The organism is Spirulina subsalsa FACHB-351, from assembly GCF_026130165.1.
In the GTDB taxonomy this organism is placed as follows: domain Bacteria; phylum Cyanobacteriota; class Cyanobacteriia; order Cyanobacteriales; family Spirulinaceae; genus Spirulina_A; species Spirulina_A subsalsa_A.
Genome location: NZ_JAIHOM010000021.1, coordinates 1 through 53,306, shown reverse-complemented (window position 1 = coordinate 53,306; position 53,306 = coordinate 1). Strand labels below are relative to the sequence as shown.

38 protein-coding genes, 1 tRNA gene and 4 pseudogenes are annotated in these 53,306 nt (G+C 48.0%); 29 read left to right on the top strand and 14 right to left on the bottom strand.

Translation table 11 applies throughout. The features are described 5' to 3' along the window. Positions 1 to 801: 801 nt before the first annotated feature. From acs to K4A83_RS06080, 3 genes are all read left to right on the top strand, one after another. Positions 802 to 2,772, top strand: a complete 1,971-nt coding sequence (gene acs / locus K4A83_RS06090) for an acetate--CoA ligase (protein WP_265263554.1) — start codon at positions 802 to 804, stop codon at positions 2,770 to 2,772. A 449-nt stretch (positions 2,773 to 3,221) separates the two neighbouring features. Then, on the top strand, positions 3,222 to 5,867 hold the full coding sequence (gene alaS, locus K4A83_RS06085; RefSeq protein ID WP_265263553.1) for an alanine--tRNA ligase: 2,646 nt from the start codon (positions 3,222 to 3,224) through the stop codon (positions 5,865 to 5,867). A gap of 217 nt (positions 5,868 to 6,084) precedes the next feature. Then, positions 6,085 to 7,554 (top strand): leucyl aminopeptidase, encoded by a 1,470-nt coding sequence (locus K4A83_RS06080; RefSeq protein WP_265263552.1) that lies wholly within the window; start codon positions 6,085 to 6,087, stop codon positions 7,552 to 7,554. 434 nt (positions 7,555 to 7,988) lie between these two features. On the opposite strand, the gene K4A83_RS06075 is transcribed toward K4A83_RS06080, so the two are convergent. Then, positions 7,989 to 8,570 (bottom strand): Crp/Fnr family transcriptional regulator, encoded by a 582-nt coding sequence (locus tag K4A83_RS06075; protein ID WP_265263551.1) that lies wholly within the window; start codon positions 8,568 to 8,570, stop codon positions 7,989 to 7,991. A 74-nt stretch (positions 8,571 to 8,644) separates the two neighbouring features. Further along, entirely contained in the window at positions 8,645 to 9,112 is a 468-nt protein-coding gene (locus tag K4A83_RS06070; protein ID WP_265263550.1) for a YidH family protein, read from the bottom strand. Positions 9,113 to 9,818: 706 nt separating this feature from the next. Between K4A83_RS06070 and K4A83_RS06065 the strand changes: the two are divergent. The 4 genes and pseudogenes from K4A83_RS06065 to K4A83_RS22865 all read left to right on the top strand — a co-directional run. Further along, positions 9,819 to 10,172 (top strand): annotated as a pseudogene (locus K4A83_RS06065) (pyridoxal-phosphate dependent enzyme); the annotation flags it as partial. Beyond that, on the top strand, positions 10,168 to 11,130 hold the full coding sequence (gene epsC / locus K4A83_RS06060) for a serine O-acetyltransferase EpsC (protein ID WP_407809881.1): 963 nt from the start codon (positions 10,168 to 10,170) through the stop codon (positions 11,128 to 11,130). The pseudogene K4A83_RS06065 and the gene epsC, both read left to right, overlap by 5 nt. A gap of 195 nt (positions 11,131 to 11,325) precedes the next feature. After that, complete coding sequence (locus tag K4A83_RS06055; protein WP_265263548.1) at positions 11,326 to 12,249, top strand: family 2A encapsulin nanocompartment shell protein; 924 nt, start codon at positions 11,326 to 11,328, stop codon at positions 12,247 to 12,249. A gap of 602 nt (positions 12,250 to 12,851) precedes the next feature. Further along, a complete protein-coding gene (locus tag K4A83_RS22865; RefSeq protein WP_407809886.1) occupies positions 12,852 to 14,552 on the top strand; it encodes a family 2A encapsulin nanocompartment cargo protein cysteine desulfurase in 1,701 nt (566 codons plus the stop codon). A 224-nt stretch (positions 14,553 to 14,776) separates the two neighbouring features. On the opposite strand, the gene K4A83_RS06045 is transcribed toward K4A83_RS22865, so the two are convergent. Both K4A83_RS06045 and petN read right to left on the bottom strand, forming a co-directional pair. Beyond that, positions 14,777 to 14,938, bottom strand: a complete 162-nt coding sequence (locus tag K4A83_RS06045; RefSeq protein ID WP_265263547.1) for a hypothetical protein — start codon at positions 14,936 to 14,938, stop codon at positions 14,777 to 14,779. 4 nt (positions 14,939 to 14,942) lie between these two features. Then, positions 14,943 to 15,032, bottom strand: coding sequence for a cytochrome b6-f complex subunit PetN (gene petN / locus K4A83_RS06040; RefSeq protein ID WP_071525321.1), 90 nt, complete (start codon positions 15,030 to 15,032; stop codon positions 14,943 to 14,945). A gap of 53 nt (positions 15,033 to 15,085) precedes the next feature. On the opposite strand from petN, the gene K4A83_RS06035 reads away from it, so the two are divergent. From K4A83_RS06035 to K4A83_RS06025, 3 genes are all read left to right on the top strand, one after another. Beyond that, positions 15,086 to 15,526: a hypothetical protein gene (locus tag K4A83_RS06035; RefSeq protein ID WP_265263546.1), complete on the top strand. Its 441-nt coding sequence runs from the start codon at positions 15,086 to 15,088 to the stop codon at positions 15,524 to 15,526. Between the two features lie 238 nt (positions 15,527 to 15,764). Continuing rightward, positions 15,765 to 18,131 (top strand): ABC transporter permease, encoded by a 2,367-nt coding sequence (locus K4A83_RS06030; RefSeq protein WP_265263545.1) that lies wholly within the window; start codon positions 15,765 to 15,767, stop codon positions 18,129 to 18,131. A gap of 190 nt (positions 18,132 to 18,321) precedes the next feature. Continuing rightward, entirely contained in the window at positions 18,322 to 19,719 is a 1,398-nt protein-coding gene (locus tag K4A83_RS06025) for an efflux RND transporter periplasmic adaptor subunit (RefSeq protein WP_265263544.1), read from the top strand. Positions 19,720 to 19,852: 133 nt separating this feature from the next. On the opposite strand, the gene K4A83_RS06020 is transcribed toward K4A83_RS06025, so the two are convergent. Together K4A83_RS06020 and K4A83_RS06015 are read right to left on the bottom strand one after the other, a co-directional pair. Further along, complete coding sequence (locus K4A83_RS06020; protein WP_265263543.1) at positions 19,853 to 20,602, bottom strand: ABC transporter ATP-binding protein; 750 nt, start codon at positions 20,600 to 20,602, stop codon at positions 19,853 to 19,855. Between the two features lie 114 nt (positions 20,603 to 20,716). Beyond that, positions 20,717 to 20,869, bottom strand: a pseudogene (locus K4A83_RS06015) (transposase); the annotation flags it as partial. A gap of 238 nt (positions 20,870 to 21,107) precedes the next feature. Between K4A83_RS06015 and K4A83_RS06010 the strand changes: the two are divergent. The 4 genes and pseudogenes from K4A83_RS06010 to K4A83_RS05995 all read left to right on the top strand — a co-directional run. Further along, a pseudogene (locus K4A83_RS06010) lies at positions 21,108 to 22,310 on the top strand (RNA-guided endonuclease InsQ/TnpB family protein); the annotation flags it as partial. A gap of 97 nt (positions 22,311 to 22,407) precedes the next feature. Next, positions 22,408 to 23,244, top strand: a complete 837-nt coding sequence (locus K4A83_RS06005) for an OmpA family protein (RefSeq protein ID WP_265263542.1) — start codon at positions 22,408 to 22,410, stop codon at positions 23,242 to 23,244. Positions 23,245 to 23,300: 56 nt separating this feature from the next. Then, on the top strand, positions 23,301 to 24,659 hold the full coding sequence (locus K4A83_RS06000; protein ID WP_265263541.1) for an AAA family ATPase: 1,359 nt from the start codon (positions 23,301 to 23,303) through the stop codon (positions 24,657 to 24,659). Further along, on the top strand, positions 24,656 to 25,528 hold the full coding sequence (locus K4A83_RS05995) for a DUF4435 domain-containing protein (RefSeq protein ID WP_265263540.1): 873 nt from the start codon (positions 24,656 to 24,658) through the stop codon (positions 25,526 to 25,528). Before K4A83_RS06000 ends, K4A83_RS05995 begins: the two co-directional genes overlap by 4 nt. Position 25,529: 1 nt before the next feature. On the opposite strand, the gene codA is transcribed toward K4A83_RS05995, so the two are convergent. Continuing rightward, positions 25,530 to 26,783, bottom strand: coding sequence for a cytosine deaminase (gene codA / locus K4A83_RS05990; protein WP_265263539.1), 1,254 nt, complete (start codon positions 26,781 to 26,783; stop codon positions 25,530 to 25,532). 90 nt (positions 26,784 to 26,873) lie between these two features. On the opposite strand from codA, the gene coaD reads away from it, so the two are divergent. From coaD to K4A83_RS05970, 4 genes are all read left to right on the top strand, one after another. Beyond that, a complete protein-coding gene (gene coaD, locus K4A83_RS05985) occupies positions 26,874 to 27,410 on the top strand; it encodes a pantetheine-phosphate adenylyltransferase (protein WP_265263538.1) in 537 nt (178 codons plus the stop codon). Continuing rightward, positions 27,335 to 28,006, top strand: a complete 672-nt coding sequence (locus tag K4A83_RS05980; protein ID WP_456154565.1) for an ATP synthase F0 subunit B — start codon at positions 27,335 to 27,337, stop codon at positions 28,004 to 28,006. Before coaD ends, K4A83_RS05980 begins: the two co-directional genes overlap by 76 nt. A 24-nt stretch (positions 28,007 to 28,030) precedes the next feature. Next, the gene (locus K4A83_RS05975) at positions 28,031 to 28,798 is read left to right on the top strand and encodes a hypothetical protein (protein ID WP_265263536.1); all 768 of its coding nucleotides are present in this window, start codon (positions 28,031 to 28,033) and stop codon (positions 28,796 to 28,798) included. A gap of 245 nt (positions 28,799 to 29,043) precedes the next feature. Continuing rightward, positions 29,044 to 30,024: a TIGR04168 family protein gene (locus K4A83_RS05970; protein WP_407809876.1), complete on the top strand. Its 981-nt coding sequence runs from the start codon at positions 29,044 to 29,046 to the stop codon at positions 30,022 to 30,024. Between the two features lie 192 nt (positions 30,025 to 30,216). Here K4A83_RS05970 and K4A83_RS05965 read toward each other — a convergent pair whose 3' ends face one another. After that, positions 30,217 to 31,098, bottom strand: a complete 882-nt coding sequence (locus K4A83_RS05965; protein WP_265263534.1) for a polyphosphate kinase 2 family protein — start codon at positions 31,096 to 31,098, stop codon at positions 30,217 to 30,219. Between the two features lie 49 nt (positions 31,099 to 31,147). Between K4A83_RS05965 and K4A83_RS05960 the strand changes: the two genes are divergently transcribed. Beyond that, positions 31,148 to 33,109 (top strand): bifunctional aldolase/short-chain dehydrogenase, encoded by a 1,962-nt coding sequence (locus K4A83_RS05960; protein WP_265263533.1) that lies wholly within the window; start codon positions 31,148 to 31,150, stop codon positions 33,107 to 33,109. Positions 33,110 to 33,202: 93 nt separating this feature from the next. On the opposite strand, the gene K4A83_RS05955 is transcribed toward K4A83_RS05960, so the two are convergent. After that, on the bottom strand, positions 33,203 to 34,381 hold the full coding sequence (locus tag K4A83_RS05955) for a GNAT family N-acetyltransferase (RefSeq protein ID WP_265263531.1): 1,179 nt from the start codon (positions 34,379 to 34,381) through the stop codon (positions 33,203 to 33,205). 157 nt (positions 34,382 to 34,538) lie between these two features. Between K4A83_RS05955 and glgA the strand changes: the two genes are divergently transcribed. The 4 genes and pseudogenes from glgA (at position 34,539) to K4A83_RS05930 (ending at position 40,848) form a co-directional block, all read left to right on the top strand. After that, entirely contained in the window at positions 34,539 to 36,014 is a 1,476-nt protein-coding gene (glgA, locus tag K4A83_RS05950; RefSeq protein WP_265263530.1) for a glycogen synthase GlgA, read from the top strand. 400 nt (positions 36,015 to 36,414) lie between these two features. Continuing rightward, positions 36,415 to 37,939: pseudogene (locus K4A83_RS05940) on the top strand (DNA methyltransferase); the annotation flags it as partial. Positions 37,940 to 38,015: 76 nt separating this feature from the next. Beyond that, the gene (locus K4A83_RS05935) at positions 38,016 to 39,722 is read left to right on the top strand and encodes an ABC-ATPase domain-containing protein (protein WP_265263527.1); all 1,707 of its coding nucleotides are present in this window, start codon (positions 38,016 to 38,018) and stop codon (positions 39,720 to 39,722) included. 91 nt (positions 39,723 to 39,813) lie between these two features. Next, entirely contained in the window at positions 39,814 to 40,848 is a 1,035-nt protein-coding gene (locus tag K4A83_RS05930) for a M48 family metallopeptidase (protein ID WP_265263526.1), read from the top strand. A 79-nt stretch (positions 40,849 to 40,927) separates the two neighbouring features. Here K4A83_RS05930 and K4A83_RS05925 read toward each other — a convergent pair whose 3' ends face one another. Continuing rightward, entirely contained in the window at positions 40,928 to 42,322 is a 1,395-nt protein-coding gene (locus K4A83_RS05925) for a serine/threonine protein kinase (RefSeq protein WP_265263524.1), read from the bottom strand. Between the two features lie 490 nt (positions 42,323 to 42,812). Between K4A83_RS05925 and lysS the strand changes: the two genes are divergently transcribed. Next, positions 42,813 to 44,561 (top strand): lysine--tRNA ligase, encoded by a 1,749-nt coding sequence (lysS, locus tag K4A83_RS05920; RefSeq protein ID WP_265263523.1) that lies wholly within the window; start codon positions 42,813 to 42,815, stop codon positions 44,559 to 44,561. A gap of 87 nt (positions 44,562 to 44,648) precedes the next feature. On the opposite strand, the gene K4A83_RS05915 is transcribed toward lysS, so the two are convergent. Beyond that, positions 44,649 to 46,748: an amylo-alpha-1,6-glucosidase gene (locus K4A83_RS05915; protein ID WP_265263522.1), complete on the bottom strand. Its 2,100-nt coding sequence runs from the start codon at positions 46,746 to 46,748 to the stop codon at positions 44,649 to 44,651. Between the two features lie 207 nt (positions 46,749 to 46,955). Between K4A83_RS05915 and K4A83_RS05910 the strand changes: the two genes are divergently transcribed. Further along, the gene (locus K4A83_RS05910; protein ID WP_265263521.1) at positions 46,956 to 47,438 is read left to right on the top strand and encodes a hypothetical protein; all 483 of its coding nucleotides are present in this window, start codon (positions 46,956 to 46,958) and stop codon (positions 47,436 to 47,438) included. A 38-nt stretch (positions 47,439 to 47,476) separates the two neighbouring features. Here the strand turns inward: K4A83_RS05910 and K4A83_RS05905 are convergent, their stop codons facing one another. Further along, positions 47,477 to 48,574, bottom strand: a complete 1,098-nt coding sequence (locus K4A83_RS05905) for a Gfo/Idh/MocA family protein (protein WP_265263520.1) — start codon at positions 48,572 to 48,574, stop codon at positions 47,477 to 47,479. A gap of 51 nt (positions 48,575 to 48,625) precedes the next feature. Between K4A83_RS05905 and K4A83_RS05900 the strand changes: the two genes are divergently transcribed. Beyond that, positions 48,626 to 49,852, top strand: a complete 1,227-nt coding sequence (locus tag K4A83_RS05900; RefSeq protein ID WP_265263519.1) for a DNA double-strand break repair nuclease NurA — start codon at positions 48,626 to 48,628, stop codon at positions 49,850 to 49,852. Positions 49,853 to 49,911: 59 nt separating this feature from the next. Here the strand turns inward: K4A83_RS05900 and K4A83_RS05895 are convergent. Further along, a tRNA-Gly gene (locus K4A83_RS05895) sits at positions 49,912 to 49,982 on the bottom strand. A 323-nt stretch (positions 49,983 to 50,305) separates the two neighbouring features. Next, positions 50,306 to 51,394: a 3-isopropylmalate dehydrogenase gene (leuB, locus tag K4A83_RS05890; RefSeq protein WP_265263518.1), complete on the bottom strand. Its 1,089-nt coding sequence runs from the start codon at positions 51,392 to 51,394 to the stop codon at positions 50,306 to 50,308. A 312-nt stretch (positions 51,395 to 51,706) separates the two neighbouring features. Between leuB and psbX the strand changes: the two genes are divergently transcribed. From psbX to K4A83_RS23065, 3 genes are all read left to right on the top strand, one after another. Continuing rightward, the gene (gene psbX, locus K4A83_RS05885; RefSeq protein WP_265263517.1) at positions 51,707 to 51,826 is read left to right on the top strand and encodes a photosystem II reaction center X protein; all 120 of its coding nucleotides are present in this window, start codon (positions 51,707 to 51,709) and stop codon (positions 51,824 to 51,826) included. A gap of 141 nt (positions 51,827 to 51,967) precedes the next feature. Further along, the gene (locus tag K4A83_RS05880; RefSeq protein ID WP_265263516.1) at positions 51,968 to 52,930 is read left to right on the top strand and encodes a Ycf66 family protein; all 963 of its coding nucleotides are present in this window, start codon (positions 51,968 to 51,970) and stop codon (positions 52,928 to 52,930) included. A gap of 210 nt (positions 52,931 to 53,140) precedes the next feature. Next, positions 53,141 to 53,306 (top strand): helix-turn-helix domain-containing protein (locus K4A83_RS23065; protein ID WP_407809884.1); only part of this gene is annotated, 166 nt, incomplete at its 3' end.

Sequence of the window (53,306 nt, the reverse complement as noted above, 5' to 3'; positions counted from 1 at the left end):
TCTCCTGCTCCCCTGCTCCCCTGCCCCCCTGCCCCCCTGCCCCCCTGCTCTAACCCCTTGACTCCAGCCAAAGGGATAGGGGATTTTCTCAAAATTGCCGCTATTTTATAATGAGTGAACCAAACGCCAAAAAGCTTGATTAACATACACGAAAAGACCCTCAGTCCACGAGATTAAAATATCGTCTTTTTTCAGCTTTCCAGTCCCCATTGCCGAGCCTTGACCAGTGCAGATTAAGTTCATTTTGTCAAGCCTCATCAGCAAAAAGGGATTATGGGAGAAACCCCGATATGGTATTAGGTTCCTAGGGGCGTATCCCATAATCCCAAAGGGTTTGTAGTGTCTCTCCCTTCCTAGGTCATGCTGCGCGATCGCAATGACATTATTTCCGACTCCCGAGATTAGAAACCGGGTTTTTGCTAAGGTGTATCGAGAAAACTAGACAATGAACGCAACCGGGTTTCTGGCTAAAGTTAGTTAATAACATTATTCCTGACTCCCTTCTCCCCTGCTCCCCCTCTCCCGACTCCCGATTTGGCGCCCAAGCGCAACTACGAACCTGATTTGGCGCCCAAGCGCAACTACGAACCTGATTTGGCGCCCAAGCGCAACTACGAACCTGATTTGGGCGCCCAAGCGCAACTACGAACCTGATTGGGCGCCCAAGCGCAACTACGAACCTGATTGGGCGCCCAAGCGCAACTACGAACCTGACTCCTGACTCCATTCGCAGAACTTCACGATTGAACATCACAGAGTCAGGTATTGTGGAAAAAAAGCCTTTCGTAACACACAATACCCATGTCTCAACCAACCATTGAATCGATTCTGCACGAAAATCGAACCTTTCCCCCCCCGGTCGAATTTTCCCAAAATGCCCGGATTAAAAACCTAGACGAGTATGGCCATTTTTACGATAAAGCCAAAGCGGATCCCCAAGGATTTTGGGCAGAATTAGCCGAAACCGAACTGGAATGGTTCCAAAAGTGGGATCAAGTCTTAGACTGGCAACCCCCCTATGCCAAATGGTTTGTTAATGGGAAAATCAATATTTCCCATAATTGTTTAGATCGCCATCTCACCACTTGGCGCAAAAACAAGGCCGCTATTATTTGGGAAGGGGAACCGGGGGATTCTCGTACCTTAACCTATGCCCAACTCCATCGGGAAGTGTGCCAGATGGCCAATGTGTTTAAACAGTTGGGTGTCCAAAAAGGGGATCGGGTGGGGATTTATATGCCCATGATTCCCGAGGCCGCGATCGCCATGTTAGCCTGTGCCAGAATCGGAGCCGCCCATAGTGTGATTTTCGGCGGATTTAGTGCCGAAGCCCTACGCACCCGCTTAGGTGATGCCCAAGCCAAATTAGTCGTCACTGCCGACGGGGGATTCCGGAAAGATAAAGTCGTTCCCCTCAAAGCCGCCGTCGATGAAGCCCTAGCCCACAATGGCGTAGAGAGCGTCAATAATGTGTTAGTCGTCCAACGGACGAAAGAAAAAGTCCACATGGAACCAGGCCGAGATCACTGGTGGCACGACCTACAAGCTGGAGTCTCCGCCGACTGCCCCCCAGAACCCATGGATAGTGAGGACTTGCTCTTTATCCTCTATACCAGTGGCACCACAGGCAAACCCAAGGGCGTAGTCCACACCACCGGAGGCTATAACCTCTACACCCACATCACAACTAAATGGACCTTTGACCTACAAGATACCGATGTTTACTGGTGTACCGCCGATGTAGGCTGGATTACTGGACATAGTTACATCGTCTACGGCCCCCTCTCCAACGGGGCGACTACCGTAATGTATGAAGGGGTTCCCCGCCCCTCTAATCTAGGCTGCTTCTGGGATGTAGTGGAAAAATACGGCGTGACCATTTTTTACACCGCCCCCACCGCCATTCGGGCCTTTATCAAAATGGGAGAACACCACCCCAATCGGCGCAATCTCTCCTCCTTACGCCTTCTCGGCACCGTAGGCGAACCCATTAACCCCGAGGCTTGGATGTGGTACCACAAAGTCATTGGCGGGGAACGTTGCCCCATTGTCGATACTTGGTGGCAAACGGAAACCGGAGGCTTTATGTTAACTCCCCTCCCCGGTGCCACCCCCACTAAACCCGGTTCCGCTACCTTCCCCTTCCCCGGTATTCTCGCCGATGTGGTAGACCTCGACGGAAACCCTGTCCCAGCTAATGAGGGAGGGTATTTGGTCATTAAGCACCCTTGGCCTAGCATGATGCGCACGGTATACGGCGATGATGCCCGCTTCCGTCGCACTTATTGGGAACATATTGCCCCCAAAGATGGCCAATATTTTTATTTTGCCGGGGATGGCGCACGACGAGATCAGGATGGGTATTTTTGGGTTATGGGACGAGTGGATGATGTGATTAGTGTGTCGGGACACCGTTTAGGCACGATGGAAATTGAGTCGGCTTTAGTGTCCCATCCGGCTGTTGCGGAGGCCGCTGTGGTGGGGAAACCGGATGAGGTCAAGGGCGAGGATGTGGTGGCCTTTGTCACCTTGGAAGGGGAGTATGACCCCAATGATAGTCTAGCTCAGGAGTTAAAGGATCATGTGGTGAAGGAAATCGGTGCGATCGCCCGCCCCGGAGATATTCACTTTACCGATGCTATGCCTAAGACTCGTTCCGGTAAAATTATGCGTCGTTTATTGCGTAATCTCGCCGCCGGGCAAGAAGTCGCTGGGGATACCTCAACCTTAGAGGATCGTTCAGTGCTGGATAAATTAAGAGGGGGCGCGTGAAGTCCCTAGGGCTGTAGGGTTCATTCATCCTGAAAGTTTGGGTGTGAACTACCCCACCCTGCTGCAAGCGAGGAAGGGGAATTCCGCAACATTTTGTTAAAGCCCCGTCCTTTTGCGATCGCGGAGGACGGCTTTTTCTGCTGTAGCGTGTGAACTACCCCACCCTGCCGTTGGCGAGGATGGGGCTTCCTGATTCAACTTAACTATAAAGAAATGCAAATTTTTCTAGACAAAAGGGCGAGTCTTTGGGACAATATTTTTAATTAAGATTATCTCATAATGGGAGTGGTTGCGCTTGTTAGTAAGCGCAACCACTCCCATTATCTAACAATATCATGACGAAAGTCAAAAGTCAACCTAAAAAGTGCCATTTTTGAGGCCATTTTTTTGAAACTCCACGTCCAGAAAATGTAACAATATATTGACTGAACCGATTTACAGAAAAAACTATGACTTACTCTCCCCAGTTTCTCAAAGGTAGCGAGATTCGAGACAAATTCTTAGAATTCTATGCCCAACGGGGTCATAAAATCCTACCCAGTGCCTCCCTAGTACCGGAAGATCCCACCGTACTCCTGACCATTGCGGGGATGTTGCCCTTTAAGCCGATATTTTTAGGACAAAAACCAGCACCCTGCGATCGCGCCACCACCTCCCAAAAATGTATCCGCACCAACGACATCGAGAACGTAGGACGCACCGCGAGACACCATACATTCTTTGAAATGTTAGGGAATTTTAGCTTTGGGGACTATTTCAAAGAACAGGCGATCGCCTGGGCCTGGGAACTCTCCACAGAAGTTTTTGGCCTCCCCCCAGAGCGTCTGATTCCCAGTGTCTACGAGAAAGACGACGAAGCCTTTGCCATTTGGCGAGATCAAATCGGCATCCCAGAACACCGCATCCAACGCATGGGAGACGAGGATAATTTCTGGGTATCCGGTCCCACCGGCCCCTGTGGCCCCTGTTCAGAAATTTACTATGATTTCCACCCAGAACAAGGGGATCAGCACATTGATTTAGAAGATGACAGCCGTTTTATTGAGTTCTATAACCTCGTTTTTATGCAGTATAACCGAGATATAGAAGGTCATTTAACCCCACTGGAAAAACAAAATATTGATACAGGATTAGGCTTAGAACGGATGGCGCAAATCCTCCAAAGTGTGCCGAATAATTATGAAACGGATCTCATTTTTCCTATTATTGAAACTGCCGCTAAAGTCGTCGCCATTGATTATCATAAAGCCGATCCTCAGACCCAAGTTTCCTTAAAAGTAATTGGGGATCATGTGCGCTCGGTAGTTCACATGATTTCCGATGGAATTACAGCCTCCAATACCGACCGAGGCTATGTATTACGTCGCCTCATCCGTCGCGTAGTCCGTCATGGTCGCCTCATTGGGGTGACAGGGAATTTTATTAATCAAGTCGCAGAAACGGCCATTCAATTAGCCGAAATTGCTTATCCCCAAGTGCGGGAACGGGAGAACTTTATTCAACAGGAACTACAACGGGAAGAATCCCAATTCTTGAAAACCTTAGAACGGGGAGAAAAATTACTCGCTGATGTGATTGCCAAGGTTAAGAAAGGCAAGAAAAAAGTCATTACCGGACAGGATGCCTTTAAACTTTATGATACCTATGGTTTCCCCTTAGAATTAACCCAAGAAGTGGCCGAGGAACAGGGTTTAACGGTGGATGTTGAGGGATTTAATGAGGCCATGCAGGAACAAATCCAACAATCCCAAGCGGCCTATGAAACCATTGATTTAACAGTACAAGAAAGTTTAGATCAACTGGCGGCTCAAATCCACCCGACCGAGTTTTTAGGCTATACCGACTCCCAAGCGATGGTACAGGTCGAGGCGGTGTTAGTCGAGGGGAAAGTGGTGGAAACGGCCGAAGCGGGAACAAAAGTGCAAATCATCTTGACAAAAACGCCATTCTATGCAGAGTCTGGGGGACAAATAGGCGATCGCGGTTATTTAACAGGAGATGACCTAGTGATTGCCATTGCAGATGTGCAGAAAGAATCCGGCATCTTCATCCACTACGGGCAAATTGAACGGGGGAGCGTGAAAAAAGGCGATCGCGTTCAAGCCACCATCGACCGCGCTTGTCGCCGACGCACCCAAGCCAATCACAGCGCCACCCACCTCCTACAAGCCGCCTTGAAAAAGATTGTCGGAGAATCCATCGCCCAGGCCGGCTCCCTCGTCTCCTTCGACCGTCTGCGCTTTGATTTTAACCTGCCCCGTGCCGTCACCCCAGAGGAATTAGAGGCCGTGGAAACCCAGATTAACACCTGGATAGCAGAAGCCCATGATGCCGATGTTTGTGTGATGCCCTTAGAGGAAGCCAAGACCAAAGGAGCAACGGCCATGTTTGGGGAGAAATACGGGGCCGAGGTGCGAGTGATTGACTTCCCCGGTGTCTCAATGGAGTTATGTGGGGGAACTCACGTCAAAAATACCGCCGAAATCGGGGTATTTAAAATCATTAGCGAGGCCGGGATTTCCGCCGGAGTACGGCGAATTGAAGCTGTTGCCGGGCCGGCGGTGTTGGATTATCTCAATGTGCGGGATAAGATTGTCAAGGAATTAGGCGATCGCTTTAAAGCCAAACCGGAAGAAATTACCGACCGGGTAAACAGCTTACAAGGGGAACTCAAGACCGCCCAGAAGGAACTCGAAGCCCTGAAAAATGAACTGGCTTTAGCGAAATCCGATCAACTGTTAAATCAAGCCGAAGCGGTGGGAGAATTTAAAATTCTCGTCGCCTCCTTGGGAGATTTAGACCCCAAAGCCCTGCAAACGGCCGCCGAAAAGTTACAGCAAAAACTAGGGGAAAGTGCGGTAATTTTAGCCTCCACACCCGCCCCCGATAAAGTCTCCTTGGTGGCGGCCTTTAGCCCCCAAGTGAACAAAGCCAAGCAACTCCAAGCGGGTAAATTTATCGGCAAGATCGCCAAAATTTGCGGCGGTGGGGGCGGTGGTCGTCCTAATTTAGCCCAAGCGGGGGGACGAGATGCTAGTAAGTTACCCGAAGCCCTAGCAACGGCAAAACAGCAGTTAGAAGAGGCGTTAGGTTGATATCTTCTGGGAATAGGTAGGGCTTGCTGTACGCGAAGCGTGCCGTTAGGCATATAACTCGGGGAGTCGGGAGCAGGGGAGAGTTGGGACTAATTATCAATTATCAATTCTTCCCGACCAGCAGACCGATTCAATACCCCATCAATCAAGGATCTCAATTCCCCAAAACCTCAAAACATCCGATAATGGATCCGTCGTCCTCGAAGAAGAGAAAAGAATGCAGATTCAAGCCGTAGAAACCACCCGCTTAGATTGGACCGGAGATGCACTGGCGATCGCACTCTGGGAAGGACAAACCGAAATCACCGGAGAACTCGCTCCCCTCAACGAACGCTTCCAAGGCACCCTACAGGAACTCATCACCGAAACAGAATTTGAGGGCAAATTAGGCACCATCGCCACCACACGCATCGGCAGTAATAGTCCCGTACGCAAACTCATCCTCGTGGGTTTAGGTCAAGCCGAGAGCCTAGAATTAGATCATCTGCGCACCAGTGCCGCCGCCATTGCGCGCACCGCCAAACAGCAAAACGTCAAAACCTTGGGGATAGCCCTCCCCATCGCCCAAGACCCGGCCTTATCCGCCCAAGTCATCACCGAGGGGTTACTCCTCGCCCTCCATGTAGACAACCGTTTCAAATCCGAACCAGATCCTAAACCTGCCCAGATTGAAACCGTCCATCTGTTAGGTTTAGGGGAACAAAGCGCCGCCATTGCCAAGGCCGAGGCGATGATTGCTGGGGTGATTCTAGCCCGGGAATTGGTAGCCGCCCCGGCCAATGTCGTCACCCCCATCACCCTCGCAGAAACGGCGGCCGAATTAGCCGAAGACTACGGCCTGACGCTGGAAATTTTGGAACAGGCCGACTGTGAACGCTTAGGCATGGGGGCTTATTTAGGGGTAGCCAAAGCGTCGGATCTGCCGCCTAAATTTATCCACCTCACCTATACTCCCCAAGGCACTCCTCGGCGCAAATTGGCCATCATTGGCAAGGGGTTAACCTTTGACTCGGGGGGATTGAATATCAAAGGGGCTGGTAGCGGCATTGAAACGATGAAAATGGACATGGGAGGGGCTGGGGCGACCTTTGGGGCAGCAAAAGCGATCGCCCAACTGAAACCCGATGTTGAGGTTCACTTCATCAGCGCGGCGACCGAGAATATGATCAGTGGGAAGGCCATGCGCCCCGGCGATATTCTCACCGCTTCTAACGGCAAAACCATTGAAGTCAACAACACCGACGCAGAAGGGCGTTTAACCCTCGCCGACGCCCTAGTGTTTGCCGATAAACTAGGCGTAGATGCTATGGTAGACCTCGCCACCCTCACGGGGGCCTGTGTGATTGCCCTAGGGGATGAAATTGGGGGATTATGGACGGCCGATGAAGGTTTAGCCGGGGAACTACAAAGGGCGGCTAAACTTGGCGGGGAGAAGCTTTGGCAAATGCCCTTAGAAGACAAGTATTTTGAGGGCTTAAAGTCTCCCATCGCAGATATGAAGAACACCGGACCCCGGGCTGGGGGATCGATTACGGCCGCGCTATTCCTCAAGCAGTTTGTGGAAACGACTCCTTGGGCCCATTTAGATATTGCCGGACCGGTTTGGGCAGATAAGGAAAGTGGGGTGAATAATGCCGGAGCGACGGGCTTCCCGGTGCGGACTTTGGTCAATTGGGTGTTAAGTTAAGCCCCTTTGAGTGGAATTAAGACGGAGGGGAAAGTACAGGAAGACGTTTATTATGGCTTCCCTAATCCTCCTGTTGATTGACGCTCCCATCGCTAAAAGCGAGGGATTCCCTGTTCAACCAGTTACCTTATCTACTAAGCTCTCACCTAATAGACAGTGGGTAGTCTGTCCGAGGGCTTCAATTCCTGTCCGCTCATCGGTGAAACCGAGAGCCTTCAAGCCAACATTTAAGGTAATACCTCCCCGACACCCTGCCCTTTGGGGTGGGTGTCGGGTTTCCTGCCATAGAAAGTCATGATCAATTCCTGAGAACAATGTACGCTTTTGTTATAGGCGCCGGGAATACCGCACTTCCATATTTTTTACGTCACGCTTGCACTATCTCTAAACAGCGACTGAAGGCTATTAGCCTGACCCATGAAACAAGTCTGTAACTAAATCTGATAATACCAGCACTCCTCCTCAGAAATAATCATTTGTTTTTTGCGCAGTCTTTGTAACCAACCCTGTTCTTCAAACTGCTTTAAAAGACGGGTTACAGTAACTCGGGAAGTTCCTAAAATATCTGCTAGGTCTTGATGGGTTAATTGTAAATTTAACAAGTGACCCTGATCTACGGCGTAGCCAAACTTTTTACTTAGCCAAACTAATAAACGCGCTAGAGATTCTTCGACCAGTTTGTAGCTGCGAATAATAGTTAGCTCTTCAAAACTTTGAACGATTGTTAATAATTGAGGGGCTAGGTTTTCCCAATGTTCAAACATCACGGGAACTACCTCCACTGAGGTTAAGCATTTCATTTGATAAGGATAGGTATTCGATAAGGAAAGACCCACAATATCCCCCGGTCCCCATAGTCCAAGGGTAATGAAATCTCCACTATCCAAAATGGTTAAGGTCTGGACGACTCCTTTATTAATTTGCCAGAGGGTATTCGTGCGATTCGGCAGAATAGAATAACGACTAAACGCATAGGTTGGGATGTGCATTTTAGGTGCAATAAGTTGTGCGGTCATAGTTCTGGAGAGGTGATAAAAAAGAATGGAGTTGGGAAAAATGGGGTGCAAATTGTAGCTTAAAAATTTTAGTTTTACTGGTCTAGAAGTCTTGATGTTTCTAAGGGTAAAACAAAGAGAACATAAAGTACGCCTGTGCCTAACAGGAGGACTGAAATGCTAAACAAAATGACCCAGCGACTAATCGGTTCATAACAGTCCTCTTCAATGGCTTGTCGGATAGAAAAATAATGCTGAGTAGACAGTAAAACGGTTAACCAACCAATCGAGGCAAAAAGTAAACCAATCATCCAACCTTGACCATTTCCCATGATTTCGGGTGAGATGAGATAGCGTAAACGAGCAATGACAATCCCAAATCCCATTAGTGCGATCGCTGTTCGCATCCAAGCCAAGTAAGTTCGTTCATTGGCTAAGTGATCACGAATTCGACTCGGGGAACGTTGAGCGCGAGAGTAAGGAGTGTGAGTGTCCTGACCTTTTTCCTCTCTGGAGACAGAAGCGAGGTGGACACCACTAGAAATCGGTTGAGTTTGAGCCATATTCAAGATAGGAATGAGGGGATAGGTCGCCTATTGTAAACTCAAGGGAAAAAATTTTAGGCAATGCAAGGATTAAGGATGGATGAGAAGGTTACTTTCCCTCTGCAAATTGTGAGAAGAATTTTCTACCGGACAGATCCCCAAAAGACAATAAGAACAGGTGTGAGCATGACGAACTGTTGACTGTTGCCCCGATAACTGAATGTGTCGAGGTGACTGACGATGAGAATGACGAGTTTTCGTGGACATAGGATTCAATTACGGAAAAATTTAAGCGGTTTTCCATTAGTCGGTCTTGTTCCCACGGGTTCAAATCAAGGCAATTGAACTGGATTGAATGTACCTAGATAATGTCCGGTAACTTGATCGGGTTTAGGGTCTTTAGAGTATAGCGCAAACTCAAAACATTTTCAAGTGAATTAAAAATGTTTTGAAATGCAAATTTCAAAATAGTATAACCAAAAAATTATAAAACGATATTTTTTCTGAGTGAATTCACCCCATCACAGCTAATAAGAGAATCAGCATTTTCCAGTAAACCTAAAGAAATTGTAAAAAAAATAGGAATGTTTTTCAAGTCATATAGGATAAAAACGAAATACAACTCAAAAAATTTTATATTGCACCTGAAGACATCTAACTTGGTAGAGGTTAGCCTTTGTTGATGGCTGAAAAAGCAATTGGAATATCAATCAGGACAAGAATTATGACGAAATGGTACTCAGACAATAGTCTTTCCATTGGTCGGACTCCCTTGGTTCGCTTAAACCGTGTAGTTGGTGATGCTCAGGCCACTGTGTTAGCCAAAATTGAAGGTCGCAATCCGGCTTATTCGGTAAAATGTCGGATTGGTGCAGCAATGATCTGGGATGCCGAAGAACAGGGATTGCTCGGTCCTGGTAAAGAAATTGTTGAGCCGACCAGTGGGAATACAGGGATTGCCCTAGCTTTTGTCGCTGCCGCCAAAGGAATTCCTCTGACCTTAACCATGCCTGAGACTATGAGTTTAGAGCGGCGGAAACTGCTACGTGCTTATGGGGCTAACTTAGTGTTAGATGACTAGCGATCGCTTTATTACTTTTACCTCTTCTCCTGTCCCAAGGATGGCAACTTGGGATTTAGATGATGTCATCACAGCCCTTTCCGAACCTCGTCGTCAGTCTTTTCAAAGTTGGTCGCCAGAACGTACCCATGTGCCTTTGCCGTCCCGTGAGGTATTGCTACGGATTGTCAATCTGTTAAGGGCGGCTCTCTTTCCTTTCCACTTTGGCAATCCTGACCTTGGGGAAACCTCTACCCGTTATTTTGTAGGTCATACTTTAAACGAGGCCTTGCAACTCTTAGAAGAACAAATCCGTCGGGAGCAGTATTTAATCCAACCGGAATGTCAATGGCAGGAGCAACAAATTAAAGCCCAAGCCCGGGCAACTGTCCAAGCTTTTGCTCAACAACTGCCGCAGTTTAAGACGTTGTTGGAAAGTGATGTGGTAGCGGCTTACCGAGGGGATCCGGCGGCTAAAAACCTAGATGAGGTGTTGTTTTGTTACCCCGGCATTACGGCCATTACTTATCATCGCATTGCTCACGCCCTCTATTGCCTCCACTCTTCCCTATTAGCACGGATGATTGCCGAAATCGGTCATTCCATCACGGGGATTGACATTCATCCGGGGGCTTCCATTGGTCAAGGTTTTTTTATTGATCATGGGACTGGGGTCGTGATTGGCGAAACGACGATTATTGGCGATCGCGTTCGTATTTATCAGGCCGTTACCCTAGGGGCGAAAAGTTTTCCCCGGGATGAGTCGGGCAGTTTAGTGAAAGGTCATGCGCGACACCCAGTGATTGAAGACGATGTAGTGATTTACTCAGGAGCGACCATCTTGGGTCGAGTCACCATAGGTCAGGCAGCAACCATAGGCGGCAATGTGTGGTTGACTCGTAGTGTTCCACCGGGAGCCTTTGTCTCCCAAGCACAAGTACGAGAGGAGATTTTTGACGCGGGTGCTGGGATCTAAACGCCCCACGCCCTAGTTTCCGAACTCACGGCTATAAAGAGGAATCCCCCGCCTATACAGACAATGCACCGCTTTTTTCTAATGGCAAGGTTGCCCTTAACCTTGCCATTGGGAGACTGGTGTTTTCCTAGCATTTTCACATTTAAAGGGATAGGGTGCAAACCCGTTTCCCCGCCACTTTAGGAGTATAAATCCATGACCAACAATCAAAATCCTGAACTCCAACTAGCCGTTAACGACGTTGCCGCTCGCCAGTTGGCGAATGCCACCAAAACCATTCCCCAATTGGAAACCATTAGCCCTCGTTGGTTTATCCGTCTACTCCATTGGACCCCTGTGGAAGCGGGGATTTACCGCTTAAACAAAGTGAAAAATCCCTCTCAGGTCGAAGTGGCTTGCTCAGAACGGGATGAGCGGGAATTACCAGAAACCTTTGTGGATTATGAAGAAAGCCCCCGGGAGTATTTCCTGAGTGCAGTTAATACCGTGGTGGATGTTCATACCCGAGTCTCTGACCTTTACAGCAGCCCCCATGATCAAATTCAGGAACAGTTGCGCTTGACCATTGAAATTCTCAAAGAACGTCAAGAAAACGAATTGATCAATAATCCTGAGTACGGCTTGCTCCATAACGTTGCTGACAGTCAAAAAGTCCAGCCTCGTGGTCTTGCACCGACTCCGGATGATTTGGATGAGTTGTTAGTGAAAGTGTGGAAAGAACCGGCCTTTTTTCTTGCCCATCCCAAAGCGATCGCGGCCTTTGGTCGGGAGGCCACTCGTCGCGGAGTTCCCCCTGCAACCATTTCTTTATTTGGTTCCCCCTTCATTACTTGGCGCGGTGTTCCCCTAATTCCATCGGACAAACTCACGATCAATGATCAAGGTAAAACCAATATTTTGTTGATGCGAGTTGGCTCGTCCCGTCAAGGGGTTGTGGGCTTGTATCAACCCAATTTGCCCGGTCAACAGGGGCCTGGTTTATCTGTGCGTTTTATGGGGATCAGTCGTAAGGCGATCGCATCCTATCTCGTTTCCCTCTACTGCTCCTTAGCCATTCTGACTGATGATGCAGCAGCCGTGCTTGAGAATGTTGATGTCAACCAATACCACACCTACTAATGCCTAATCCGGAATTCTCTAGGGCGGATTCGGTTGGCAATCTGCCCCCCAATTTAACCCCCAGTCCGTCCGTGACAGATGGGCGGGGAGATCAGATCAACCCCCTCTTTCAGACGGACACTTTAGAGCAACTCGCTCAGGCTTTCTTCCAAGAAATGCAAAAGAGTTCGCTTGAGGGATTCTCCCCCCCAACCCCCCCCATCTCCCAAGTCGTTGACCCCGGTAAATCCCACAGTCAGGACATTCCCCCAGTCGGGAGTTCCGTCCCCCCCTCCTTACCGCTCAACCAACCTCAGTTTTTCACAGGAGAACCCAGTGTGGATCTCTCCAACAGCTTAACCACAGCCGAGGGAGTGGGAAACCTCCAAGGACTAGCACCGGACACCCCGCTAGAGCCACCCCAGCCAGCCCATCCGGGGATTCCGACCCCTTCCTTAACCCTCAGTCGCCCGAGTCCAGCAGGATTACCGGGAGTTGACACCCTAACCTTGGGACCTAATTTGGTCAATCCCCCCGGATTCGTCCCAGATAGTCCGGCCGAACTTACCCAACTGGCTCATTTGGGGCCTCCCGTGCCGATCAGTCATCCTGAGCCATCGGGGGTGCAGGGCGTGAATCCCCTCACCGTTGACCCCAGTCTGGGGAATACTCCCGGATTCGTCCCGGACAGTCCAGCCGAACTAAACCAACTCACGGATGGGGGGATAGCGGCTCCCTCCTTACCGCTTCATCACCCCCATCTCTCCCCAGAGCTAAGGGTCGATGCTCTCCCAGAGGGGCGCAGTCTAGGTCATCCCCAAGCCTTTACAGCCTATGCCCCCTCAGAGATTCCCCAATTGGCGAATCCGGCTTCTCCGCCTGCGCCATCTCTGCCAACAGCAACCTCTCACTTTTACTTTTTAGAAGAGTTAAGTTCAGAGCCACTGCCAGTACAATCCTTGGGGCAAGAGACTCCTAACGCCAAGGAAGCAGAGTCCTATTACCAACAAGCTCAACCCCATGCTGGGCAGCCTGCATCCCATTCTGCTATTCATCCTTTAATTCTGCCCCTTGGGGTTGAAGTGCAGGGGCAAAACCACGATATTTTTGACGTGGAAACGATCCGCCGTGATTTCCCTATTCTCGGAGAACGGATCAATGGTAAACCTTTAATCTGGTTTGACAATGCGGCAACCACCCAAAAACCCCAAGCGGTGATTGATCGGTTAGCTTACTACTACTCCCACGAGAACTCTAATGTCCATCGTGCAGCCCATGAACTAGCTGCCCGCTCAACGGATGCCTACGAAGCAGCGCGGGAAACTGTGCGTCGCTTCCTTAATGCTTCCTCCAGCAATGAAATTATCTTTGTGCGCGGCACGACTGAGGGGATTAATCTCGTTGCGAAAAGCTGGGGCCGACACAACTTGCAAGCGGGGGATGAGATTGTTCTAAGTCATTTGGAACACCATGCCAATATCGTCCCGTGGCAACAACTGGCCAAATGGACAGGGGCTAAACTGCGCATTGCTCCGGTGGATAATCAAGGCCAAATTGTGTTAGAGGAGTATCAACAACTGCTGAATCCCCGCACGAAATTAGTGGCTTTTTCCCAGGTATCCAATGCCTTGGGAACGATTACCCCGGCCGCCGAGATGATTGCTTTGGCGCATCAAGTCGGGGCGAAGGTGCTGTTAGATGGCGCTCAGTCGGTGTCCCATATTCCGGTGGATGTTCAACACCTCGGTTGTGATTGGTTTGTTTTTTCCGGTCATAAAATCTTTGGTCCGACGGGAATTGGGGTGGTTTATGGTCGAGAAGACTTACTCAATGCGAGTCCTCCTTGGCAAACAGGGGGCAATATGATTGTTGATGTCACCTTTGAACGGACGGTGTATCAAAATAGTCCAGCCCGTTTTGAAGCGGGGACGGGGAATATTGCGGATGCTGTGGGATTAGCAACAGCACTGGACTATGTTCAACGGCTTGGTTTGGGGAATATTGCCAGCTATGAACATGAATTGCTGGAATATGCCACGGCCGGTTTAAGCTGTATTCCGGGGCTGCATTTAATTGGTACTGCTCCGGAGAAAGCGGCTGTTCTGTCGTTTGTCTTGGATGGGTTTCCAGTGGAAACGGTGGGACAAGCGTTGAACCAAGAGGGGATTGCTGTGCGAACTGGACATCATTGCGCCCAGCCGATTCTACGACGCTTTGGTCTAGAAGCAACTGTTCGTCCTTCTTTGGCGTTTTACAATACAAAAGGGGAAGTTGATACTTTGGTTCAGGCTTTGGAACGGCTGAGACAGAAGCAATTAGGCTAGTGCGTTTATCACCTGATTTCTCAAGGGTATTCCCCTTGAGGAGTCGGGTTTTTTTGTTTTAGCGCTGGGGAATGGCAGGACTCCCACTCCTCCTTCTAATGACGAGAAGATGGAAAGAATTATCCTCCCTAGCCCCCCTTTTCAATGGACTTATCCCCCCTAGCCCCCCTTTGGAAGGGGGGAACAAGAGGGGGGGGGTACAAGAGGGGCAATGGGGTTAAAACTCAGGATTTGCCCAGTTTTTTGTCACTCGATTGGCGACGGCGATCGCGCCATTCAATCACGGACAGGTAGAGGATTCCCCCACTGATGATGATCAGGAGGGCGATCGCCGCTAAAAAGAGAACATCTAAAACCGGAAAATTGGCCACACTTAAATTTTCCACGATCTTAGAACCCGTTGCGCGCCCACACCACCATCGCAATCGACCAAGTGAATAAAGCCAGAACGCCAACCCAACCTAAGCTTAAGATATCCATAGCAACTTCTTAAAATAATTTCATTTGCACAACTGCAAATACTATCATAACCAATGATGTTCCCTCAAAAGTCAGACGTGGATAATTTAAACGGAGAACGACGAGAATCTTTAAAAGCCGGGTTTTTAGGTGCAGTGAGTTTTAGTGCTATGGCGGTAGGGATTGCCCTGTTGCACAGCTTCTGGTTTGGAGCCTTGGTCTGGGATCTCACTTGGCTGGTCAAAGGTGCGATCGCCCTCTTGAGTGGTTTTCTCTTCGGTGTCACCTACCGCTACATCATCCGCACCGATCAAAATTCCCACCTCAAAGATGGGGCGGTGTTAGCCTTCGGTTTAGTCCGGGCTGGTGCAGGAATCGAAATAGAAGCCCGTTTTACCGACAGTTTCGCCCTTTTTATCGTTTTAGGGGTTGAGAGCGTCTTTTGTTTCCTCATCGCCCGCCTAGCCCTCGATCTGGCATTAAATCAACAGTGGTTAAAGCCCTTTAAATCCTGACTCTCCCCCACTCCCCTGCTCCCCTGCTCCCCCTCTCCCCTGCTCCCCCGCTCCCCTGCTCCCCAGATGTATTAATTATCAATTATCAATTATCAATTATCAATTCCCTAGCCCTACGAGTAGAGTTATTCAGCAAGTCCGATGCAAAGATAAACTTAACCTTAAAAAATTGCTCAAAAGTGCCAACTCCTAGGGCTGAATTGTCAGAATGGGGACAAGGCCTGATACTTGAGGAGTGATGCAAGCACTAGACCGTAAACTATTCCGGGATTTAGGACGATTGTGGGGGCAAGCCCTAGCCATTGCGTTAGTAGTTGCTTGTGGGATTGCTTGCTTTGTCATGGCTCAAAGTGCTTACAACTCCCTCCAACTCACCCAAAACACCTATTACGACCGTTACCATTTTGCCGAGATTTTCGCCAGTGTCAAACGCGCCCCCAACTCCTTAGAAGCAAGGATTCAGGATATACCCGGAGTTGCCCAAACAGAAACCCGGATTGTAGTGGATGTTAACTTAAACTTACCCGATCGCCTAGAACCCGCCACCGGACGCTTAATTTCCATTCCTCCCCAACAACATCCCCGTTTAAATAATATTCATATTAGCCAAGGTCGCTATATTGCCCCCAATCGAGGAGATGAAATCCTAATTAGTGAAGCCTTTGCCGAAGCCAATGATCTCCAGATTGGGGATAAAATTGGGGCGGTGATTAACGGGCGCTGGCAACAGTTACAAATTGTCGGAATTGCCCTCTCCCCTGAATATATTTACGAAGTACGGGGAGGGGCGGATATTTACCCCGATAGTAAAAGTTTTGGTCTGTTGTGGATCAGTCGGGATGCCCTAGGGAGTGCCTTCAATATGGACGGGGCGTTTAATAATATTACCCTCACTCTCAGCCCACAAGCGCGGGAGGTGGAGGTGATCAACCAAGTGGATCATATTCTAGAAGGCTATGGCAGTTTGGGGGCCTATGGACGTTCGGATCAATTATCCCATCGCATTATCTCCGACGAGATCACTAGCTTGGAAGTCACGGCTACGATGTTACCGACGATCTTTTTGGCCATTGCCGCTTTCCTCCTCAATATCGTCCTTTCCCGTTTAGTGGGGACTCAACGGGAACAAATCGGGGTACTTAAAGCCTTTGGCTACGGTTTTATGAGTATTGGGGCGCACTATCTTAAGTTTGTCCTGATCATCATTCTGGGCGGATCCATTTTGGGGACTTTAGCGGGATTATGGTTAGGGAAAGGCTTAACGGAACTCTATGCCGAGTATTTTCGTTTTCCGATTCTCACCTATCACGCTGATTCTCGCCTGATTTTGGGGGCTATTGCTATTAGTGCGATCGCCGCCATTCTGGGGGGGATTATCCCGGTCTATCGTGCCGCTGCCCTGCCTCCTGCCGTCGCCATGCGCCCGGAACCCCCCACGGAGTATAAACCCACCATTATTGAGCAACTGGGCTTACAGGGGCTATTTTCCCCCAGTGGGCGCATTATTCTGCGCAACTTGGAACGGAAACCCATTCAAGCGGCGCTCTCTATCTTTGGGGTAGCGGTAGCGGTGGCCATTCTCATGACAGGTAATTACTTAAGCGATGCCTTGAACCACCTGATGGATGTACAGTTTCGTCAAGTGCAACGGGAGGATATGACCATTGTTTTCACGGAACCTCGTCCAGCACGCACTCGCCACGAAATCGCCCAATTGCAAGGGGTGTTACAGTCAGAAACTTTTCGTTCCGTGCCAGCACGTCTCCGTCATGAGCATTATCAGTATCGTTTGGGCCTCACTGGTATTGATCCCCAAGGCCAATTCCGCCGTTTATTAGATGACCAATTAAGACCCGTCCGTTTACCTAGTCAGGGGGTCGTTATGACCCAAAAGTTAGGGGAAATTCTCCATCTCAAAATCGGTGATATTCTGACGGTGGAAGTATTAGAAGGAAGTCGCCCGGTGCGAGAAATTCCGGTGGTGGGTTTTGTTGAGGAAATGGTGGGGCTTAATGCCTATATGGATATTACGGCATTACATGAATTTATGCAGGAAGGGGCAACAGTTTCCGGGGCTTATTTATCGGTTGATGCAAAGTTTCTTAACTCTCTTTATGAACAATTGAAACAAATGCCGGGCGTGGGAGGGATTTCTACGCGAGAATCAATGTTAAATAGTTTTGAGAAAATTAGTGGTCAAAACCTGAAGGTATTTACTGGTGTATTAGTAGTGTTTGCCGTGATTATTACGTTTAGCGTGGTTTATAATTCGGCGCGCATTGCTCTGTCTGAACGCAGTCGGGAGTTAGCTAGTTTACGAATTATCGGTTTTTCTCGTCGTGAGGTGGCGTTTATTTTGTTAGGAGAACAGGCGATTTTAATTGTCTTAGCTATTCCTGTGGGGATGGTTTTTGGTTATAGTCTCTCGGCGTTAATGTCGATGGCTTATAACACAGAAATGTATCGCGTTCCTTTGGTGATTCAACAGTCTACTTATATTTTTACGTCGATTACGGTTTTATTGGCTGCGGCTATTTCTGGGTTTCTGATTCGTAGGCAGTTAAACGGGTTGAATTTAGTTGAAGTTTTGAAAACAAGGGAGTGATAAGAGTGAACAGTAAAAGGTGGAAATTAATAATTAATAATTGTTCCCCATTACCTATTACCTATTCCCCATTACCCATTACCTATTCCCCATTACCTATTCCCCATTACCCATTACCTATTCCCCATTACCTATTCCCCATTACCCATTACCTATTACCTATTACCTATTACCTATTACCTAAAAGATCATGAGTCAATCCTTAACCAATCCAACGACATTCCAAGAAGAAACCAACAGCACCCAGGGCAAAAAACGCTTAAAGCATCTCACCCGAAATGTCCTGTATCTCGTGGGAGGTGTAGGGCTAATCGGGGCGGTGTGGGTGGCGTTGCGCCCCTCTCCGGTGTTGGTAGATATAGCAACGGTGGAACGAGATGCCTTACAAGTGACAGTGAATGCGGAGGGGAGAACACGCCTCCAATCTCGTTATACCGTGTCGGCTGCGGTGGCGGGGAATTTGCGCCGGGTGCAACTGGATGAGGGCGATCGCATTCAACAAGGTCAAGTTATTGCTCGTATTGATCCCCTCCCCCTCACATCCCAAGTGAGATCCTCCCAAGCACGCTTACAGGAACTTCAAGCCCAACGGGAGGGAGTGGCTACCCTACGCCCCAAACAGGAAGAACTGGCTCAGGTGCGATCGCAAATTAGCGGCCTAGAAGCCCAAAAACAAGCCGCCCAAGCCCGAGTAGAACAAGCCAAGGCCAATTTAGACCAAGCCACCCGAGATCGTCAGCGTATCGCCGGATTAGTCACCAGTGGAGCCTTACCCCGACAACAGTTAGAAGAAGCCGAACTAGCGGAAAATACCCGTCGCCAAGATGTCACCGTTGCCGAACGAGAGCGCGATCGCATTACCACCGATATCGCCGCCCAACAAGCCGAAATCACCCGTTTACAAGCCGAACAACGGGATCCAGACTATCAACTGCGGGTCTATGATGCCCAAATTGCCAGCGTACAAGCCGAACTCACCCGCTTAACCGAAGATGCCATACAAACAGTGATTAAATCCCCCGTATCCGGTCAAGTGTTGCGCATTTTAGAAAAAAGCGATCGCCACATTGCCGCCGGAACTCCCATCCTTGAGTTAGGCAACACCGGACAATTAGAACTGGTGATTGATGTCCTCTCCAGTGATGCCGTGCGCATTCAACCCGGCAACCAAATCATCTTAGAACATTGGGGCGGAGAACAACCCCTCACCGCCCAAGTCCGTTATCTTGAACCATCCGCCTTTACCAAGGTATCCGCTTTAGGCGTAGAAGAACAGCGCGTCAATGTGATTGCAGATATCCTCAATCCTCCCCCCCAGTTAGGGGATGGCTACCGCGTCGATGCCAAAATAGTCGTCTGGGATGCTCAAGATGTTTTAACCCTCCCCATTAGCGCCTTATTCCGTTGTGAACAGCAAGCATGGTGTACCTTTGTGGTGGAAGAAGGCAAAGCCGTAAAAACCCCCGTCGAAGTAGGACAACGGGGAGAATTTGCCGCCGTCATTCGGGAGGGGGTATCCGAGGGAGATCAGGTCATTCTGCACCCCTCCGCACAGATTCAACATGAAACCCTAGTCGCACCCCGTTAGGAGAGGGGGAATCAGGTTCGTAGTTGCGCTTTAGCGCCCAATCAGGAGTCAGGTTCGTAGTTGCGCTTGGGCGCCCAGTCGGGAGTCGGAAATAATTATCAATTATCAATTATCAATTCCCTGCCCCCGGGAATTACCACTCTAGATCATCGGGCTGAACTTTCTGGGTGTTGACATCAATGTGGGTAATTTCGCCACTTCTCATGTGAATCACCCGATCCGCCATTGCCGCAATCCCTGCATTGTGGGTAATAATGGCGGTGGTAGTGCCGAGTTCCCGGTTAATGCGGTCGATGACTTGGAGAACTAACTTTCCGGTGCGGTAGTCCAGCGCTCCAGTCGGTTCATCACAGAGCAAGACTTGAGGCCGTTTAGCAATGGCCCGGGCGATCGCCACTCGTTGCTGTTCTCCTCCCGACAGTTGAGCGGGAAAGTGATCCACCCGATGTTCTAAGCCCACTAATCCTAATGCCGCTTTAGGGTGGAGGGGGTGGGGTGCAATTTCCGTCACGAGAGCGACATTTTCCCGGGCCGTTAAACTCGGAATCAGATTATAAAATTGGAAGACGAAACCCACACACTCCCGGCGAAAGCGAGTTAAGGCCGCTTCACTGGCCGAGGTTAAATCGTAAGTCTCATTCCGAGACGCTGCGCGAGCGCGAAAACGGACTTTCCCCGATGAGGGAGTATCCAACCCCCCCAAAATATTCAACAGAGTGGACTTACCACTTCCCGACGGTCCCAATAATACGACTAACTCCCCCTCTCGGAGGTTTAAATTCACATCTTTTAGGGCTTCTACCGTGACTTCTCCCATGCGATAGGTTTTGGAGACATGGGTCATTTCAAAAACAACCGTTTTGGCAGGAGTAGCTAGACTCATAAGAAAAGGGTGGGAGTTTGGAAACTCAGTGTCTTTAGACCTGAGAGGAAAAACGACTCAGGGGAATTTATTCCCCGTGTTCTTTTAATTTATCGCATGATGAGGGTCTTCGATCTATTTTTTGACCGTTTCACTACTAATATTACCTGCTGTGCTAACGAAATAACTACTTGTCCACAGGCTAGGTAACTTCAATAAATGAGGAAATTCTTGGCTGAGATGATGACTTGACCTTCCCTTAAATGCCTTGATAACAAGGTGAGGAGCGTCGATTATCCTTGACACATCAACTGTAATTTCTTAGGCTTGAGTAGTCAACTAAATTGGTCGAGCAAGTGACAAAGCCCAAAAAAGTAATGGGGGTACAACAAGTCCTGTTACACCCTAGTAAAGAGTTAAAGGGGGTATTGGAATATAGCGAACCTATCTGAGTCGTGCTAAAAAGGTTCGCCTGCAATTCAACTAGGACAATAGCCCACAGTTCACGTCTCATTAGGACTAGCTATATATCTGCTCTGAGTCAAATAAACTGCATAACTGTGCGGTCTATTACGCTCGTCAGGTCTGGTTTAAGAGTCATCGGTTTGTGTCTGGGTTTGATCTTGTTAATGAAATGGGAAAAAACCGTCACTTTTCGGCACTCTCTTCTGAAGCGGCTGTTCAAACTTGCCTATCTGTAGGAGAATCAATTAGCTCTTTTGCTAAATTGCTTTCAAAGTTCAAGAATGGTGAACTAGAACAAAGACCTAGAATCCCGAATTATCGAAGAAGTGGGTATCAGGTTGTTTCCTTCCCCCGCCGTTGTCTAAAATTAGTTGACAGACAGATAAGATTGCCACTAGGCAGACAAACAAAAGCATGGTTTGGACTTAGTGAGTTTTTTGTTCCCATGCCTTCTAATCTTGATTTCAAAAAAATCAAAGAACTGCGTGTTCTGCCCCGTAATAAGTGTTTTTACGCTGAATTTGTCTATACTGCCGAACCGATAGAGACGCATCTTGATCAATTACACGCACTAGGATTAGATCATGGCATCAACAATTGGTTGACAGGAGTAAGCACTGTTGGCACTAATTTTATTATTGATGGTAAACGCCTAAAATCCATCAACCAATGGTACAACAAACAAGTTGCCAAATTAATGACTGATAAGCCCAATGGCTTTTGGTCTAACCGTCTAGCTTTGTTGACGGAGAAACGGAATCGCCAAATGCGAGACGCCATCAATAAAGCGGCTAAACTGGTGATTAATCACTGTCTAAAAAACAAAATTGGAACAATCGTCTTTGGATGGAATCAAGGACAAAAACAGGAGGTTAACTTAGGGGACAAAAACAATCAAAGTTTCGTTCAAATCCCAACAGGGAGATTGAAGGATAGGATTCAACAACTGTGTTCTTTATACGGTATTCAGTTGGTTGAAACCGAAGAAAGCTATACTTCTCAATCCAGTTTTTTAGATGCTGACGAAATTCCTGTATATGGTGAAAAACCCGATGAATGGAAATCTTCAGGTAAGCGTATTAGAAGAGGATTGTTTCAGTCAGCAGACGGTTCTTTAATCAACGCTGATTGTAATGGTGCTTCCAATATCCTAAGAAAGGTAGCGGTAACACTGGGGCTTGACCTGAGTGGAATCAGTAGAGGTGTTTTGACTACGCCTTTGAAGCTTAATCTTTGGGCTATTCAAGAATCTCAGCGTCTTTAGACCTGAGAGTGTCAAAAGGTTCAACGAGAGGGGGACAGAATTTGCTAAGGTACAGCAAGAAACCAGACAATCACCCACCAGAAGGACAAACCGAACCGTGACCGAATCTTTTGAACCATTTGATCCCGACTTCGACGATAGCCCCGAACCGCCTCAAAGGTCTGGATTGACGGGGTTTACTGTCCGTGTTCTGTTGCTGCTGTTGGCCGGAGGGCTTGCTGCTATTGTAGGGATTATTTTTGCGATCGCCAACCCCCAACCCCCCGCCCCCAAACCCGTCCTTCTGCGGTGGTGGGAAGGTGTCACTCGTTGGGGAGAACCCCGTCGTCTGCCCCAAGAAACCCCCCTCGATGATAGCCAACGCCCCCCCACCCCGGAACAGATTCAAGGGGAAATCATGGCCTTATCTCAACAGTGGAATCGAATTCGCGATCGCATCATCCAACTTGAAACCCAACTTGGCATTTCCCCCAACCTCAACCAAACCCTCCCCGAACGCTTACAATCCCTCCAAGACAAAGCCCAAACCCTTCCCCCTCCCGCCCCCATCCCCACCCTCATCCTCCCCGGCAACTTACCCCCCCTCCCCGGTCGCAAACTCAAAGTCACCCTACCCAACGATGTCTTATTCAACGACAACAACCAGCTTTCCCCCGAAGGCAGTTTATTATTAGACAGCATCATCAACGACCTCAGCCCTCATTCTCGCTCCACCATCCGCATCGCCGCCCATACCGACTCCCAAACCTCCCTAGAAGAAAGTCGGGAACTCTCCTTTCAACTGGCCAACACCGTCCGGCAATATTTAGCCAGTGAATTACGCGGTCGTTACCGTTGGGTTGCCATTGGTTACGGTCAAACTCGCCCCCTCGTATTAGACAATACAGAAGTCAATCGTCAACGCAATCGTCGCGTTGAAATTGCCGTTGATTAAACTTAGGAATCATGACCATTTAAGCTAGCAAACCTAGGGCTTTTGATTCAAAACCTATGAAAATTAAGCAAATCTCTGTTAGTGAACTATTTGGAATTTTTGACCATATTATTCCATTAAACACCCATGAAAGAATCACAATCATTCACGGGCCTAATGGATTTGGTAAAACAGCAATCCTAAGAATGCTCAATGGCTTCTTTAACTCTCAGTATTCAGTCTTTAGAACAATTCCATTTACTAAATTCCGCGTTGATTTCGATAATGGCAGCTATGTTGAGATTTGGAAAAACCCGGAAGGAGTGCAAAAAGCTAAGACAAAAGAACCTATAAAAATCGAATTTTACGAACAGGAAAAAGAGAAAGTTTCCTTTCTATTAAAAGCGACAAACAACACTGCTAATCTAGATTTTCCCATCGATATTTTAGATGACATAATTCCCGAAATCCGCCGAGTAGGAGCTAAAAGCTGGCGATATCTTACCACAGGTGAGATCCTTTCTTTAAATGATGTTATTGAGCGATTTGAGGATATTCTTCCCTCCAAAGCAAAATTACGAGAAGAACCTGAATGGCTAAAAAACTTAAAGCAAGCCATTCATCTTCGCTTAATTGAGTCTCAAAGGCTATTAAACCTTGTTTCCAGTCCTTCCTCACGATTATACTATGGAAACCCGTCCATGTTACCCACAGTTTCCGCCTACTCTGAAGAGATTGCGCAACTGATTCAATCTAAACTCGCTGAGTATGGTACAACTTCCCAGTCTCTCGATCGAACATTTCCGGTTAGGGTAGTGCAACAGCAACCATCTCCTGAAGTGACAGATGAACAACTTCGCCATCAACTGAATGAACTCGAAGCAACTCGCTCTCGTCTCATAGAAGTTGGTTTATTAGATAAAGACGAAAACTCCGACTTTCAAATTAACCCACAGTTGATCGATGAAAGCACTAAGAATATTTTGTCTGTTTATGTTGAAGACGTAGAAAAAAAATTGAGCGTTTTTAGTGAAATTGCTCGTAAAATTGAACTGTTAAGGAGAATCGTCAATACTAAGTTTTCCTATTCTTACAAAGAGATGAGTTTCAATAAAGAAAAGGGCTTTATTTTTAAGACCCGTTATCGCCCCACAACCTCAAATTGCGAAACTCTTTCCCCAACGGATTTATCATCCGGCGAACAGCATGAGTTAGTTTTACTCTATGAATTGCTGTTTAAAGTTAAACCGAATTCCCTCGTGTTAATTGATGAACCTGAACTATCCCTTCATGTGGGATGGCAAGCCCAGTTTTTAAAGGATCTGCAAGAAATTACAAAACTGGCAAATTTGGATATTTTAATGGCGACTCACTCCCCAGATATCATTCAAGATCGTTGGGATTTGACTGTGGAACTCAAGGGACCAGAACCATGAGGGAGTATCTTTCTCCAGACCGTGAAGCTAATGCAATTCGGTTACGTCGTAGCACTTTTTCCGGTGCATTTCTATTAGTTGAAGGCAGCTCCGATAAAGTTTTTTATGAACGCTTTATTGACAAAAAAAACTGTACAGTTATCACAAATAGTATTCCGGGTAAGCAGAGAGTAATTGAGGTTTTAATTCTCTTAGAAGGCTCAGAGTTTCAAGGCATTTTAGCTGTTGTTGATGCGGATTTTGATCATATCCAAGTTCCCTCACAAAGTACCCCTAATCTGCTGGGTACAGATACTCATGATTTAGAAACAATGTTACTTCAATCTTTGGCTCTTGATAAAGTATTGGCTGAATTAGGTTCAGAGCAGAAGCTTGCTCAGTTTGGTCAAGATATTAGAACAGCATTGCTTGAAGCTGGAATGCCGATTGGATATCTTCTCTGGATTTCTCAACTGGACGCATTAAACTTAAGTTTTAATGGACTGATATTTAGTCGATTTATTAATGAGCAAACATTAAAAATTGACGAAGCTAAACTGATTCAAGAAGTCAAGAATAAATCTCAAGCATTTTCTTTGAAAAATGAGGATTTACAACAACGTCTCACCACCCAAAAAAATGATAGCCATGATCCTTGGCAAGTTTGTTGTGGTCATCACCTCGTAGAAATATTATCTCTGGGTTTGCGTAAGGCAATTGGCTCTGCTCAAGCTGCTGATATTGAACCCAGTCGCCTTGAACGTAATTTACGGCTTGCCTATGAAGAAGCCTATTTTTACAAGACGCAGCTTTACTTATTAATTTGCTCATGGGAAAGTCGGAATCAGCCCTTTAAAGTTTTGCCTAATACTCTATTTTTAGAACCATAAATTAGCCTAACCACCTGACTTGAGGAGCCGTTGTCGTCGCTAATAACTTGCCTTGAGCTACCACATAAACCACCGTTGCCCGTTTACAAATCGTCTCATAGGGACTTTCCGCATCCAAAACAATTAAATTGGCAGGTTTCCCGACTTCCACCCCATAACTTGCACTACAATTCAGAGTTTTTGCCCCATTTTTTGTCACCATATCATAACAAGCATTAATCTCAGAACGTCCGGTCATTTGACAAATATGAACAGCCATGTTTGCCACTTCTAACATATTTCCCGTTCCCAAACTGTACCAAGGATCTTGAATACAATCATGGCCTAAACTAACATTTAACCCCCGTTGCCAAAGCTCCTTAACTCGGGTTACGCCTCGCCGTTTGGGATAGGTGTCCGTCCGACCTTGTAGGGTAATATTAATCAAAGGATTAGCAATAAAATTAATTTGACTGCGGTCTAAAAAGCCCATTAATTTATAAGCATAGGCGTTATTATAAGACCCAAAAGCTGTGGTATGACTCGCCGTAACTTTTTCCCCTAAACCTGTCCGAATGGCACAGGCGGAAACGACTTCTAAAAAACGGGATTGATCATCGTCAATTTCATCACAATGGAAGTCGATTAAACAATCATATTTTTGAGCGAGTTCAAACACCCGCTCAACGGATTTCACCCCATCTTCTCGCGTCAGTTCATAGTGAGGAATCCCCCCCACCACATCGGCTCCCATCTCTAGGGCTTGTTCTAATAATCGCTCATTCTCAGGGCGGCTATAAATGCCATCTTGGGGGAAAGCGACAATTTGTAGGGTCATCCAACTTTTAACCGCTTCTCGCACCTCTAGCAGGGCTTTTAAGGCGTTTAAACCCGGTTCACTGATGTCTACATGGCTACGCACCCATAACACCCCTTGGCTGGCCTGTTGGCGCAGAGTTTTGAGGGCGCGATCTTTGACATCTTCTCGGGTTAAATTTTGTTTGCGATCGCCCCAAATTTGAATCCCCTCAAATAAAGTGCCGCTTTCATTCCAACGAGGCTCCCCAGCGGTGTGGGCTGAGTCGAGATGGACATGAGACTCCACAAAGGGCGCGGAGACGAACTTTCCTTGTACATCAATGGTTTCCGTCGCTTGGTGGGGCAGATGGGGCGCAATGGTGCTAATTTGTCCCCCCACAATGCCAATATTCATGAGTTGGGACTCTCCCAACAGTCTCCCATTGCGGATTAACAGGTCGTAAAAGGGTGTTTCCATCTTATTGATTCGGTGAAAAAGCAGGCTGCTCCCCCTCAACCGAGGGGCGGTAGAATGATCAAAGTACGCGATTTACCCTAGAATACCCCTGTGAGAGCCATTTATCCCGGTAGCTTTGACCCCATTACCCTAGGACACCTTGATATTATTGAACGTGGATCAAAATTATTTGATTCCGTCGTGGTGGCTGTCCTCTGCAATCCCAGCAAAAAGCCCCTTTTCCCCGTCAGTCAACGTATAGAGCAGATTCGGATCTGTACTCAACACATCCCCAATATTGAGATCGACAGTTTTGATGGCTTAACGGTAGAATATGCCCGATTACAGGGGGCGACAGCCTTATTGCGCGGTCTGAGGGTGCTATCGGATTTTGAGAAAGAACTCCAGATGGCGCATACTAATAAAACCCTCATGGACGAAATCGAAACCGTTTTTTTGGCGACATCGAACCAGTATAGTTTTTTAAGTAGTAGTGTGGTGAAGGAAGTCGCTCAGTTTGGCGGCGCGATTGATCACCTTGTCCCCGAGAATGTTGCTCATAATATCTACCAATGCTACAACAAGACCCCCCCCGGAGCAGTGTCGAGTACGATGAGTTCAGTGACTACAACGAGCCGGAAATTGTGAATTCTGATCAAGGTGTTGAATTTGACGTACAGGCGGAGTTAAACCGTTTAGAGGAGTTAATCCTCGACAATCCCCGTATTCCCTTCACTCGGAAAACGGTGGTGGATGAGGAACAGTTGTTAGATCAACTGGACTTAATCCGGATGAATCTCCCTCGCGCTTTTGAGGAGGCGGTGGAGGTTCTCCGTCAAAAGGAAGAAATTCTACTGCAAGCTGAGGAGTACGCTCAAGATATTATTGAGGCGGCTCAGGTGAGGGCGGCTCAACTGTTGGATGAAATGGGGATTATCCGTCAAGCAGAAATGGAGGCGGCCCAAATTCGCCAACAGGTGGCTCAAGAGTGTGAGGAGTTGCAACGTCAAACTCTGGGGGAAATTGAGCAGATGCGGATGCAGGCGATGCAGGAGTTGGAGCAAATGCGTCAGGTGGTGATTGATGAGTGTGAGGATATTCAAGATGGGGCGGATGATTATGCCGATGCGGTACTGACTCGCATTGAACAACAATTGACGGATATGTTGCGGGTGATTCGTAATGGTCGTCACCAACTCCGTGGTGAACCCCAGGGTAATTCTTCCGAAGAGTCGAATAGTTAAACTTTTAAAAGGTAAGGGGTCAAGATGGCAATTCAGGAGGAAACCTATCGGTCGAGACAGGGTATGGATCCGGATTTAACGGAACATCAATTGGATCTGGGGCAATATGTGGCGGTGTCTGATGTGGTGGCGGTTTTGTCGGAGTTGGCGCGTCATCCGTCCCAGTTGGAGGCGTTACCGTCTAAGGAGTCGAGGGAAAATCGTTCTCGCTCTCCTCAGTTGTTGTCGTTGGAGGAACGGCGACGGAGTCTTAAACCGAATGCACCCTATATTCCTACAGCAATGCGGGAAGCGCCTCCCTTGGGGGAGAAGACGGTGGATGATTTGTCCCAAGAGTTATGGGAGTTAAAGTTAGTCTCGTTGTCTGATGCGGATTATTATGGTCGGCAATTGACGAGGCTGAAAAATCGGCTGTGGTGGTTGACGGGGCTGTTGGTGGGTGCGATCGCCTCTTTCAGTGCGGGTTTAGCTTGGACTACGGTTCATCTCAGACAGGCCCAGCATCAAATGGCGTTGTATGAGGGTGAGTTAACGACTCAACGGTTGCGTATTGAACAGATTGAGGGAGCGCGTTTAGGGGAAATTGAACAGGTGATGCGATCGCTCCAAACTCAAATCCCCGAAAATTTGACCGAAGATTTAACCACCAATACTCAAGATATTGCCGCACTCAAAACCCAGTTACAGCAACTAGAATCCAAGTTAGCCGCCCAAGATAAGGCGCTGTCTGTCTTAATTGGTACGTTACAAGGGATGATTAGTTCCCCGCCTAATCGCCCTCCTAATCGGTGAGGGGGAAGAGGGAATTGAGAATTATTTCCGATTCCTGATTCCCGATTCCTGATTCCCGATTCCCGATTTGGCGCCCAAGCGCAACTACGAACCTAATTTGGCGCCCAAGCGCAACTACGAACCTAATTTGGCGCCCAAGCGCAACTACGAACCTGATTCCCCCTCTCCCCACAACAGGACAATTTCACCCTGAATGCGTTAGGATTTTGATTTGCGTAGAGAGGCGATGCACTGGGGGAAAAATCATGATCAACATGAGTCACGGGTTACAGTCTAGGCAAGGAGTTCCTCAATCTTTAACCATTGCGGTGATTGGAGATATTCATGAGCAGTGGGAAATGGAGGATAATGAGGCTCTAGAGCATTTGGGGGTCGATTTGGCGTTATTTGTGGGGGATTTTGGCAATGAGTCCCTCGAAGTGGTGGGTCGGATTGCGCAACTGCGGATTCCCTATGCGGCGATTTTGGGCAATCATGATGCGTGGTACACAGCCTCGGAATGGGGCCGTAAGAAGTCTCCCTATGATCATCGTCTAGAAGACCGGGTACAAGCCCAATTAGACTTACTGGGGGAGGCTCATGTCGGTTTTGGGAAACGGGATTTCCCCCAGTTGGGGGTGTCGGTGGTGGGGAGTCGTCCGTTTAGTTGGGGAGGTCAGGATTGGAAAAATGACCGTTTTTATCGGGAACGCTACGGGATTGAGAATTTTCGTCAGTCGGCTCAGTGTATCATGGCGGCGGCTCAGGGGACGGCTTGCGAGACGGTGATTTTTTTGGCTCATAATGGACCTTTGGGTTTAGGCGATCGCGCTGAGGATATTTGTGGACGGGATTGGCAACCGTTGGGTGGGGATTTCGGCGATCCTGATTTGGCGGAGGCGATCGCACATACCCAAACCATCGGCAAAAAAATCCCCCTCGTCACCTTCGGCCATATGCACCACCATCTACGCCACACCAAAGCACGCCTACGCACCCCCATTCAAAAACGCCATCATACTGTTTATCTCAATGCCGCCTCGGTTCCCCGCATTCGCACCCGCACCCCCCTATTTAACCCCTCCCAAAGTGACCGTCTGAGTAATTTTTCCCTCGTGCGGTTAGAAAATCAACAAGTCTGTCAAGTGTCTTTAATTTGGGCCGATTGTGAGGGGAATATTGATGAACAAATCCCCCTCTATGAAGCCCCTTCCTTAGCAGACGTTCAAGCCTCTTCGATGAGTTAAGGAGCAGGGGAGCAGGGGAGCAGGGGAGAGGGGAATTGATAATTGACAATTGACAATTATTCCCTATTCCCTATTACCTATTCCCTATTCCCTATTACCTATTCCCTATTACCTATTCCCTATTACCTATTCCCCATTCCCTATTCCCCATTCCCTATTACCTATTCCCTATTACCTATTACCTAAATCTTATCAGTCTGGCTCTTGTTCTAGCATCTTTTGAGCATGAGCAATATGTTTTTTATGTTCCTCCGTTACCACAGGATAATGTAAATCTAAACGAGCTAGATAATTATAAATAATTTGACCCACCGTGAGGCGAGAAAACCATTTATGATCCGCCGGGATAATATGCCAAGGGGCAAATTCTGTGCTGGTGTAGTTAAACACCTCCTCGTAAGCATAAATGTAAGAATCCCAATAAGCCCGTTCCTTCACATCATTTTCCGAGAACTTCCAGTTTTTATCCTTCCGTTCAATACGTCGGAAAAATCGCCTTTTTTGTTCTTCTTTCGACACATACAAAAAGAACTTAATCACCACAATCCCATTTTCAACTAAATACTGTTCAAAATTATTAATCTGTCGAAAACGCCGCTCCCAAATGCCATCCCCCTTAGCAAGAGGGGGTAATTTCTGCTTCTCAATTAACTCAGGATGAACCCGAGTCACTAACACATCTTCATAGTAAGAACGGTTAAAAATACCAATGCGTCCCCGTTCCGGTAAGGCCTTAAAATAACGCCACAAATAATCATGATCTAACTCTTCGGCTGACGGTTGTTTGAAACTAAATACCTGAAAGCCTTGGGGATTAATCCCAGACATGACGTGCTTAATGGTGCTGTCCTTCCCGGCCGCATCTAGGGCTTGAAATAAAATCAAAACCCCATAGGTATCTTGGGCGTAGAGTCTGCCCTGTAAGTCGGAAAGCTTCTCGACAATTTGCGCCAGCAATGCTCTCCCCTCTCGTTTTTTCAGACCCGGGGGAGTAAAATCCGTCCGATAATCTTTGCTGAGGGAGACGGTTGTGTTAGGGGGAACGATAAAGGAGGGAATTTGTGTTTTTTTCATCGTTGAATATGAAATACTAAGGGCAAATCTGATTTAACAAAGGGGTTCTATGCAAAGTCTTTGGACGGCCGAAGAAGCGGCACAATATCAAACGGATTTAGCGTTACGGGTTTATACTTCTCAACTGTTGGGACGAGAGCCGTCTTTAGTGCTGCATGGGGGAGGCAATACTTCCGTCAAGGTACGGGAGAAAAACCTACTGGGGGAAGAAGAGGACATACTCTATGTTAAAGGGAGTGGGTGGGATTTGGCGACTATCCAAGAGGCGGGGTTTGCTCCGGTGCGGATGCCCCACTTGCTCAAATTAGCTCAATTAGAGCAGCTTTCCGACCCTCAGATGGTGAATGAGCTAAAAACCCAAATGACGCGGGCAACGGCTCCCTCTCCCTCGGTGGAGACGATTCTTCATGCTATCCTCCCCTACAAGTATGTGGATCATACCCATGCCGATGCGGTGATCACGGTCACGAATACGGCTACAGGATTAGAGCGGGTACGGGAGATTTATGGCGATCGCGTTGTGATTATTCCCTACGTTATGCCGGGGTTTGATCTCGCCCGAGACTGTGCGCAACGCTTCCAAGCCCAGGCCGGCCCCCAAACCATTGGCATGGTACTCATGAATCATGGAATTTTTTCCTTTGGGCAAACCGCCCAAGAATCCTACGAACGAATGATTGAGTTAGTCAGTTGGGCGGAGGATTATATTACCCAACAGGGGGGAACCCTCGCCCCGGTGACTCAAGATGTGCCAGAAACCGCCCTCGCCCCAGATTTAGCCGCTTTCCGAGGGCAACTTTCCCAAGGGGCTGGCTTTCCTGTGATTCTCTCCACCACCCGCACGGCCAAAACCCTCCACTTTGCCCAACGGGAGGATCTTGGGAGCATCTCTCAACAGGGCCCGGCTACCCCAGATCATGTGATTCGCACTAAACGTTTACCTCTCGTGGGGCGAGATATTGCCGCCTACACAGCCGCCTATGAGGGCTATTTTCGCGCCCACGCCAGCGCCGAGTTGAAAATGTTAGATCCCATCCCCCGAGTGGTTTTAGACCCGGAATGGGGCCTCTGTACCGTGGGAAAAACGATTAAAGAGGCGACCATTGTAGGGGATATTTATGACCACACGATGGATATTATCGCCGCCGCCACCCAGTTGGGGGGCTATCAAGCGCTCCCGGCTAAAGACATTTTCGCGGTGGAATATTGGGACTTAGAACAGGCGAAACTCCGTAAGGGCGGCAATCCTCCCCCCTTTACTGGGGAGGTGGCCTGGGTGACGGGGGCGGCTTCTGGGATTGGGAAAGCTTGTGTGGAGTCTCTGTTAAAACGGGGGGCGGCAGTAGTGGGCTTGGATCTCAATCCGGCCATTGAGTCTCTCTGGGAACGTCCTGATTTTTGTGGTGTGACCTGTGATGTGACAAATTTGGATCAGGTGATGCAGGCGCTAGAAACAGGAGTTCGGCGCTTTGGGGGAATGGATATGTTGGTGCTGAATGCGGGGATTTTTCCGGGGGGATGTGCGATCGCCAATCTCAGCGATAGTGAATGGCGCAAAGTCCTGTCCATTAACCTAGATGCCAATTTGGCCCTCATGCGGGAAGCGCACCCCTACCTCAAACTCGCTCCCCAAGGCGGTCGAGTGGTGGTCATTGGCTCTAAAAATGTCCCCGCCCCCGGCCCTGGTGCAGCGGCCTATTCTGCCTCGAAAGCGGCTTTAAATCAACTGATGCGGGTGGCCGCGTTGGAGTGGGGGAAAGATAAAATTCGCCTTAATTCTGTCCATCCTAACGGGGTATTTGATACCCAAATCTGGACGGAAGAAGTGTTAGCCAATCGAGCGCAACATTACGGTTTAACGGTAGAAGCCTATAAAACCAATAATATTTTAGGGGTAGAAGTCACCAGCCATTCCGTCGCCGAATTAGTGGCCGAAATGTGCGGGGATTTATTCGCCAAAACCACGGCCGCCCAGATTCCTATTGATGGGGGCAATGAGCGGGTGATTTAGGCTGGCAAGGGTCTATTATTCCCCCCTTCCTGCTTCCCAAGGGGGGCTAGGGGGGATAGGAAGAAGGGCTAGGGAATCAATATCAACACTCCATTAAAACAAATCAGGCATAGCAGGCAGGGAAGACCCAAAGACTTGAGAAGCGATCGCAATCTCAGCCTCCTCCCCCTCCAACTGCCCACGCTGACTCAATTGTGCCGCACTATATAACCCACTATACAACGGCGCGAGACTGCCAATTTTTAACCGTAAACTCCCCCGTCCGCCCCGTTTCACCCGTCCTTTCCCCCCCGCCACTTCCAACACAAAACAGCCTTGATTTTCCTCAATAATCGGATCCTCAATGGCTAAATGTAACTCCGTTGTCATCAGGGAGGGATAGGAGCGCAATTCAAGGGCTAACGGCACATTAACAATGCGCAAAAACCACAACTCACTAGAGAGGATTTGAGCCGATTGTTCCGGCAACAAAGCTAAACGCGGCTCAATCACACTCCCATACCAGCGACAGTATTCTAACTGGGAGCGATGGAGGGAGAGAAAATGCCAGAGAGTGCGCTGGGCTTCATCCGTCAGGGCTGCCCAGTCGCAAATATCCAGAATCCGTTCCGCAGTCTGCGATCGCTGACTAAACACAATATAACCCTGTAGCGCTCCCACCTCCCCCACCCCATAGGCAAAAGCTGACCCCTGTTGCGGATGTAAAATCATCTGCCACAGGGCCGGATGTCGCTCCAAATACCCCGAACAACGCGCCGCAAACTGCCGATATACCCCCTCACAATGCCCTAAAATCTCCTCATCCGCCAACCGGACCATCGGCAAGCAGCCCTGAATTCCCGCCCAGCCCTCTAAGGGCACCTGCCAATAACAACGAGTTCCCCCCTGTTCATAGCCCACACTCCGATACAACGGCTGAGTAGCCGCATAGAGTGCCGACAAGGGAAACTCCCGCTCATAGACCTCCCGTAACGTCTGTTCCATCAAACACCTTGCCGCCCCCTGTCCCCGATACTCCGGGGCAATCCCCACCGCCGCAATCCCCGCCAACGGCAGGCATTCCCCCCCCCACCACTGCCCCATCGGATACACCACCAAGCCCCCGACAACTCCCTGCCCCCCTCGCAAAACCCGAAAGTTCTCTAAACCAATGATCCGAGAATAATCTAACCAATCGCTTTTTAACACCCGGAAGGATTGACAGAGAATATCCCCCAAGCGCTGAAAGTCTTGCTCATCCTGTAAACTACCGAGTTCGTAAGATTGACCCATCGTTCTAAATTGCGAGACAGTATCCTGCTCCACCCTAAACCAACTTTTTACAATTTACTGTCCCTCTTTAGGGTTTGCGGCATTCTCTGTAATACATTATAAAAATATAAAAAATTGTAAAGGCGAAATTCGTCCAGCAAACAGTTGAGGAGTGAGTATGTACATTGTTCAGGTTGCCTCAGAATGCGCTCCAGTCATCAAAGCGGGTGGCTTAGGGGATGTGGTCTTTGGCTTGAGTCGAGAACTAGAGATGCGGGGTCATGCCGTGGAAATCATCCTCCCCAAGTATGATTCTATGCGCTATGACCATATTTGGGGACTCCACGAAGCCTATGCCAACTTGACCGTCAACTGGTACGACGGGGCAATTCCCTGTACAGTGTATTGCGGCTGGGTCTATGGACGGCAATGTTTCTTTATTGAACCTCACTCCCCCGATAACTTTTTCAATCGGGGTTGTTATTACGGCTGTTTGGACGATCATTTACGGTTTGCCTTTTTTAGTAAAGCCGCTTTAGAATTCCTCCTGAAAACCAATAAGCACCCCGATGTGATTCACTGTCATGATTGGCAAACAGGTTTATTACCCGTCATGCTTTATGAGATTTATAAATATCATGGCATGGACACCCAACGGGTTTGTTACACCATCCACAACTTTAAACATCAAGGGATTGCAGGCACAAATATCCTCTGGGCAACAGGATTAAATCGCGAAACCTATTACTTTGATTACGAGCGCTTACGGGATAATTTTAACCCCTTTGCCATTAATTTAATGAAAGGGGGGATTGTTTACTCTAATTATTTCAATACCGTCTCACCTCACCACGCTTGGGAAGCCCATCATACTGATATCAGCTATGGTTTAGGCGAGACGATCAGAAAACACCAGCATAAGTTTGGCGGGATTCTCAACGGCATTGATTATGATGTCTGGAGTCCTGAATCCGATCGGTATCTTCCCTACCACTACAGCCCCACTAACCTCAAAGGCAAGTTAATGAATAAAAAAGCCTTACGGGAACGACTTTGGTTAGGACATGATAATAAACCCTTAGTCGCGTTTATTGGACGCTTAGATGAACAAAAAGGCGTGCATTTAGTTCACCATGCAATTTATTATGCTCTTCATAAAGGGGCGCAGTTTGTGTTATTAGGTTCAGCGACAGAACCGGGAATTAACTCTTGGTTTGCTCACGAAAAAAGCTTTTTAAATGATAATCCAGATTGTCATTTAGAATTGGGCTTTAATGAAGAACTATCTCACCTCATTTATGCGGCCGCCGATATTATCGTAGTGCCGAGTAATTATGAACCCTGTGGTCTGACCCAAATGATTGGGCTACGCTATGGTGCTGTGCCTGTGGTGCGAGGTGTTGGAGGATTAGTCAGCACAGTTTTTGATCGGGATTATGAACAATATAAACCGGAAGAAGAACGCAATGGTTATGTGTTCTATCAAACCGATAATCAAGCGTTAGAATCAGCAATGGATCGGGCGATTGATTTATGGTATAAAAAACCCAAAGATTTTCGTCAATTGGTGAAGCAAGGCATGACCTATGATTATTCTTGGAATCATCCCGGAACAGCCTATGTAGGAGTTTACGATTATATCCGTCACCGTTAAGGAGAATGATATAACCATCCTAGTTAAGGCTTGCTGAGAAAGTCTGCTTGTAGGGGAGTCGAAAATAATTATCAATTATCAATTATTAATTCTCCTAAATCTGGTTTCTGCACAGTAATCAAGAATTCATGAGGAGTGATGAGGAAACAGCAGGAAAAATCTTTGCTAATTTATGACCCACGATTTACAGTTAATGGGTGACTCACAAGAAATCAGATATTGCCTAAAATGAGAGCTAAAAATCCCAACGTAGTTACTTAAATTTATTGTGCCGACCTTATCCCCTCTTGAGACTTTAACAAAAATCGACTGCCAACCTTACTATCAAACCCATTTAGGTGCTGCCTATTGGGGGAATAGTTTAGACTTGATGCAAAAATTACCCGATGAGAGTATTGATCTCATTTGTACGTCTCCCCCTTTTGCCTTATTACGGAAAAAAGAATATGGCAATGTTGCTGCTAAAGATTATATGCAATGGTTTAAGCCCTTTGCTACTCAATTTTACCGCATTCTGAAACCTAAAGGATCTCTTCTCATTGATATTGGTGGAACTTGGCAGAAAGGGGTTCCAGTGCGCTCCCTTTACCATTTTGAATTAGTGATTGAACTGTGTAAACCTACCCATCAGGGAGGACTCGGTTTCTATCTAGCTCAAGAACTTTTTTGGTACAATCCGGCAAAACTTCCCACCCCAGCTGAATGGGTCACAGTGCGTCGTGAACGAGTTAAGGATGCTGTGAATACGATTTGGTGGCTCTCGAAAGATCCCCATCCTAAAGCGAACAATAAGCGGGTTTTACGCCCCTATAGTGAGGCGATGCAAAATCTGTTAAAAAATGGCTATCAGGCCAAATTACGGCCATCGGGTCATGCCATTTCTAAAAAATTTAAACAAGTATGAGTTGCAAGAAATGGGGTATTCTATCTCTCCTAATGCCGTGTATGTTAGCACAATGCGACAATGGTTACAGCAGGCAGGGGTGTTTGAAAAAGCCTATGAGATTAACTGGGATACAGTTTATGATATTTTAGAACTTGACAAGGATTATATTGATGAACTTTATACGCTTACCTCAACACAGAAATATTTTCTCTTGGCGATGCTTCAAATGAGTATTGTTGAGTTTACCCCTTGGAATGAAATTGTTAAATATACGGGAAGTGTTTATAAGGTTCGATTTCCGAGTAAGTCTTTTGTTAAAGAAGTTATTCAGCCTTTGGTTAACGTTGGACTGATTGAAACGGACAAAACGACTCAAGGGCGAGGAGCAAAACCTAATCGGGTCAAGTTGTCGGCTAAAGCGCAAAAAGAATTACTGTCTAAACTTTTAGAGTCTATGGCGGATTTAACGGAACTCTCGCCAACGGAACTCAATCGTAGTTTTGAGGATGTGGTTCAAGATTTAGATCATGCTGATAAATCGATTAAGGGAAAGGCGTTGGAGTTATTAGCTATTTGGATGATTCGTCTAACCAGTTTACGATTTACTCAATGGCGGCAACGGGATTATGAAACGGGTCAAGGGGAAGTGGATGTTTTGGCGGCATCGGATCGTTTTGTGTATCACCGTTGGCAAATTCAGTGTAAAAATACGAAGCGAGTTGATGTAGAAGTTTTAGCGAAAGAAATTGGTATGACTTTCGTTACGGGGGCTGATGTTGTGATGATTGTAACGACGGGAGAGTTTACCCGAGATGCTTTGCAGTATGCCTATCGTATGATGGATGTTTCCCGCTACTATATGGTTTTAATTCAAAGGGAAGATATTGAGGCGATTAAGCAGGATAGAACCAATATTATCAAAATTTTGGATCGACGGGCGCGGCGAGTCTTTGCGAAAAAGGAATTGGGGATGATGGAGGGGGAAGTGGATGCTTGGGAGGCTGAGGAAGGGTTATTGATGGATGGTGAGGAGGAATGAGAAAGGGGCTTTTCTATTTTGCCTTTTATCCTACTCTTTGGGAAAATAGCAAGGTGTTGTTTTAACTAAACCTTCTATGGCTACTGCTTCTACTCTTCGCACCTTGCTTTTAAATTTAGATGGGGCAAGTTATAAGGCGTATAAAGATATCCGAGGAAGCTATTCCTTTGCCGATTTTACGTTGATTATTGACTATGTACAGGGGGATCCCTTTGCGGCTCCGAGTGAGTTGCGAGTGCAGGTGCCGATGGCGATCGCACAATTCCCCCCAGAGTTATTTAATTCCTTTAGTCGGGAAGTCGCCCTGAGAGACTATTTAACGCGCCGTTTCGGGGTGGTGGCGAAAGAATTAAGTAGTCGTCGAGGGACGGGGAAAAGTGGCTTGATTGCGGCCACAGGGGTGGGTCAGGAGGTGTTAGAACGAACGGCGGCCTGGATTGATGAGGAGGGGGTAGAATTACGGTTTGTGGTGGGATTACCCGCCCAAGGCCGACGGATTTTAGGACGACAGGCGGCGGAGTTACTCTGTGAAGATATACCGGATATTGTGGAGCGATCGCTAAAATATGCCAATCTCAATGTTCAGGCCATCCATCGTCATGTAGAAGTCGCTGAGGATGCGGATTTTATTCGCCAGTGTTTAATCGAACAGCGCCTAGTGGCTTTTGTGGCCAATGGGTCAATTTTACCCCGACGGAGTGGCGTAGATGACCGTCCCCTGAAGGAGCAGGCGATTCCGTTTCAATCTCCCCCCAGTTTACAAGTGAGTTTTGATTGTCCTAATGGTGGCACTGTGACGGGGATGGCGATTCCTGAAGGGATTACGTTGATTGTGGGGGGAGGATATCATGGTAAGTCTACTCTACTGCGGGCGATTGAGTTGGGGGTTTATAATCATATTCCCCAAGATGGTCGAGAATTTGTCATTACAGACCCTCGGGCGGTGAAAATTCGGGCCGAAGATGGCCGCAGTATTGCCGGGGTGGATATTTCCCCGTTTATTAACCAATTACCCCAAGGCCGTTCGACTCGTCAATTTTCGACTCCTAATGCTAGTGGTAGCACCTCCCAAGCGGCGAATATTATGGAGGCCTTGGAAGTGGGGGCTAAGGTGTTACTGGTGGATGAGGATACAGCGGCCACGAATTTTATGATCCGCGATCGCCGAATGCAGCAGTTAATCCAAAAGGATAAGGAGCCGATTACGCCTTTTATTGACAAAATCCAGCAACTGTATCACGACTATCAGGTGTCTACGGTGTTGGTGATGGGCGGCAGTGGGGACTATTTTGATGTGGCGGATACGGTGATTGCCATGGATAATTTTATCCCCAGTGATGTCACCGAAGCGGCTAAAGTCATTGCCCAAGAATACGCGACTCACCGTCAAGAGGAAGGAGGGATCCGTTTTGGTGCGATTACCCCCCGCATTCCCCTAGGGGCTAGTATTGACCCCAGTAAGGGCAAACGGGCGGTTAAAGTGAAGGTGCGGGATGTGGACGAGGTGGCTTTTGGGGAGGAGGAAATTGATCTGGCCGCTGTGTCCCAAATTGTGGAAACGGGTCAATTGCGTGCGATCGCCAAAGCCTTAGTTTATGCCAAGGAACGCTATATGAATCAAAAGCGCACCCTGGCCGCAATTATTGAGCAAGTTATGGCGGATTTAGACCAAGAGGGCCTAGATATTGTCTCTCCTTATCCCCAGGGCAATTTGAGCGAATTTCGCCCCTTTGAATTAGCGGCCGCGCTCAATCGTTTGCGGACTTTAGAGATTAGGAATTAGGCAATCTCAAGCTTAGAATTCAAGCTCAAGCACCCAAGACCTGAGATTTTTTTGTGCTAGGGTTGTGGGGGAATTTAGCATTTATACGGTCATGATGAACTGGAAATTCTCACTTTCTGCGCTTCTCTCCCTCCTGACTCTTCAGACGGCTGGGGCGCAGTTTAATCCTGTACAAGCCGTTGAAATGGGGTCTAAATCCTTAATCGCTCAAGCTTCAACGACGAACACCGAGGCATTTTTTCAACGGGCCGAGCAAGAACTCTCGAAGGATTATTTTATGCTCTACCGGGTGGTGGAACGGATTGCTCGGGCCAATCAATTAGATAATTTGCCCTGGCGACTCTATATTTCTGACGAATATGAAGTCAATGCTTTTGCGACGGATATTAATTTAATTGCCTTTTATAGTGGCCTATTAGACCGTTTGGATGGAGATCCCCATGCGATCGCCTGTGTGGTCGGTCACGAAATGGCACACCATACCCAGAACCATATTGCGGTAGGCAGTGCAGAACGACAACGCATTTTAGAGCAATTGCGTCAGGAAGCGATTGATGAAGTAGTGGCTGAGGAGCAGGATTTAAAGGCGGATTTGGAAGCCCTAGCCATTGGGGATGCTCTGACCTCCGGTGCGGGGCGCGTTGTGGGGCGGGGGGGTATTCTCGGAACGGCTGTTAATGTCCTCGGAAGTGCGATCGCAGGCAGCAGACAGCGACGCATTGATGCAGCCCTCGAACGGATTCAAGCCATTTACGCCGAAAAAGAAGCCCAAGTTCAGAAAGAATGGCGCGAACTTAGCCATCGTCAAGAATTTGAAGCGGATGAGGTGGGGTATCAATACATGGTGCGGGCTGGTTTTAATCCCCAAGGCTGTCAAACCGCTAAAACAATGTTAACTCGTTTAGGTGTGACCGCCAGTGACACCCACCCAGCTACTCCTGATCGCATTCAAGCGATTCGCCAACTGGCGACGAAATACCCCACCGAAACGCTCCAACGGGAAGGACGCGCTAACTTAGACCGGAGTCCTAATCCTCTGACCTATGACTTGTCACGGGATCGGGCGACTTTACGGGTGAATTCAAGAACTGGAAGTAGTGGCTTTAATCAAGCATTCCCCGATTAAAATTTAAGGCTATTATCCCTGATAATAGTATAGCATGAATTCTTGAAATTCGGTCAGTTAGATCGCTCAATTTTAACCTTTAACTTCCCTCCTTTTGTTCAGCTAAAAATTGGTTAATTTGAGCGACTAACCATTCTTGTTCTTCTATACTTAATAACTTACCGAACGTCTGGACTTCGCCCTTGTACCGCAGCTCACAGGTCGTAGTTTCTGTCTCCCTGTCACAAACTTGAACATCTAGTTCTATTTTGTTTGGACTCCCGGTTTTTCCTTGCCATGACTTCATCACAAAGTTGCCAATCCGCCATTCTAACCAAAACTCTTGGGAATTGATGGTGATTTCAATACTCCCCCAAAAGGCGAATAAAAGACCACAACAGAAACAAACAATCCAAGTTAATAAACTATAAGTAATAGCTTGCACAACAGCTTCCCCCATATCCTCTGCGTCTACAAAAACTAATAAGGGGAGAATCACTCCACCTAAAATTCCAACAATTAGAATCGGTAAACTTTCTTCGTTCACCCCTACAGGGGGACAAAGAATTGCTAAAGAATTAGCAGTTTTTTTGACTTTAATCCGACTCCATGAAGGCGGAGGAACAACCGTCACAGATTGAGCTATTTTCGCCTCTTGTTGTAGGATCATTCGCGCATCTGCGGCACTTTTAAAACGATCTTCTCGCGCAGGTTCAAGGAGGGTTTCTAGCCAGTGGGTGAGGTGGGGGGAAAGGTTGGTATAAGGACGAAAATTTAACTTAAAACCCTTGTGAGGTAAATCATCAGGCGATCGCCCCGTAATAACAAAAACCAGCGTAGCCCCTAAGCTGTAAAGGTCTGAGGTGGGATAACTTTTGCCCTGATACTGTTCTGGAGGCATATAGCCTAATGTCCCCACAAAGGTCTTGACGACACTATCCGCGTCACGATAAACCGTTTGCACTGCCCCAAAATCAATGAGGGATACTTTCCCAGAAGAATCTAAAATGAGATTCTCGGGTTTAATATCCCGGTGCAAAATGGGGGGGTGAAAACTATGCAAATATTCGAGGATTCTCAAGGTTTCCTGGGCAATCCATTTAATGGCTTTTTCCGAAGGCTGCCAACCCTGTTCAACCCACTGGGCCAAGGATTTACCCTTGACTCGTTCCTGCACTAGGTAAAAAAGGCGATCGCCTGCGGTGTCTTGCTCAAAACAATCCAAGTAGTTCGGAATCCCCGGGTGATCTAACTTCCCCAGAGTTTGAACTTCCCGTTCCCACAATTCCAATTCCTTCCAACCCCCCATCTGCTTTAAGGACACCACCTTAATAGCAACCTGTTGCCGTGAGGGATCTTGTTCTGGTCTGGGTGCTAGTGTGTGAGCAAGATAAGTCTGACCAAAACTCCCCTGTCCCAGTAATGCTAACACCTCGTAACAATACCCAGTTTCAGGATTGGTAATGCAATCCCCTGCTTGATAGAAAGTATTCATAGTTCAGAAGGACTCATCAAAAAGAGTCTCAGGAAAAAAAGTACAGGAACTCTTTCCAATCGATATCCTTCGCGCCCTCGTTGTGCCTCTCTCCCTAAAGCCAAGATATGACTTAAAGACCTGCTATCAAACAGTCCTAGGGTTTCTTGGTTGAGTTAAGTTTTGTTAAGAAAGAGCAGATTAGCTACAACTAGCCCAGCTTGGAAAATTCTATGATAAAAATTTTAGACTTTTTTGAATTGATTGTCAAGCCCCCCTACAAACTTTTTTTACAGCATTAGGAACAGCCGAGAGAAATAGGGATTTAAACAGCTAAGATTACCGCCAATTTTGGGCAAAAAATTGTTATAATAAGAGCAGTTCAAAACAGGGACTTTTAGACTGAGAGAAGACAGCTAGATATGGAGAATATCTTTCCTGTAATCCCAAGGAAACAAGTCCCTTTTTTGTTCCAATTCAATGAATCAAACCCTTTGCTTAAAAAAATTCCATGTCTGCCAAACCATCTTCCCAACCTGCGCAAAACGCTACAGCCTCCAGTGGAAACCCTAACACATCAACCTTAGAAGAAATCCGCGCCACACGGTTAGAAAAAGTTGAACAACTCAAACAAGAAGGATTAAACCCCTACGCTTATCGTTGGGAGTCCACCCATCAAGCGGCACAACTACAAACCAGCTATAGTGATCTCGGCAATGGGGAAGAGGTCGAGGAAAAAGTTGCGATCGCCGGACGAATTTTAGCCCGTCGGGTGTTTGGGAAACTCGCCTTTTTCACCCTGCAAGATGAAAGCGGCGTGATTCAACTCTACCTTGATAAAAAGCGTATTGATAGCCAAATGACCGATCTCCCCAACTCCTTCAACTTACTGAAAAAACTCACCGACGTCGGGGATATTATCGGCGTAACAGGAACCATTAAACGCACCGAGAAAGGGGAACTTTCCATTTATGTACAGGACTACACCATGCTGACCAAATCCCTGCTACCCTTACCCGATAAATGGCATGGTTTAACCGACACCGAAAAACGCTATCGTCAGCGTTATGTAGACCTAATTGTTAATCCTGACGTGCGAGAAACCTTCCGTCGTCGAGCGAAAATTACCGCCGCCATTCGTCGTTACTTAGACGAACGAGATTTCATTGAAATTGAAACCCCAGTCTTACAAAGTGAAGCCGGAGGAGCAGAAGCGCGTCCCTTTATTACCTATCACAATACCCTGCAAATGGACTTGTATCTGCGCATTGCCACAGAACTCCATTTAAAACGCTTAATTGTGGGGGGGTTTGAAAAAGTCTTTGAACTGGGGCGAATTTTCCGCAATGAAGGCGTTTCCACCAAACATAATCCCGAATTTACCTCTATTGAAATTTATCAAGCCTATGCCGATTATCACGACATGATGACCCTAACAGAAAACCTAATTACCTATGCTGCTCAGGAGGTTTTAGGCACATTAACCCTGAACTACCAAGGGGAAACCATTGATTTAACTCCCCCTTGGCGACGAGTCACCATGCACGAAATTGTCCAAGAGGTAACGGGTTTAGATTTTAATATGTTCAGTGATTTTGCCAGTGCAAAAACGGCAGCACAACAGGCAGGAATTGAAGTTCCTGATGATTGTAAAACCCTAGGTAAACTGCTCAATGAAGCCTTTGAGCAGAAGGTAGAAGCCACTTTGATTCAGCCTACCTTTATTCTCGATTACCCGAAAGAAATCTCTCCGTTAACCAAACCCCATCGGTCTAAAGCGGGGTTAGTAGAACGGTTTGAATTATTTATGGTGGGACGAGAAACCGCCAATAGTTTCTCAGAATTAACCGATCCCATTGATCAACGGGAACGCTTAGAATTACAAGCGGCGAAAAAGGCAGCCGGAGATTTAGAAGCGCAAGGGGTTGATGAAGACTTTTTAGCAGCTTTAGAATATGGAATGCCCCCGACAGGAGGTTTAGGCATTGGTATTGATCGTTTAGTGATGTTGTTAACCGATGCTCCCAGTATTCGGGATGTGATTGCCTTCCCCTTATTAAAAAGTACCAGTGCAGCCGTGAAAGCTTTTGACTACGACGAGGAAAAAAAAATCCTGCAAGTTGAGTTCAATAATGGCAGTATTTACAAATACAATGATGTGCCGAAAACTGTCTATCAAGAGATGAAAACAACTCCTTCAGTGGGGCAGTTTTTTAACAGTCAAATTCGGGAAGTTTATGGATTTGACCGGGTAAAGTAGAGTCTAGTTTGGGGTAGACTCTAATTATCAATTATCAATTGTTAATTGTTCCCACGAGCAAACTGATTGAGTGAAGGTGAACAAAGATCACCGCACCAACAACCAAGCTCTTAACACCTCAGCTACAGTCCAAGCTTGAGCAAAAGCACCGCGAGGGGTAAAGGGGGGATTGCCGTCGAAAATCTCGCTGAGACTGCCAACACAAGCAGCTTGGAGATGATGGGCAAAGGGTTGTAGAAAGGTAGCGGCTTGGTCAGGATCATGATATACTTGAAGATGGGCTTGCACAAAATGACCGATTAACCAGCCCCAAACAGTACCCTGATGATAGGCACCATCTCGCTGGATGCGATCGCCTTTATACAATCCAATATACTCCGATTCCTGTTCCCCCAAGGATCGTAAGCCATAGGACGTTAGTAAAGTTTGGGCTACAATATCCACTACAGCCTTTTGTTCCCTCGGTAACAGTAACGGTAAACCCCCCAAAGGCCCCAACTTCCCGGGCAAGGACACAGCAAAAATCTGATTGGGGCGTAATTGTGCCGCGTGGCCAGTGGGGGTATCCAACACATCATAACAGTAACCTGTACTGTAATTCCAAAAGCGACTAAACCCCACTAGGGTATGATGGGCTAACTCTTCATAACGCCCATAGGGTTTTCCCAATTCTTTAGCAAAATAGCCCATAATCACTAGGGCATTGTACCAAAGGGCATTCACTTCAATAGGTTTGCCCGTGCGCGGTGTTACGACCCAATCCCCCACCTTAGCATCCATCCAAGTGAGTTGGGATTCCTCAGACCCAGCATAGAGTAACCCATCCCGAGGATCTAGCTTAATATTGTATCGAGTCCCCCGTTCGTGCCAGTCGATTACTTCCTCTAAGGCCGGGAAAATCTCCCCAATGAAGTCTAGGTCATGACTAGCTTGAACGTAGGCGTAGAGGGCTTCAAAGTACCAGAGAATGGCATCTACGGTATTATAGGAGGGGCGATTGTGGTCGTCGGGGAACACATTGGGTAACATTCCCTGGTCGAGATAATGGGTAAAGGTGGCCAATATCTTCCGGGCAATCTCTGGGCGACCTGTGGCTAAGGTTAAACCGGGTAAACTGATCATAGTATCCCGTCCCCAATCCCCGAACCAAGGATATCCCGCTAGGATAGTTTTGCCCTCGGGGTCATCGGGTAGGGTGCGGTCTACAATAAATTGGTCAGCCGCTAAGACCAGATGTTCTACCCAGTCGGGGACAATGTAAGGGTTTTGTTCGCCCAGCGTTCCGTCGGAATGGCGGAAAGTGGGTCGTGCTAGGGTGTTATACCACCCATCTAGGAGTTTGAGTTCCTTTTGTTTGTGTTGCTCTAAAGACTGTTGACTGTTGACGCTGGGGTATTTTTCCGTACTGGCTACCACGGTGAAGGATTCCCCCACTTGGAGGGTAATCTTAACCCGGGCGACATGACAATGATCCTCGCGATCGCACAATCCCCGCTCTCGTTCCACCGCTAAATCATAATTCTCGTACCAAGCCCGGTCAATCGTCCATTGGGCCCCTTGGACTAATTGCGGACGAACATAGCCACTTTTTGGGTCTTGCCGTTGCACTGCGGTTAATACATACAGGGGAACCGCTTCAGGGAATGCCACCACTTTTAACCCCTTATCCACCACATCAACATCCATCGGCCAATCATTGCGTCGGGTGTCATAATGGGAGTCCCGATAATTGACGAAAACCCCACATTGCAAGGTGAGGGGAGCGCTGGCGCGTTTGACAGTATAGCGGATATAGGTAGTATTTTGACCTTGTTCCATCCAGACGCGCTTTTCTAATAAACTATCCCCACAGGCGAAAGTCCAGACGGGAATAGTCCCATCGAGATGAAACCGTTCAATCCATTGGTACCCCCGAGGAAATACGGTTTTCTGGGCATCATGCCAGCGATTCGTGGCCAGTAAATAGGTTTGCTGGTGATATATCACCGACTCTTCCAACTTACTGAGCAGTAAAGTTCGGCCTAATGGAGGTTGAAGGGCAGCCATCAATAGCCCATGATAACGGCGGGTAAGGAGTCCTCCCACGGTTCCGGCTGCATAACCCCCAATCCCATTGGTCACTAGCCATTCTCTTGTTTCGGCGTGGGGGAGATTCCCACAGATTTCGCGTCCAAATTCAAGGCTCATGGGGTTATCATCCTGATTTTCTTCTTCAAAAAGTATAAGATTTGGCAACGATTGGGAACAATGGGATCTCAATTAAGTCTAGAACGATCTGAAAAACGAATAATCCGAAAAATACATTGAGGAGGATGTAGCGGGATACAGCCAGTTCACTTTAAGGTTTAATTTCTCCCTTGGATTGCTCGATGTAGCCTTTTTCCCCCTTGTTTTATGATTCAAACCGCAAGTCAAACCCGCTTAAATTCGACTGCCCCGGCCTTAGTCGCCTACAATCCTCAAACTATATCCTATTTGAACCGTGCGATCGCCCTTGCTCTCGGAGAACCGGGTTTTATCCTCGCCCACTGCGATAATCTCCATCTCCGTCGAGATATTATTCAAGATGTCGTAGCTAATCCTACCTTACAAGTGGAAGTCTTAACGCTCCATCCTTCGGTCACTCAGTTGTTTAGTACCCTAGAAGGGGCATTAAGCCAACCGCACCCCGATGTTGTGATGATTTTAGGCCTAGAATCGGTGGTGGATTTAGAGGCCTTCTGGGGTGCCGCCAATTTGATGCGAGAGCAATTGAAAGTCACTTTCCCCTTTCCCCTCGTCTTCTGGGTGAATGATCCAGTTTTGCGTCAACTCCGCCGCGTTGCCCCGGATTTAGCCAATCAAGCCCCTCCCGCGTTACGAATGGAAGGGGGTTAGATAGGTCTGCTGAAAAAGCCCAACGCTAGACTCCACAATCAAGATTGCTCTGGCACTTCGACCCACCCTTGGCGAGCATGAGATTCATGGGTTAAATCCATTAAAAACTGGGAATAAACCCCCTCTTTTAAGGAAGGGGCTGTGACTTTCCCTTGGTCAATACACTGCACCCAATGATCAATCACCCGCAGGACGGGGGCTAAACGACCGTCGGGGAACACTTGGGGAAAGGCTAAACGTTGGGGGATTTCTTGCTCGGTTAAACTCTCCCCGGCCGGGGCGTACCATAAACGGAAACCGTGAACGTAGTCTTTTTGATTGTCACTGCCTAACACTAGGGTTCCCTTGTCCCCATAAACTTCTACCCAGTGGCCGCGTCCTTGGTAGGTGACGGAACTCAGAGACATTTGCACAGGGGTCCCATCCTGTAATTCCATCATAACCAGACAGGTGTCATCGGCATCAACGGGTTTGAGTTTGCCTCCCTCGGTGGGATCTGGACGCTGGGGAATAGCACAGCTGAGATGGCCACAGAGGCGTTTAATCGGACCAAAGAGCCAAGCGATGTAATCAAAGGCATGGGACCCAATAGCCCCCAATGCGCCGCCCCCTTGGTCTTGGCGGGCGTACCAATTCCAGGGGCGACTGGGGTCAGCACGACTGACGACGAGCCAATCAATTTTGATCAAGCGAATTTTGCCCACGATGCCCTCTTGTAGGAGTTCAGCGAGACGTTGCCACGCTGGAACAAAGCGAAATTCAAAGTCTGCGATCGCCACTAATCCTTTCCGTTGCGCCAAATCGTATAGATACCGAGTATCTTGGGCGTTTAAATTCATGGGTTTTTCTAACAACAAGTGTTTCCCGGCCTCTAGGACTTGGCTGGCCATTGCCCGATGTAAAAAAGGGGGTGTGGCCACGGTGACGGCATCTAATTCCGGTAGGGCGAGGAGGTCTTGTAAACTGGAAAAAGCATGGGGAATCTGATGGGCGGCGGCGATTTCTTGAGCTTTAGCGAGATCATTATTCCACAGGGCAATCACTTCAGTTCGGTGATGGTGTTGTAGGGCGGGGATGTGGATTTTTTGCCCAAATCCAGTACCAAGAACGGCTACTTTGAGGGATGATGGTGTCATGTTGAAATTAGCTTGCTATAGTGCGAGAGTAGTGTTGAGCGTGAGCCGATTATGCTGGATTTAACCAAATTGGCGGGACAATTGCCAGAAATTAGTCAACATCTGCAACGAGAAGCTAAAGCGGCTCAACAACGCTTAGAACGCGCTCAGATTTTACTCGACGAAATCCAAGGCAGACAGGAAGAGTTTACCGCACAATATGAACAGTGGCGCGATCGCCTGATTTTCAACGCTGCCCTCCCCCTCGAACCCATCGACACCTGCATTACCATCCCCACTCCCCCCGCCCAACATAGTGTTTTCGCCACCGATGGCTCTCAAATTGCCCCCTCCCACCACGAAATCGCCTACTGTTACTTAATTAATGTCGGGCGGGTGATGCTACACTATGGCCAAAATTTACACCCCCTGCTCGATAGTTTGCCGGAACTGTTTTATAAGGCCGAGGACTTGTATATTGCCCGACAGTGGGGCATTCGACCGGAAGAGTGGATGGGACACCGCCGCACCGTCTCAGAAGCCCAAATGCTGGCAGACATGGCTGTGCGTTGGGTTCAACCCCCCGGTGCTCACACGGATCCCAATTTAGCCCTCGTGGATGGATCGTTAACCTATTGGTTTTTGGAAGCCCTGGCCAGTGAAGCCCGCGATCGCCTCCTACCCCCCATTTTAACGGCATGGGATCAACTGTATCAAGAAAGAATCCCCCTGATGGGTTATCTCAGCGCCCCCCGCAACAGTGAGGCGATCAACTTTTTGCGCTTCCCCGCTTGTCCTCATCCGAATCCCGATTGTATCCGTCATTGTCGGGGGGAGGAGAGCAATGGGGAACTTGAGGGGGGGCGCTGGCAGAATCGCCTCCCTTGCCAAGTTGTTGATCCTCTGCGAGATGCGACACTGTGGGCTTATGTTTTACAACCGGGGCAACGGGGGGCTTTATGGCGAAGTTCTGCCCCGATATTGAACTTGTACCCGGAGCATTTGCGGGTGAGTTTTTGTTATGTTCATGTGGGGACCGAAATTGCTCGGGTGGAGGTTCCCCAGTGGCTGGCAGAAGATGAGGACTTATTCCACCAATCTTTAGGGATTTTACTGGCGCAGGTTCACAAAGGTTATGGTTATCCGGTGGCACTGGCAGAGTCCCATAATCAAGCCGTAGTCCGAGGTGGCGATCGCGCTCGGTTTTTTGCCCTCTTGGAACAACAAATGATTCGCGCTGGGTTACACAATGTCGGGATATCCTACAAAGAAACCCGCAAACGAGGGAGTATTGCTTGAAAATCCCCGGTTTAAACCTAGGCTCTATTTAAACCTAGACTCTAAAGGTTTTCCTAAGAAGCGGGTAGCGAGAATCGAACTCGCAACTAAACCTTGGGAAGGTTTCGTTTTACCACTAAACTATACCCGCACGGTTTCTCACTATAGCATTCCACCTCGGGGTTTTGTCAAGCCTTCCCCCCAGAATCCTATTTAGGGTCTGCTGAAAAAGCCCAACGCTAGACTTAACAAGGGAATTGATAATTGATAATTGATAATTGACAATTGACAATTATTTCCGACTCCTGACTCCCCGAGTTATTCACCAAAGCCTCATTTAGGGCTTTGGTGAATCAGTTGTGCGTCAATTCAACCAAACTGTTAGAAAGCCTAACCACCCCAAGAAACCGGGTTGCGTTTCTTCTCTCAAGAGTGCCTGCAACCCCTGTCAAAAACCCGGTTTCTGAGCAAGCCCTAATTGTCTAAAATCTTCAGCAAGGCCTCACCCATTGCCTTACACCCCACAGCCTTCATTCCGGGAGACATAATGTCTCCGGTGCGATAGCCTTGGTCTAACACCTGATTAACAGCCCGTTCCATCTGATCAGCCGCTTGGGGTTGGTCGAGGGCATAGCGCAACATCATAGCCGCGCTGAGGACTTGGGCGAGGGGATTGGCTTTGTCCTGTCCGGCAATATCGGGGGCGGAACCGTGAACCGGTTCAAAAACCCCGGGTTTTCCGGCTTCTCCTAGGCTGGCCGAGGGTAACATCCCAATGCTTCCGGTGAGCATAGCGGCCGCGTCGGAGAGAATATCGCCGAAGAGATTACCTGTGACGATGGTATCAAATTGTTTAGGCGATCGCACCAACTGCATGGCCGCATTATCCACATAGAGATGGGACAACTCCACATCAGGATACTGTTGAGACATAGCAATCACCCGATCCCGCCACAGTTGCGAAACATCCAGCACATTAGCCTTATCCACCGAGCATAACTTACCCCGTCGTTTCTGTGCCGTTGCAAAACCCACCCTCGCGATCCGGTCAATTTCCCCTTCCGTATAGGCCATCGTGTTCACGCCCCGTTTTTCCCCGGTTTCCGTGCTAAAAATGCCCTTAGGTTGTCCGAAATACACCCCCCCAGTTAATTCTCGCACTACCATGATATCCACCCCCTCAACCACTTCCCGTTTTAAGGTCGAGGCATCGATTAACTGAGGTAAAATCGTAGCGGGGCGCAGATTGGCAAAGAGTTCCAAGCCAGCACGTAACCCCAGCAACCCCGTTTCCGGTCGTTGTTCCCGAGGCAAATTATCCCATTTATACCCCCCAATAGCCGCCAACAGGACAGCATGACTCTGGCGACACATTTCGAGGGTTTCAGTGGGGAGAGGGTTTCCTGTTGCGTCAATGGCAGCCCCCCCCATCAAGGCCTCTTGAAACTCAAATTCTAGATTAAACTGTTGACCAATGACCTTCAGCACCTCCACCGTCACCGCCATAATTTCAGGCCCAATCCCATCCCCCGGTAAAAGCGTAATCTTGTAGTGCTGATTCATGGTTTTGTCAAAAATCGATCTTGTGCAACCTTTTATCCTACCACTTGGCTTGAGTCAATCTCAATCTTACCGTTCCTAGGCTCGTTGTTAGGCTTCAGTGCCGAGCATTTCCAAGCTAATCAAACTCTCCCCACCTGCTGACTTTAGGTTGGGGAATGGGTCGCTATTTTTGTTCAAGTTCACAGACCGCCCTCATTATTAATTCCCCCACACCCTTGATCCTCAATCAAGCTCTACCCCCAACACCCCCCCATACGTTAAAATTGGCGAAGTAATGTTTCACTCCTTAACAAAAAAAAGGTCAAGAAGACTATGACACCATCTTTAGCCAACTTTCTGTACAGCCTCTTAGCTGGTGCGTTAATCGTTGTCATCCCGGCGACGGTTGCGTTGGTCTTTATCAGTCTGAAAGATAGAGTGATTCGCTCTTAAATTGGGGTCAGGGTGCGATCGCCGACCACCCAAGGATCCGGATCAGCCATGCCGAACAGGAGTTGGGGAATCCTCCCGAACTCCTGATTTTGTTGTCAAGACTTGCTAGGATAAGAGTGACCGAGGAGAGCAGTAGTAATAATGGTTAATTTTGGCTGGAATTCCGCAAGCATCTTAGGGTTATTTTTAGCAGTGGCCGGGGCAGGTCTTTATTTTTTGCGCTCTGTCCGCCCTGAACTGTCAAGAGATTATGATATCTTCTTTTCGGCAGTGGGGTTAGCCTGTGGGATTATTCTCTTAACCCAAGGCTGGCGACTTGACCCTATCCTCCAATTTGGGCAGTTTTTGCTGGCCTTATCTACCGTCTTTTTCGCCTTTGAAACCATTCGGTTAAGGGGTTTAGCCACAGAACAAGCGAAACGCAGCACTCCAGTCGTCGATGAAGATCGTCCGGTGAGTCGCTCCTATCAGGCCTATCGAGAACCAGACTACGACCAAATCGAGGCCTACGCAGAAGAACGCTATACCAATCCTCGACAGCTACGGGGAACCAAAGATTCTCGCAGCAGTCGCCGAGAGGCCTATGAAGCCGAACCGCCCCGCAGTCGCCGCAGTCGTCCCTCAGAACGACCTAGTGCAGAACGACCTAGTGCAGAACGACCCAGTGCAGAACGACCCAGTGCAGAACGCCGCTCCCGTCGGTCATCTCGTCCCACTCCCCCCAGTTCTGAGCGTTATAGTCCCACAGATCCCTATACAGACCCCTACAGTAGTACCGATAGCTATGATGCTTGGGGAGATGATTATGGGAGCAGTGAGGGGGCTTATTCTGCCCGTCGTCCCCGTCGTTCTCCTACGGATGAACCCCCAACAGAACGGTCAAGGAGTTCCCGCTCCAGTTCCAATCGTGAATCCGGGAGTCGTCGTTATCAAGACGAAGAACCGGCTCCCTATGTGGATTATGTAGATTATCAACCCTATGATTCCACTGAGGATGATTATTCAGAATCTGGTGAGGATAGGGATTCTGGGGAGTTTTCTGGTTATGACGAGGAGCGGGATAATCGTCAAGAACCTCGCACTGGGGGGAATTTTGATTATTAGGGTGCTGAAGTCCCATTAAAAATTGGCAATTATCAGAAAAATGGGTTTAAAACCCCGCCCTTCTAGGGCGGCTTTTCTGGGTTTTGGATGTACTGTTTAAGCACTATGTACTTTTAGGCTAGAAACACTATGCCTTTCCCTGCGTAGATTGCTTGTCATTTCAAGCAGACCAATATACAATAGATATACAGACCTATCTTAGCACAAGCCATGAAAGCTAGATATCAATACAGATTTTACCCGACAGACCAACAACAAAAGAGATTAGCTCAATTGTTTGGTTGTGTTCGTGTGGTCTGGAATGATGCTCTTGCGCTTTGCAAGGCATCTGGTAAAGCGATTAGCTTTAACCAACTCTCAGCTCTGCTCACTCAGT

Coding starts and splice junctions, on each gene's coding strand:
- K4A83_RS06080 (WP_265263552.1), top strand. CDS start 6,085: ATGCAGATTCAAGCCGTAGAAACCACCCGCTTAGATTGGACCGGAGAT.
- K4A83_RS05980 (WP_456154565.1), top strand. CDS start 27,335: ATGCTACAACAAGACCCCCCCCGGAGCAGTGTCGAGTACGATGAGTTC.
- K4A83_RS06020 (WP_265263543.1), bottom strand. CDS start 20,602: ATGAGTCTAGCTACTCCTGCCAAAACGGTTGTTTTTGAAATGACCCAT.
- epsC (WP_407809881.1), top strand. CDS start 10,168: ATGACTAGCGATCGCTTTATTACTTTTACCTCTTCTCCTGTCCCAAGG.
- K4A83_RS05905 (WP_265263520.1), bottom strand. CDS start 48,574: ATGACACCATCATCCCTCAAAGTAGCCGTTCTTGGTACTGGATTTGGG.
- acs (WP_265263554.1), top strand. CDS start 802: ATGTCTCAACCAACCATTGAATCGATTCTGCACGAAAATCGAACCTTT.
- K4A83_RS06000 (WP_265263541.1), top strand. CDS start 23,301: ATGAAAATTAAGCAAATCTCTGTTAGTGAACTATTTGGAATTTTTGAC.
- K4A83_RS05915 (WP_265263522.1), bottom strand. CDS start 46,748: ATGAGCCTTGAATTTGGACGCGAAATCTGTGGGAATCTCCCCCACGCC.
- K4A83_RS05880 (WP_265263516.1), top strand. CDS start 51,968: ATGGTTAATTTTGGCTGGAATTCCGCAAGCATCTTAGGGTTATTTTTA.
- psbX (WP_265263517.1), top strand. CDS start 51,707: ATGACACCATCTTTAGCCAACTTTCTGTACAGCCTCTTAGCTGGTGCG.
- K4A83_RS05930 (WP_265263526.1), top strand. CDS start 39,814: ATGATGAACTGGAAATTCTCACTTTCTGCGCTTCTCTCCCTCCTGACT.
- K4A83_RS06030 (WP_265263545.1), top strand. CDS start 15,765: ATGCAAGCACTAGACCGTAAACTATTCCGGGATTTAGGACGATTGTGG.
- glgA (WP_265263530.1), top strand. CDS start 34,539: ATGTACATTGTTCAGGTTGCCTCAGAATGCGCTCCAGTCATCAAAGCG.
- leuB (WP_265263518.1), bottom strand. CDS start 51,394: ATGAATCAGCACTACAAGATTACGCTTTTACCGGGGGATGGGATTGGG.
- K4A83_RS05925 (WP_265263524.1), bottom strand. CDS start 42,322: ATGAATACTTTCTATCAAGCAGGGGATTGCATTACCAATCCTGAAACT.
- K4A83_RS06025 (WP_265263544.1), top strand. CDS start 18,322: ATGAGTCAATCCTTAACCAATCCAACGACATTCCAAGAAGAAACCAAC.
- K4A83_RS05910 (WP_265263521.1), top strand. CDS start 46,956: ATGATTCAAACCGCAAGTCAAACCCGCTTAAATTCGACTGCCCCGGCC.
- K4A83_RS05955 (WP_265263531.1), bottom strand. CDS start 34,381: ATGGGTCAATCTTACGAACTCGGTAGTTTACAGGATGAGCAAGACTTT.
- K4A83_RS06035 (WP_265263546.1), top strand. CDS start 15,086: ATGATGTTCCCTCAAAAGTCAGACGTGGATAATTTAAACGGAGAACGA.
- codA (WP_265263539.1), bottom strand. CDS start 26,783: ATGGAAACACCCTTTTACGACCTGTTAATCCGCAATGGGAGACTGTTG.
- K4A83_RS06055 (WP_265263548.1), top strand. CDS start 11,326: ATGACCAACAATCAAAATCCTGAACTCCAACTAGCCGTTAACGACGTT.
- K4A83_RS05970 (WP_407809876.1), top strand. CDS start 29,044: ATGATCAACATGAGTCACGGGTTACAGTCTAGGCAAGGAGTTCCTCAA.
- K4A83_RS05900 (WP_265263519.1), top strand. CDS start 48,626: ATGCTGGATTTAACCAAATTGGCGGGACAATTGCCAGAAATTAGTCAA.
- K4A83_RS06075 (WP_265263551.1), bottom strand. CDS start 8,570: ATGACCGCACAACTTATTGCACCTAAAATGCACATCCCAACCTATGCG.
- K4A83_RS05975 (WP_265263536.1), top strand. CDS start 28,031: ATGGCAATTCAGGAGGAAACCTATCGGTCGAGACAGGGTATGGATCCG.
- lysS (WP_265263523.1), top strand. CDS start 42,813: ATGTCTGCCAAACCATCTTCCCAACCTGCGCAAAACGCTACAGCCTCC.
- petN (WP_071525321.1), bottom strand. CDS start 15,032: ATGGATATCTTAAGCTTAGGTTGGGTTGGCGTTCTGGCTTTATTCACT.
- alaS (WP_265263553.1), top strand. CDS start 3,222: ATGACTTACTCTCCCCAGTTTCTCAAAGGTAGCGAGATTCGAGACAAA.
- K4A83_RS05935 (WP_265263527.1), top strand. CDS start 38,016: ATGGCTACTGCTTCTACTCTTCGCACCTTGCTTTTAAATTTAGATGGG.
- K4A83_RS05960 (WP_265263533.1), top strand. CDS start 31,148: ATGCAAAGTCTTTGGACGGCCGAAGAAGCGGCACAATATCAAACGGAT.
- K4A83_RS05995 (WP_265263540.1), top strand. CDS start 24,656: ATGAGGGAGTATCTTTCTCCAGACCGTGAAGCTAATGCAATTCGGTTA.
- K4A83_RS05965 (WP_265263534.1), bottom strand. CDS start 31,098: ATGAAAAAAACACAAATTCCCTCCTTTATCGTTCCCCCTAACACAACC.
- K4A83_RS06070 (WP_265263550.1), bottom strand. CDS start 9,112: ATGGCTCAAACTCAACCGATTTCTAGTGGTGTCCACCTCGCTTCTGTC.